40 protein-coding genes, 1 tRNA gene and 1 pseudogene are annotated in these 44255 nt (G+C 41.0%); 25 read left to right on the top strand and 17 right to left on the bottom strand.

The window, feature by feature from the left end:
* Positions 1 to 511 precede the first annotated feature (511 nt).
* Entirely contained in the window at positions 512 to 3589 is a 3078-nt protein-coding gene (locus tag ACWICE_RS15900; protein WP_116776474.1) for a caspase family protein, read from the bottom strand.
* A gap of 79 nt (positions 3590 to 3668) precedes the next feature.
* Complete coding sequence (locus tag ACWICE_RS15895; RefSeq protein WP_116776473.1) at positions 3669 to 5702, bottom strand: ATP-binding protein; 2034 nt, start codon at positions 5700 to 5702, stop codon at positions 3669 to 3671.
* Positions 5703 to 5945: 243 nt separating this feature from the next.
* Between ACWICE_RS15895 and ACWICE_RS15890 the strand changes: the two genes are divergently transcribed.
* From ACWICE_RS15890 to ACWICE_RS15875, 4 genes are all read left to right on the top strand, one after another.
* Positions 5946 to 6794, top strand: a complete 849-nt coding sequence (locus ACWICE_RS15890) for an RteC domain-containing protein (RefSeq protein ID WP_454298760.1) — start codon at positions 5946 to 5948, stop codon at positions 6792 to 6794.
* Between the two features lie 265 nt (positions 6795 to 7059).
* A complete protein-coding gene (locus ACWICE_RS15885; protein ID WP_013632691.1) occupies positions 7060 to 7368 on the top strand; it encodes a helix-turn-helix domain-containing protein in 309 nt (102 codons plus the stop codon).
* An 87-nt stretch (positions 7369 to 7455) separates the two neighbouring features.
* Positions 7456 to 8898, top strand: coding sequence for a DUF4099 domain-containing protein (locus tag ACWICE_RS15880; protein ID WP_454298759.1), 1443 nt, complete (start codon positions 7456 to 7458; stop codon positions 8896 to 8898).
* 104 nt (positions 8899 to 9002) lie between these two features.
* Complete coding sequence (locus ACWICE_RS15875; RefSeq protein WP_454298758.1) at positions 9003 to 11087, top strand: DNA topoisomerase; 2085 nt, start codon at positions 9003 to 9005, stop codon at positions 11085 to 11087.
* Positions 11088 to 11351: 264 nt separating this feature from the next.
* Here ACWICE_RS15875 and arsB read toward each other — a convergent pair whose 3' ends face one another.
* From arsB to mobC, 9 genes are all read right to left on the bottom strand, one after another.
* Positions 11352 to 12398: an ACR3 family arsenite efflux transporter gene (arsB, locus tag ACWICE_RS15870; RefSeq protein ID WP_454298757.1), complete on the bottom strand. Its 1047-nt coding sequence runs from the start codon at positions 12396 to 12398 to the stop codon at positions 11352 to 11354.
* Positions 12399 to 12401: 3 nt separating this feature from the next.
* Entirely contained in the window at positions 12402 to 13019 is a 618-nt protein-coding gene (locus ACWICE_RS15865; protein WP_454298756.1) for an arsenate-mycothiol transferase ArsC, read from the bottom strand.
* A 14-nt stretch (positions 13020 to 13033) separates the two neighbouring features.
* On the bottom strand, positions 13034 to 13507 hold the full coding sequence (locus tag ACWICE_RS15860; protein WP_454298755.1) for a DUF6428 family protein: 474 nt from the start codon (positions 13505 to 13507) through the stop codon (positions 13034 to 13036).
* 67 nt (positions 13508 to 13574) lie between these two features.
* A complete protein-coding gene (locus ACWICE_RS15855) occupies positions 13575 to 13907 on the bottom strand; it encodes an ArsR/SmtB family transcription factor (protein WP_454298754.1) in 333 nt (110 codons plus the stop codon).
* Positions 13908 to 14005: 98 nt separating this feature from the next.
* Positions 14006 to 15016 (bottom strand): IS110 family transposase, encoded by a 1011-nt coding sequence (locus ACWICE_RS15850; protein ID WP_454298753.1) that lies wholly within the window; start codon positions 15014 to 15016, stop codon positions 14006 to 14008.
* A 352-nt stretch (positions 15017 to 15368) separates the two neighbouring features.
* Positions 15369 to 16196: an RteC domain-containing protein gene (locus ACWICE_RS15845; protein ID WP_160370905.1), complete on the bottom strand. Its 828-nt coding sequence runs from the start codon at positions 16194 to 16196 to the stop codon at positions 15369 to 15371.
* 121 nt (positions 16197 to 16317) lie between these two features.
* On the bottom strand, positions 16318 to 17202 hold the full coding sequence (mph, locus tag ACWICE_RS15840) for an Mph(E)/Mph(G) family macrolide 2'-phosphotransferase (protein WP_045754347.1): 885 nt from the start codon (positions 17200 to 17202) through the stop codon (positions 16318 to 16320).
* Positions 17203 to 17253: 51 nt separating this feature from the next.
* Positions 17254 to 18531 carry an MFS transporter gene (locus ACWICE_RS15835; protein WP_149914632.1) on the bottom strand — a complete coding sequence of 426 codons (1278 nt, stop codon included), beginning with the start codon at positions 18529 to 18531 and terminating at the stop codon, positions 17254 to 17256.
* A gap of 205 nt (positions 18532 to 18736) precedes the next feature.
* Entirely contained in the window at positions 18737 to 20740 is a 2004-nt protein-coding gene (mobC, locus tag ACWICE_RS15830; RefSeq protein WP_149914633.1) for a conjugal transfer protein MobC, read from the bottom strand.
* Positions 20741 to 21025: 285 nt separating this feature from the next.
* On the opposite strand from mobC, the gene ACWICE_RS15825 reads away from it, so the two are divergent.
* Positions 21026 to 21796 carry an aminoglycoside 6-adenylyltransferase gene (locus ACWICE_RS15825; RefSeq protein WP_149914634.1) on the top strand — a complete coding sequence of 257 codons (771 nt, stop codon included), beginning with the start codon at positions 21026 to 21028 and terminating at the stop codon, positions 21794 to 21796.
* A 158-nt stretch (positions 21797 to 21954) separates the two neighbouring features.
* On the opposite strand, the gene mobB is transcribed toward ACWICE_RS15825, so the two are convergent.
* Positions 21955 to 23253, bottom strand: a complete 1299-nt coding sequence (gene mobB, locus ACWICE_RS15820) for a conjugal transfer protein MobB (protein WP_454298752.1) — start codon at positions 23251 to 23253, stop codon at positions 21955 to 21957.
* An 85-nt stretch (positions 23254 to 23338) separates the two neighbouring features.
* On the opposite strand from mobB, the gene ACWICE_RS15815 reads away from it, so the two are divergent.
* On the top strand, positions 23339 to 23803 hold the full coding sequence (locus tag ACWICE_RS15815; protein ID WP_454298751.1) for an N-acetyltransferase family protein: 465 nt from the start codon (positions 23339 to 23341) through the stop codon (positions 23801 to 23803).
* Between the two features lie 31 nt (positions 23804 to 23834).
* On the opposite strand, the gene mobA is transcribed toward ACWICE_RS15815, so the two are convergent.
* Positions 23835 to 24272, bottom strand: coding sequence for a conjugal transfer protein MobA (gene mobA, locus ACWICE_RS15810; RefSeq protein WP_454298750.1), 438 nt, complete (start codon positions 24270 to 24272; stop codon positions 23835 to 23837).
* Positions 24273 to 25019: 747 nt separating this feature from the next.
* Between mobA and ACWICE_RS15805 the strand changes: the two genes are divergently transcribed.
* Genes ACWICE_RS15805 through ACWICE_RS15790 form a run of 4 tightly spaced genes read left to right on the top strand, consistent with a single transcriptional unit; the run spans position 25020 to position 27143 of the window.
* Entirely contained in the window at positions 25020 to 25787 is a 768-nt protein-coding gene (locus ACWICE_RS15805) for a ParA family protein (protein ID WP_313190631.1), read from the top strand.
* 5 nt (positions 25788 to 25792) lie between these two features.
* Positions 25793 to 26215 carry a DUF3408 domain-containing protein gene (locus tag ACWICE_RS15800; RefSeq protein ID WP_099372164.1) on the top strand — a complete coding sequence of 141 codons (423 nt, stop codon included), beginning with the start codon at positions 25793 to 25795 and terminating at the stop codon, positions 26213 to 26215.
* An 11-nt stretch (positions 26216 to 26226) separates the two neighbouring features.
* Positions 26227 to 26502 carry a DUF3408 domain-containing protein gene (locus tag ACWICE_RS15795; protein ID WP_293885560.1) on the top strand — a complete coding sequence of 92 codons (276 nt, stop codon included), beginning with the start codon at positions 26227 to 26229 and terminating at the stop codon, positions 26500 to 26502.
* Between the two features lie 2 nt (positions 26503 to 26504).
* On the top strand, positions 26505 to 27143 hold the full coding sequence (locus tag ACWICE_RS15790) for a conjugal transfer protein TraD (protein ID WP_099372166.1): 639 nt from the start codon (positions 26505 to 26507) through the stop codon (positions 27141 to 27143).
* A gap of 60 nt (positions 27144 to 27203) precedes the next feature.
* Here ACWICE_RS15790 and ACWICE_RS15785 read toward each other — a convergent pair whose 3' ends face one another.
* Together ACWICE_RS15785 and ACWICE_RS15780 are read right to left on the bottom strand one after the other, a co-directional pair.
* A complete protein-coding gene (locus ACWICE_RS15785) occupies positions 27204 to 27998 on the bottom strand; it encodes a cation transporter (RefSeq protein ID WP_099372167.1) in 795 nt (264 codons plus the stop codon).
* 4 nt (positions 27999 to 28002) lie between these two features.
* Positions 28003 to 30174 (bottom strand): TonB-dependent receptor, encoded by a 2172-nt coding sequence (locus tag ACWICE_RS15780; RefSeq protein WP_454298749.1) that lies wholly within the window; start codon positions 30172 to 30174, stop codon positions 28003 to 28005.
* Between the two features lie 587 nt (positions 30175 to 30761).
* On the opposite strand from ACWICE_RS15780, the gene ACWICE_RS15775 reads away from it, so the two are divergent.
* The 13 genes from ACWICE_RS15775 (at position 30762) to ACWICE_RS15715 (ending at position 40993) form a co-directional block, all read left to right on the top strand.
* The gene (locus ACWICE_RS15775; protein WP_099372170.1) at positions 30762 to 31067 is read left to right on the top strand and encodes a DUF4134 domain-containing protein; all 306 of its coding nucleotides are present in this window, start codon (positions 30762 to 30764) and stop codon (positions 31065 to 31067) included.
* Positions 31068 to 31078: 11 nt separating this feature from the next.
* Positions 31079 to 31411, top strand: a complete 333-nt coding sequence (locus ACWICE_RS15770) for a DUF4133 domain-containing protein (RefSeq protein ID WP_099372171.1) — start codon at positions 31079 to 31081, stop codon at positions 31409 to 31411.
* On the top strand, positions 31408 to 33915 hold the full coding sequence (locus tag ACWICE_RS15765) for a TraG family conjugative transposon ATPase (protein WP_454298748.1): 2508 nt from the start codon (positions 31408 to 31410) through the stop codon (positions 33913 to 33915). Before ACWICE_RS15770 ends, ACWICE_RS15765 begins: the two co-directional genes overlap by 4 nt.
* A 21-nt stretch (positions 33916 to 33936) precedes the next feature.
* Positions 33937 to 34569 carry a DUF4141 domain-containing protein gene (locus ACWICE_RS15760; RefSeq protein WP_293885569.1) on the top strand — a complete coding sequence of 211 codons (633 nt, stop codon included), beginning with the start codon at positions 33937 to 33939 and terminating at the stop codon, positions 34567 to 34569.
* A gap of 3 nt (positions 34570 to 34572) precedes the next feature.
* Positions 34573 to 35568, top strand: a complete 996-nt coding sequence (traJ, locus tag ACWICE_RS15755; RefSeq protein ID WP_293885571.1) for a conjugative transposon protein TraJ — start codon at positions 34573 to 34575, stop codon at positions 35566 to 35568.
* Between the two features lie 15 nt (positions 35569 to 35583).
* A complete protein-coding gene (gene traK / locus ACWICE_RS15750) occupies positions 35584 to 36207 on the top strand; it encodes a conjugative transposon protein TraK (protein ID WP_099372175.1) in 624 nt (207 codons plus the stop codon).
* 10 nt (positions 36208 to 36217) lie between these two features.
* Positions 36218 to 36646: a hypothetical protein gene (locus ACWICE_RS15745; RefSeq protein WP_099372176.1), complete on the top strand. Its 429-nt coding sequence runs from the start codon at positions 36218 to 36220 to the stop codon at positions 36644 to 36646.
* A 13-nt stretch (positions 36647 to 36659) separates the two neighbouring features.
* Entirely contained in the window at positions 36660 to 36950 is a 291-nt protein-coding gene (locus ACWICE_RS15740; protein ID WP_099372177.1) for a nitrogen regulatory IIA protein, read from the top strand.
* Positions 36934 to 38259, top strand: coding sequence for a conjugative transposon protein TraM (gene traM / locus ACWICE_RS15735; RefSeq protein ID WP_099372178.1), 1326 nt, complete (start codon positions 36934 to 36936; stop codon positions 38257 to 38259). Before ACWICE_RS15740 ends, traM begins: the two co-directional genes overlap by 17 nt.
* A 24-nt stretch (positions 38260 to 38283) precedes the next feature.
* Complete coding sequence (gene traN / locus ACWICE_RS15730; protein WP_099372179.1) at positions 38284 to 39186, top strand: conjugative transposon protein TraN; 903 nt, start codon at positions 38284 to 38286, stop codon at positions 39184 to 39186.
* A 17-nt stretch (positions 39187 to 39203) separates the two neighbouring features.
* Positions 39204 to 39761: a conjugal transfer protein TraO gene (locus ACWICE_RS15725; protein ID WP_293885579.1), complete on the top strand. Its 558-nt coding sequence runs from the start codon at positions 39204 to 39206 to the stop codon at positions 39759 to 39761.
* Between the two features lie 53 nt (positions 39762 to 39814).
* The gene (locus tag ACWICE_RS15720) at positions 39815 to 40219 is read left to right on the top strand and encodes a DUF3872 domain-containing protein (RefSeq protein WP_373604707.1); all 405 of its coding nucleotides are present in this window, start codon (positions 39815 to 39817) and stop codon (positions 40217 to 40219) included.
* A 336-nt stretch (positions 40220 to 40555) separates the two neighbouring features.
* Positions 40556 to 40993: a response regulator gene (locus tag ACWICE_RS15715; protein WP_118196667.1), complete on the top strand. Its 438-nt coding sequence runs from the start codon at positions 40556 to 40558 to the stop codon at positions 40991 to 40993.
* A 231-nt stretch (positions 40994 to 41224) separates the two neighbouring features.
* Here ACWICE_RS15715 and ACWICE_RS15710 read toward each other — a convergent pair whose 3' ends face one another.
* Positions 41225 to 41758: an antirestriction protein ArdA gene (locus tag ACWICE_RS15710; RefSeq protein WP_099372183.1), complete on the bottom strand. Its 534-nt coding sequence runs from the start codon at positions 41756 to 41758 to the stop codon at positions 41225 to 41227.
* A 655-nt stretch (positions 41759 to 42413) separates the two neighbouring features.
* Between ACWICE_RS15710 and ACWICE_RS15705 the strand changes: the two genes are divergently transcribed.
* Positions 42414 to 42575, top strand: coding sequence for a hypothetical protein (locus ACWICE_RS15705; RefSeq protein WP_165438746.1), 162 nt, complete (start codon positions 42414 to 42416; stop codon positions 42573 to 42575).
* A gap of 26 nt (positions 42576 to 42601) precedes the next feature.
* A pseudogene (locus ACWICE_RS15700) lies at positions 42602 to 43399 on the top strand (recombinase family protein); the annotation flags it as partial.
* 733 nt (positions 43400 to 44132) lie between these two features.
* Here ACWICE_RS15700 and ACWICE_RS15695 read toward each other — a convergent pair.
* Positions 44133 to 44205, bottom strand: a tRNA-Lys gene (locus ACWICE_RS15695).
* Positions 44206 to 44255: the final 50 nt, after the last annotated feature.

Raw genomic sequence — 44255 nt, 5'->3', positions numbered from 1 at the left:
CTCCGGATCGAACCGTAAAGGGTGCCTGCGGTGCATGTCCGCCATGCCCTCAACCCAATCAGGAACATGCAATTATTCGAATCCCAAGCGGGCACAATGCCTTGGAGATTCTCTTGGTCTGATCCCGCTGGGAGTGGTTCAGCCCCACAACCACAAACACTTGCCCTGAACCTTCTCCGGATCGAACCGTAAAGGGTGCCTGCGGTGCATGTCCGCCATGCCCTCAACCCAATCAGGAACATGCAATTATTCGAATCCCAAGCGGGCACAAAAAAAGCCTCACATTTCTGTGAGGCTTTTTTTGTGATCCCGCTGGTACAAAACTCGAACTCTTTTTTGGAAGATTTAAGGCGACTGAAACAATTGAAAGAAAGTCTTTACCAGTATGATATGGCGTGCAATCCCCCTAAAAAATCTAAGATTCATACTAAAGTAAGACAACTGAAAAGGTGATAGATAATTCACCAATTCTATGAACCTGTTGATACGAAAGTATTAATAGACCATCATCCTATTTCTTGGTATTTATCTCATTAATTAGTTTCAGCAAAATTGAGTCAACTGTCCCATCTTTAACGAACTTCATTACCGACTCCTTTGAACCTTCGCATAATTCAAACTTATTTTTGTTTAGTTCTTTTGTAACCATTAATATTTCTTGCTTTTTCAATATCGAGATAAATTTGTTGTATTCAATGTTTATCTTGTTTATTCCATTAAATCTGGGAGAAATAACTTTATGTTCCCATTGTCTGCCTAACCTACCGCCACTATAAAACAGCTTAAAAAATGATTGTAAAAATGTGCGTAAAGTTTTTGCTGAGTCTTCTTTCGTACTTTCCCGTAAAGCGAAGGATGAATCAAATAAAGAATCGAACGAACAGTTTATAAAACTATCTTTGGATAAAGATAGGGTAGCTGAATGAAATTCTGTGTTAAGTATAGTACAATCGACAAAGAGAGTCTTTTCGTTAAAAGTACATTTCGAAAAATTACCAAAGTTGTCTATGTATGAATTTTCTATTGTTAGATTAGAAAAGTCGAATCTTGGTGGTTTTTCTGGATTTACATTGATGATACTCAAGTTGCGGATATGTCTTTTTACACCACCGAATAACGAAATTAATAGTTCAGTATTCTTCTCAATACTATTATTAAAATATCTATGATTGATATTCAAACAAAGGTTAAAAATGTTAGCGATAGCTTTTCTTTTTGCTAATATTTCCAATGCCATTGAATCTATCTGTGATAAGATTTCATTAACTAATAATAATTCGTCGTCAGTCCATTTCTCTAAACGGTTTGCTAAATCATGATTAAAAGCGGAACCATACCAGCAACTATCTGTTATAATCTCAATAAATTTCTTTGTTATCTTGATTTCAATATTATTGTAAGTAATAAATTTGGATACATATATAGCCTTGAATTGGTCTACCAGAAAATCATACCTAAACAATAAAGTTTTTCCTACAGCCTTCAAAAATGGATGAGACTTAAATGCCTCAACCTGTGTATTATTTATTCTCTGTCCTAGACTTTTTTCTAATTCATTGTGTAAATCATCTATTTTTAATATTCCTCGATTATTAACCGAAAAATCTATAAAGAATTTTATTTGTTTATCAACCTCAATTTGATCTACCCTAATTTGCTCTCTAGTACAAACTCTGAAAATTATGTAATCTGATTTGACTTTGCTGTTTAGATATATAGAATCCAAAGCAGTATCGATTAAGTCTAGATGCTCGGCATCACTCTGTATCAATGTTCTAACAATATCCAATACATAAGGATGATAAATATATGTCTCTTGATCAGAATCCGTAGGATATCTGAAATCATCGGCAATTTTGATAGCTTTTTCACTTTTTTTTGAATCACCATCGAACGACATATTAAAGAATTCAAGAGCTAAAGTCTTGTCAAATGGTTCTAACTCTATGGTTTTAAAATTCGTGTCTACCAATTCACTTTTGTTCCAAAAAAATGATCTACACGTAATTATCACCTTGCCATTACATAATTCGGAACTGAATTCTTTAATTGAGTTTAGAAACTCTGTTATATTAAAATTAGGAATTTTAGAAATTACCTCATCTAAACCATCTATTATCAATAAAATATTACCTGCGTCAAGATTAATTCTAAAAAGCTCCTCTGACAACATATTTTGAGTGTTGCCATCTGTATCAAATTGGGCTTCGTAAAAATTGAAAATATTTAAAGTGTCAGCTTTTTTACTCTTGAGTAAGCTATCTTTAATCTGAACAGAATCAATAAACAATACTTGTAAGCCGGGATTGCTTTTTGTTAAGTCATCAGCTAAATATTGGGCAAGCGTTGTCTTTCCTATACCACCACTACCTTTGATTACAAAAATTGGTTCTTCGACGGAAATAAACCAATATTTAAATATTTCATTTATTCCAGACGCATTAAATTCGTATTTGAACGGAGGTAATACAAAATTGGAAATGCTTAAGTATTTGGAATCTTCTTCATTTCCAAATTTAGGATTACAATAATCTTTGATAAAATCATCAAGGTAAAATGTATTTACAGGTTTAAACTTATCCTGAATGTTTTTCTTTCGAATATCCCTATTGCGTTGTGTTCGATCTGGTGTAATAAAGATAATTAGGTTTTTATCTGCAAATATTTTTGAGTGTTTCGAACGAAGTAATTCGAACGTTTTGGTTTGATTTGTACCATCATATAGATACAAATAGTATGTAGTCTTTCTTGTTAAGTCTATTTCATTATACAGAACGTAACCTACTCGGTTGGATCTATCTTCTATAGAATCCATATGCGTAAACGAAGCATTTTGCTTGTAGAACCGTAATACTTTTAAAAAGTCATTATAACCTTTGAAAGTTCGTTTGTCAATTCCTTCAATTGGATAAAAAACGAATTCTCCACCTCTATGTCCAGCGACTGCTATAGGCCCGCCTTGAGGCGTTTGAAACTGATTGGTGTAATATTTACTTTTGACATACTCAATTAATTCAGAAACACGGAATTCCCTTTCGGTACTATTAAGATACTCTAGAATATATTCACAAAATAATGTGTTAGTCTCATTATCAGCATCTTTCGCCTCGTTAAAGGCAGATGTTAGTGCCCATCTTGAGCTTTTTTCAAAGTATACTGCTGATTTTTTGAACTTTCCTTGGGTTAATAAACTATTCGAAAAACAACTGTCGGAAATTAAAAAAATGTGTTTGCACTTTATTCGTTCTATGCATCCAACTATGTCCCTATTCGATATAAAGTGAGTAAAATTAGTTGCTTCATATGGAACCCAATATCCCATGTCTTCTTCATCATCTAATTCCCCATGTCCTGAATAATAGATTATTAGATTATCCTCCTCATCTAATTTGCTTGCATATTTTTTTAAAGCCGTTAGAATATTTAAACTTGTTGCTCGCTCATCGTAAACACTATATGTTTTGCTTTCTTCGAAGTTATATTTCTCTATTAGTACATCCTTAAGGTCTTCGCAATCCTTAACACAACTCAAGAGATGATCGTTTTTTAAATACTTATTAATCCCGATCAAAAATAAATGGTTTGCCATACATAATTTTTAATTAAAAAATACTCAACTTTTATATAAAAGTCGTAACTGATCACAATTGACGCTTGTTATTTAATTTTTAAATCGCAACTCTTTTCAATGACGAACTAACCTTGTTAAACTCAATATCTGCAAAATCTCTCTGTGCCTTCTCCTGTACATCAATGTCCTTCGTTTGAAGTAGGTTTGCCATATATTGAAGTTTTCTCTTGACATTTTCGATTAAGTCGGACCATTTCATGATCCATATCTCAATATTCTTATTCTCGTTTCTGAAATAAAAATATGGATTATCCTCACCTTTTTGCCTGCCCTGAATATCGAACGTAGCATCAGAATTAATTTCAGAGCTTAGGAGAAGTATTTTGAAAGAAACATCACGGCTAATTGAATTTAGCTTCTCAATTTCTCGTGCATACTTCATAACCTGAGCAATTTCTTTTGGACTAATTTTAACCTTAGGTGCTTTCAATTCAACTATTAGCACTTCTCGCCTTTTATGATCTAAAATTCTTTGATTATACATGAACAAGTCTGTGATAGATTTGACAGACCGCTCAGTGACTTCATTGATATTGTCATCTTTTTTCGACGCTTTGTATCCCAGACAGTCATCCCGCAACTGAATTAGATTTTTCTCAAGGTTTTTATCTGAAAGCAATTTTGTGGTTTCATTATATTCTTCTCCAAATATCCACAACATACGTTCAAGAAATTTGTGTAATTCTTTTCTCTCCTTTACATTTTTGGCTATATCGCTATATACCAGCTTTTCCAAGAAATCAACTTCTTCAATCTTCGTTGCTACTTTGTCCGAAAATTCTATGATATTTTCTAAATCAGTTTTTTCCAATAAGTCAGAGAACTTCGATATGAGCTTATTGTTTAGTTTCAGTATACTGTATAGAATTTTGTTAAGCTCGCCATTTGAAATAGTTCTGTCTATTAGTGGGTAGATGATTTCTCTAAGCTGGTTGTTGTCTTTTAACAAATGGTATCGATCCTCTACTAGATAAGCCAATTTATCGAACAGTATCACTTTGGATTGTGAACTCGACTTTTCTTTGTAAGGATAATATGTGTCTTTCTTTAAATTATCCGAAAAGTTGTCAAACTCTTTGTTTCTCTCCTTAAAAAAGACATTTAGCTTGTCTTTGATGAACTCTCTAACTTTTCTCCAATCAGGATCCAGATCATCAAGATCGATATTACGATAAATATCGGAAGATAGCGTTGAAGATGATACATAAATAAACCATCCTCCGACTTTAGGACTTAACCAAGTAGCATCGTATTCTAAACTCCCTGCAATTGTATTCAATCCTGCATTTTGAACTGTTAGAAAGACTTTTATTTTTTCAATTTTTTTTATTGGCATAAAGTCAAAGAGCACCTTATGATCTTTCCCCTTACTGTCTGTAAATGTTGAAGCAATTTTGATAGGCTCACTAGTTACAAAATCAGTTGGGTTAATTGGGTGTCCGTTTATGTGAAAGACGATGTCTTTATTAAAGATTTTAAGAGGATATCTTTCGAAAATTGCATCCGATATATTTTGACGCAAAAATTTGTCAATTATCTTTTTCTTTGGTTCTTTTTCTGTAACATACGAAGGATAAAGATTCGTAATAGTTACCTTATAATAGGTGTTATGGTTCTTTCCTTTTAGTAATTCCTCCTCAGTGGGGATATTAATTTCAGATACATTGATATTATTTCCAAAACTATCAAATGAAAGAGGTATTACGGCTTTCGAAAATGTTTTACTTTCGCTACAGTAACCAACCGTTTCAATTTCAATTTCTTTGCCAATCTGAAAGCTTGCAAACCGACCTATCCCTTTTCCACCGTCTTTGTTGGTAGTTCCTATATCTAAGAGTTTAGTTTCTAACTCATTGATATGAACACCCTTTCCATCGTCTTTTATTGAAATTCGTTTGATGTGGGTCGTGCTTAATTCTTCATCAGACGCATAATCTATCTCAATCCAAATATTTTTGCTTTTTGCCTGAATAGAATTATTCATCAATTCGCTAAATGCTACAAATGTGCTGATATAATTCGCAAACAACTCATTGACTAGTCTGGAATTTGTAGTTAATTTTCTCGACATTTCTAATGAAATAAGTAAACTCTATATTATAGAGGATTTTCTTAGCGAATTTATGGAAAAAAGTGTTACGAAACACTTAGATTATCAATCTAATAATAACTTATATCCACACAGTGCTAAATATAGCGATGCGCTGTTTTTTATAAAAATCTTCCTATACTTCGTCCTGTCTCATGAAAAAAGGTCGGTACTAATCGTAAAATTTGGAGAGGCATATTGGCTTCATTTTAAACCTTTAGTATTATGAGACACCTATTACACAAAATCGTCTCCGACATACAGAAACAGGAACGTAAATTGTCGGCAGAGGCTTCGAGTTTTATGGACGAGGCATACAGGATGACGGTCTATCTGAAAGAGCTTCTCGCAGACATCAAAGAAGATATTATAAACGAGGGCTTCACAACATTAGAGGACGAAATACTTTTCTTTAAGGAGATAAAGCCTACTGTTCTTGGCAAACTCATCTATTACAACAAAGTGTTCAGAATAGAAACTGCCTGCCCTGCAAGTAATGGAAATATCTATGAAAATTATTTTGCCATGCACCTGCGTGAATTGAAACAGGAATACACCGAACATGTCTGTAATTCCGATTTTTACCGCTATTACCGTTCCGGCAGAACCGACCGAGATGAACAATACTTTACACTTGGCAAAATCAATTGCTATGACGGGCTGAATAGCTTCGTGTTTGAAATTGATACGAAATTTTCGACCTACTTTGATTACAAAGTGGCAAAAATTATAGCCAATGAATTAGTTTACAACTATCTGACGACAAAACTAAGCCCCGAACAAAACCCCGATGTATTGCTACAGCACGAGGAGACCAAAGATGTTTTTTGGACACAATCGAAAAATGCCCTTATCGAATTGATTTATGCACTCTACGCCTGCGATGCCATTTCGCACGGGAAAATAGGTATCCGCAAAATCAGCATGGTGTTCCAAATCCTGTTCCGTGTATCACTGAACGACATACATAACAGCTTCCACCGGATGAAGACCCGTGCAGGCTCACGGACATTGTTTTTAGACCAACTCAAATACAGCTTAGAGGAATATATGGATAGGGAAGACAACCTATAAATTTTTGTCATCTATTTCCATCAAAAAGGACAGCATTACTCGGTGCTGTCTTTTTTTTGTCCGTTTGCCTATATGTGTCTATCGGCAAATCCATTGATTTGGATGCCGACCGATTGACCAAAAGTGCGAAAAGCCCCAAAAAACAGCACTTTATATCAATTGTAAAAAAATGAAAAAAGTGCCTTTTTGATAGACACGTATCGGAAGACAGCCTGCGCCAATCACTCCAATTTTGTGGTGTTAGAAATCATTAAAAGTATTTGTTATGAACATCGACAGAATGGAATTTATCGCATGGATGGAACGTATCATGGAGCGTTTCGATATTTTGAAAGAGTACGTCCTAAACATCAAGAAAGAACGGCACAGCATAGACGGCGAGGAATTACTGGACAACCAAGACCTGCTCCTCATGCTGAAAATCAGCCACCGCTCCCTGCAACGATACCGCTCCACGGGCAAGCTACCGTATTACACCATCAGCGGAAAGCTGTACTACAAACTATCGGATGTACACCAGTTCATCAGGGAAAGTTTCAAAGCCCCTATACGGCGTACAAAAGAAAACCGATGACAAACCCTACCACGAAAAGACGGGTACGGCTATGCCCTACCTGCTTCGCCTACTTTCGGACAATGTAAACTTTAAAAAATCAATATCATGAGCGAACAGACAAATGAAAATCCACAGCAATATCCCGAACAGCTTTCGGATGTGCTGTTGGTGATGGACAAGGAAAAAAAGAAAATCCAAGCTGTTACGGGGGTTGACGAAAACGGCAATCTGAAAACCGTTGATGCCACCAAGAAAAACCAAAACCAATTTATGCGGGTGGACAGAGCCGGAGATTTGTTTACAAATTTCTTCTCCAACTTTTGGCGACAGCTTAAAGACCCGACCCATTTCTCGTTCTTCAAAGTACCTGCAAAGGAAGCGGTCGAAACCGCCAAAGAAATGCAGAAACAGGTCGATGCCCCCACCAAAGAGGGCGAGGCTGTCATGGCAAAGCATGAGGTCAAAGAGCCAAAGGAGCAACAACAGGAAACCAAAAAGGATGTGGAAGCACCACAGGCGACACCGGAAGCACAGCAATCACAGGAAAAAAACGAATACCGCTATAAGGCGGAAGATGTGGACTGGAATTATTTAGCGCAATTTGGGATAAACAAAGAGAGGCTTGAAAAAGACGGGCAATTGGATTTGCTGTTAAAGGGCTATAAGACCAATAAGGTATATCCCACAAGTGTCAATTTCGGTGCGGTCATCATGCGCTCGGAAGCAAGGCTCGGTTTCCAAGACGGTGAAGACGGCAAACCTGTACTTATGATGTATGGTGTACGCCACGAACCCAACCTCAAAGCCCCTTTCTTTGGTCACGAGTTTACCAAAGAGGACAGGGAAAACCTACTCAAAACCGGAAACATGGGGCGTGTGGTGGAATTGACCAACCCCAAAACAGGCGAAAAGATACCCTCCGTTATCAGTATCGACCACCTAACGAATGAGGTTATCGCATTCCGGCAGGAAAGAATAAAAGTACCCGATGAGATTAAGGGCGTAAAGTTGACCGAAGACCAAAAACGGGATTTGAAAGATGGGAAAGCCATTTATTTGGAGGGATTGGATTTTAAGAACAGTACGAACAAAAATGCCTATGTGCAGTTCAACGCCGACAAAAAATATACGGAGTTTCTTTTTGGCGATAAAGCCCCCAAACAGACACAGGAAAACGACCCGAAAATGTTCCGCAACAAAGTGTTTTCGGATGAACAGTACAAGCAACTCACCGAGGGCAAGACGATTTACGTTTCGGATTTCAAGGACGGAAAAGGAAACCCGTATAAAGGATATGTCACGCTGAACAAAGAAACTGGAAATTATGATTTCAGCTTTAAAAACCCCAATGCGCTGAAAAATAAGGCACAGCCTGCCGAAGCGCACAAAACACAGGTTGCCGTGAACTCCAACGGGAAAACCAACGAAGCGACCAAGCACATCAACGAGCCTCTGAAACCGGAGCAACAAACGCCGAAAAACATAAGGCAACAGCAACGGCAGAATGACCCTAACCGTCCGGCTAAATCCAGAGGGGTAAAAAGATAATACCATCAAAAAACATTTTCCTTTGGAAATCCCCTTTCACAGAATACGAAGGGGTTTCTCAAAGAGAAATGTTCACCACAAAATCCATTAAAAGAGATAGTATCATGAAAGCAATCATTGCAGAAAAGCCAAGTGTGGCGAGAGAAATAGCTACCCTGTTGGGAGCGACCGAAAAACGGGATGGCTACCTAACAGGGAACGGATACGAAGTTACGTGGGCATTGGGGCATTTGGTCGGACTGGCGATGCCCGAAGATTACGGGGTATCGGGCTTCCAAAGGGAAGTCCTGCCCATATTGCCCGACCCTTTTATCCTTACGGTACGCAAGGTAAAAAAGGACAAAAGTTATGTTCCCGATAGCGGAGCCTTAAAACAGTTAAAGATTATCGAACAGGTCATCGGCAGATGCGATAGTATTATCGTGGCCACCGATGCCGGACGTGAGGGGGAACTCATATTTAGGTACATCTATGAATACCTAAAGTGCCGGAAACCCTTTGAACGCCTATGGATAAGCTCGCTCACGGAAAAGGCGATTAAACAGGGTTTTGACAACCTAAAAGCCGGAAGCGAATTTGACGGGCTGTACCGTGCCGGACAAGGGCGGAGCAAAGCCGATTGGCTTGTGGGTATCAATGCTTCGCAGGCGTTGAGCATTTCGGCAGGGCGTGGCGTTTACTCGCTTGGAAGGGTACAAACGCCTACGCTTGCCCTTATCTGCAAGCGGTATTTGGAAAACAAAGACTTTGCCGTCAAGAAATACTTTCAAATCCAGTTGGAACATCGTAAAGAATTTGTGGATTTTAAGAGCCTTTCCAAGACCAAATGGGATGACAGAAAACTCGCTGACGATACGCTGAAATCTATTCAGCGTATCGGAATAGCAACCGTTACGGCGGTGGAAACCAAAACGGTCACAGAGCAACCGCCTTTGCTGTTCGACCTTACGGGATTGCAGAAAGAAGCCAACAAAAGGGCGTTCTATACTGCCGAGGAAACGTTGAACATTGCCCAAAGCCTGTATGAAAAGAAGTTTATCACCTATCCCCGTACAGGGAGCAAGTACATCCCCGAAGATATATGGTCGGAAATCCCTGCACTGGTAAGGAATTTGGAAGCACGGGCTTCATGCAAAGAAGCGGTCGGAAAAGTGAAATGGGGGCGTTTCAACAAACGTATCGTGAATGACGTAAAGGTCACAGACCACCACGGTCTGCTGATTACCGAAAAAATCCCGTCCGAATTAACGGCACACGAAAACGTTATCTATGATATGATTGCGCACCGCCTACTGGAAGTCCTTTCGCCTGCCTGTACCAAAGAAATAACCGACATCGGATTGCAGGCTCTGCACTATGACTTCACATTGAAAGGGTGTAAAATCCTCGAAGCCGGTTGGCGTGGCATTAAAGAAAAATTCATAGATGAGGACAGCGAGCCTGTGCAGGAACTGCCGGAACTAAAGGTCGGCGATGAGCTGAAAATCAAAGAGGCATCCGTACTGGAAAAGAAAACCAAACCGACTGTTCTTTACACCGAGGCAGGTCTGTTGTCCGCAATGGAAAATGCCGGAAAGGAAATTGACAACGAGGACGAACGGAAAGCCCTAAAAGACATCGGTATAGGTACACCTGCTACAAGAGCATCCATCATCGAAACGCTTTTTAAAAGGGATTATATTCGGCGTGAAAAGAAATCCCTTATCCCTACCCATAAGGGATTGCAGGTTTATGGGGCAGTAAAGGACAAAAAGATTGCCGATGTAGCCATGACCGCCGAATGGGAAATGGCATTGCAGAAAATCGAAAACAACGAGACGGATGCAGGTGCTTTTCACCGTGAAATGGAAGCCTATGCCACTTCCATTACACGGGAACTTTTGGACACGGGCATTGCCAATGAAAAACAACCGGAACTGACCTGCCCCAAATGCAAGAGCCGTCAGCTATTGGTTTGGAACAAGGTTGTAAAATGCCCCGATGAGGCTTGTGGTTGGCTTCAATTCCGTACTGTGTGCGGAGTGCCGTTGAGCCTTACCGATATAGAAAACCTCGTGACCAAAGGAAAGACCAACCTTATCAAAGGCATGAAAAGCAATTCGGGCAATAAATTCAATGCCTATATCGTCATGAACGATAAAGCCGAAACCTCCTTTGAGTTTGAAAACAGGAAACCAAAAAGGAAATAAAATAAATGCTTTGTTTTTTGGACGGCATACAGCGTGAGGGATAGAAACGACATCCTTTTGCGGTCCTCGCAGATCCGCAAAAGATATATCGGATAGGTACTGTCTTAAAATGCAAGAAAAATCTACAGATTTTTTTGCGTGAGTGATTGAAGTGGAAAGCCCACAGGAACGAGGACTTGTAGCGGAAAGCACGGTGCCGCTCGGCACACGCCATAAAAAAAGCCATGCATAAAGCATGGCTCAAATAATTCAAGTATAATATTTTTATATAGCAGATTTTGGACTGAAATATCTTTTCCTGAACCAAAACGCGAGATTGACTAATGCAATCAAAGCAGGGACTTCAACCAACGGTCCAATAACGCCAACAAAAGCCTGACCGCTGTTAATTCCAAAGACACCGATTGCCACAGCAATTGCCAGTTCAAAATTATTTCCAGCAGCAGTAAAAGCTATAGCTGTACTCTGTGAATAATCTGCACCTGCCTTTTTACCAGCGATGAAACTGACAGCAAACATCAGGGCAAAGTAGATGACCAAGGGAACAGCGATCCGAAGTACATCGAAAGGAAGCTGCAGTATCATTTCGCCCTTAAGGCTGAACATAATGATAATGGTAAACAGGAGTGCAATCAGGGTGATCGGAGAAATAAAGGGAATGAAACGGTTCTGAAACCATCCTTCACTTTTTAAAGCAATCAATCCATATCTGCTAATGACACCAGCGAGAAAAGGAATACCCAGGTAAATACCTACGCTTTTAGCAATTTCAGCGATAGAGATATCTACTGAAAGTCCTTCGATACCAAAAATCGGAGGAAGAACTGTGATAAAAAGATAAGCATAAAGACTATACAAGAGAACCTGGAAGATACTGTTGAGTGCGATAAGTCCTGCTGCGTATTCCCTGTTTCCCTCAGCCAGCTCATTCCATACAACAACCATTGCAATGCACCTGGCAAGACCGATGAGTATCAAACCCGTCATATATTCCGGGTAGCCATTTAAGAAAAGGATAGCCAGTACAAACATTAATATCGGACCGATCACCCAATTCAGTAGCAGAGAAGTTCCCAGAACCGTTACGTTACGAAAAACCTTGCCGATCTGTTCGTAGCGGACCTTAGCCAAAGGTGGATACATCATCAGAATCAGCCCAATCGCCAAAGGGACATTTGTTGTTCCACTGTTGAAGCTGTTGATCCAATGGGTAGACGAAGGAAAGAATTTTCCCAAAGCAATACCCAGTGCCATCGCAAGAAAGATCCAAAATGTAAGATAACGATCAAGGAATTTTAATTTTGACTTCATCTACTAAAGTTTTATAGTGGAAAAAACATAAAACATCTCTGTTGCGATTTGTAAACTTCGGCTTGCATATACCTCGTTTTGTTGCGGGCTTCCATCGGAGCTTTTAGGGTCTTCAAAAGTCACCGGTATACGTTTTTCAGCACCAGCAATAAAAGGGCAACCATCATCAGCCTGGGAGCAGGTCATGATTGCCGCAAAGTTCGATGCCGGGTTAAATGTACTGTCGTACTTCTTGGAAAAACCTATAATAGGTTCCGCATTGTCACCTGCCTTTATCGCATAAACCGGATTGCCGCCTTCTGAAATTTTAAAAATTTTATAGCCTTGTGCCGTTAATGTCTCTGCAACTTTCGGAAATAGGGCTGTTTCATCTGTACCACCGGAATAACAGGCTACATCAGGTGTTTTAAAGAACAATGCGGCAGTCTGTGCCCATACCTGCGATAAATGGCTACGGCGTGAATTGTGCGTACAGATAAAATTCAAATTAACCTGTTGTGCTGTATCGACTTTTTTCTGTATAAAATCAATCAATGGAAACAATAAGGTTTTGCGTTCTTCACTAACCAGCCGTTCCCAATCAAGAAGGCCGATGGTATCTGATAATGTAGGATAGATCATAATAAATTTATTGGTTAACAGCATCCCGAACCAGGAGTGCAGCATGATGATTGATTAACCGGTAGATCCGCTAGATTCTTCTTTTGTTTTTCAGCAGGAATACCACACGCGTCCTGGGCAAGACATGCTGTGGTTAACGACTTTAAAACAAAGGTCTTTCCATTAAAATCCAGACCATATTTGCCAATGGTATCGCTCTGATATTCCACTTCGATCTCTGCATCTTCTATGCCCAGTTTGTCCTCTGAAAGAGTAATAATATGCAGCAGTTTCCCGGGTTTCAAACGATGCTCATAATCATCTGCATTCCAAAGTTGAAAGTTCACTACTTTTTCTTTACGGATCACGCCGCCGCAGTCTATAAAATTTTTCGTGATCTGGCCCACTTCCGTCACGTGGAAGTGTTCGGGAACAAATGTTCCATTCTCCAATTGAAATTCCACATTTTCCAATGTTGGCAGGATTGCTTTGATTTCTGATAGTTTCATTTTACTGAATTTAAATTGTTAGAATTATATATTGCAATATTACGATGATAATGATTAAAAAAAAGCGCTAGGAACAGCAGCTGTTTACTTTTACATCCTGATTAAAGAATCCGTTGAAATCCGCCTGAATCTTTTTCCATACTTTCTCATCAATACAGTAGCAAACTGATTTTCCTTCAATAGTCCCCTGTATAATACCAGTACTTTTGAGTTCTTTTAAATGTTGTGAAATCGTTGCCTGCGCTAGTCCGAGTTCTTCAACCAAATCATTGCAGATACAAGCTTTCTTATCAATAATGTACTGAAGTATGGCAATACGTGCCGGATGGCCTAAGACCTTAAAAGCCGTTGCCAGTTTATTGTGCTTGTCCGCAAAAATTTCTGTTTTTGTAAGTCCCATGTTTTAATTATATATCGCAATATTACGATATTACAACTTATTATCCAAATAAAAACTGAAAAATTAGTTTGTGATTGATCTCAAATGAGTTGAACAGACTATTTCAGATCAAATTGTGCATCATAAGGAATATCTTTTTTCCATAAGAAATACATCATTGAAAGTAGCTTTTTTTGAACTGCTACATAAGCTTTCATTTTGACCTTTGTTCGTTCATAAACTCGTAAGAATAAATTGTAAAACTGTGGCTGGTCATGCCGGACTGCACAAAGAGCTGGCATGTGAAGCACACGGCGTATCCTTGAATTACCCTTCTTAGATATCTTAGTCCTACCGACGTGAGCACCCGACTGATTTTCAATTACATCATAGCCAGCATAGTTTATCAGCGCTCCAACTTTTTTAAAGAGAGTAAATCCGTTTGTTTCAGCTATGATTACCGCAAATGATAAAGTGCTTAGTCCTTTGATGCGTGTAATATTTGCATGTTGCTTCTTTAAGAGCTGATCCCCTGTAATAATCTCAGCAATAACCTTTTCCAGTTCCTTAATTTGTTTGTCAATCATTTTCAATGTTGCCTTTAATTGTTTTGTGACAATGGAATTCTGAAACTGGCTATGTTCTATTGCATGTAATTGATTATTGGTAACCGTTCGAACTTCATTCAGCGCCTGATGCCGCCTGGTACAGTCTCTGAGTAACAAAAGATTTTTGCTGGGTGGTGTCCATACTTCAAGCTTTCTTTCTGCGCCTATCATGGCTAGCCCTTTTGCATCAATACTGTCATTTTTGGATTTGGAACCAATTGCTTTTAGCCAACTTTTGGCCTTATTAGGTAAAAGAATAGATACTGTTTTTCCTTCAGAATAGAGGAACCAGGCTATCTGCTCATGATACACACCTGTAGCCTCCATAACATAGTTAATCGGAAGTTGTTCAGGAGTATGCTGCTGCACCCAGGAGAGCAGTTTAACAAATCCAGTTTTTGTGTTCAGGAATTTGTGTGTGGCTTTAACCTTTACATCCTGCAGCTCATTGATTACGGACAAACAGCAGACAATCTCTTTCATGGAAACATCCACACCTACAGTGTACTTTAAATTTCTCATAATTAATTCTGTTTATATCAGAAGCTCATCTCCCTGTCTTTGCTCATTAAATTGCTAATCAGGTACAAAACCTGTTAATCGGTACTGTTCAGACTTTAAGAAAAGCAAGAAAAGGAGGATCTGCCTATCTCGTCAACATCGTAAAAACGTGTTCTGCCCGGCCACGAATTACCTCCTTTCTCTGATTGTTTACAGGAGGTTACATACCTGACATCATTTTGTTTTCTACGTGTTTCACCCGACCTGAATTTACCTCCTTTTGTTCTTGAACAAAGATATGAGCCCGACCCGTCTGCATTTTTTCGATAGCCTGGGCATGGGGATAAAATGCAGACGGTGGCACGCCCAAACCCTACTTTTCGTCCTGCTCGTCCATTCTCTTGATAAGTTCCTCTCGAAGCGCATCAAGGAATTTAGTACGGTTCATCTTCCGGTTTCTCAACTCCAAATAGGTCTGATAAAAATTACCCAAATCAATATCAAATGTGCTTTCAAAATATTGAGCGACTTCTCTTATGTCGTTGTTCCCTTTGTCAAATACATCTTGATAGTGCAAAGCATAAATCAATTCTATCAACGCCACTTTGCTACCCGTCCATTTCAATTTTTTAAAGGCTTTCGGTTTGTCTTTTTGGAATTTGTTATACAACTGGTCTTCGATGTAAACCTGTATCAAATCGTTGGCTATTATCTTGGCGACCTTGTAATCATGCGAAGTGGAAAAGGACTGGTCAGACTGGAAATAATAAGTATCCAACCACAGCTTTATATCATGTTTGCCACGTACAAAAAAACTTTCGTCAAGAAAGGAATTGTTGCTACGGTAATACTTATAAAAATCGAGGTTGTTGTCAAAGAACCTTTTTAGTTTTTTCAACTCTCTATTGAGGTACTTTCTTATGGGCTTTGCACCATAAGGCTTCTTTGTCTCGATTTTGTAAATAGCATTGTAATAAATGAGTTTGGCAACAATGGTGGGTTTTTGATATTTAAAAAAGCGGATTTCTTCGTCAACATTCTTAAACCCTTTTTTTAAGATACGCTCCTTTACTTCGGACAGGCATTCCAAAATCAGATGTATAACGGCTTCTATGCGTTGTATGGAGCAATCGGCTTCAATTTCCAATTCATTGATTGCCGTTTCCAGATTATGGAATATTTCTTTGAAATAATTATTCATATTTTGTTAATTATTGTTTGTTCTATTTAATAGATAAAAATTCTAACTAATGAATTACAAGCAATTCATACACAGAAAAAATCAAGACGGAATTAATCCGTCTTGATTTGTGAAAAAATAATTAGATTACACCTAATTGAACTTTTGCTCCCATAATATGATTTTCGTCATTAGTTTCTAATGCGAAATACCCATATGCCAAGGCTGATGCAGAAGCTCGTTCTATAGCTTGTTCATAAAGTTGCCCCCAAGTTCTACCACCTTGATTTTCATAAGCTGTAATTAGCTTTCGAAGACTTGCCTCTCCGAAAATAGTTACATGTCCAGAAAAATCATTCGCTGGATCTCCTAAGTGGGCTGTTGACCAGTCAATAATTCCTGCGACAATACCATCCTGTGAGGTAAGTATGTGTCCTGCATATAAATCACCATGAATAAACTGTGTAAAATCTGGCCATAGTTTATCGTTATCTAACCATTTTTTATAGCGTAATTCAAGCTCTGAACTTATCCCTATTTCTGATTTTACCGTTTTTAATTGATTATCAATCTCTGGTCTTAAATCAGACGGCTTCATAATCTTCAGATGATTTTTAATCACTTCTTCTTCTGTAATATCATGTAACTCTACTAAAGATTTCGCTAATGATTGTATATAGTTTGGACTGTCTTTATCCATATTCCAAACCATACCATAAGTTTCCGCATCAACCGTAAGTGCAGGTTTTTCTTTAATTAGTGGATAGGCTATTAATTTTGGAGATGTAATCTTCCAATCGGGAACTTTAACAGATAGGTGTTTTTTTACAAGATGTAAAATTCTCTTTTCCTTATCTATTTGTTCACTCATATCATTCCGCCGAGGAATACGAAGTAACCACCTCTGTCCTTTATTATCTATAGCGAAACCTACCCTAAAGTCGATACCCATTTCATTAAATCTTATATTTTCTGTTAATAACAGTCCATGCTCTTCTGCAAGTATTTGAATATCCTTGATTGTCATTTTTTTCTATTTTTGCATCTATCCCATTTAAACGGTATAGATTATTATAAATTAATTCTTATTAACTAATTGCGATATTTCACCGCTTATAATGTTACTTTTTCCGACATCCCTTTTAGATTTACCAATTTTCATTAACATAGGCGATAAAAAGGAAACTATTCCAATTAGTATTGTTATCGAACCTGAGAGTAAAAACGAATTTGATATTCCGATTTTTTCAGCTAATGCACCAGTAAATAACAAACCTACAACCGATGGTAAAACAGCTAAGCTGTAGTACATAGAAAACACTCTTCCTAACATGTTAGAAGCGATTTCCAATTGTATAATCGTTGTAAATGAGGCTGAAAATATTGATAGTGAAATACCAGCCAATATGGTAATTACAGCATATCCTATAAACCATGTGGATGGTAACAAGCCACATAATAGAAAAGAAGCTCCTAATAATATATGCATGGAATTAACCATAATGATTTTTTTAGTTTTTATCTTAGCTAAACCTAAAACTGCACCTCCTAATAGCATTCCTACAGACCAAGCAATTTCGATCACACTCATTTCCCATTTACCCCCATTGTAATATTCAGTTGTTAATAGAGGAAACATAATTGCAGTTGGCATAATGAAAAATGTAACCATCATTGCGTATAAGAAAAGTAGAGCTAAACCTCTCTTCGCTAAAACATTCTTGAAACCATCTTTCCAATCTTTCAAAATGTAACTTATTGAAAGCTTTGTATTTGTTTTGATGTGAGGAATATGCACAAATACTAAAGATACAATGGCGATAATTGCTCCAAGTATATCTAAGTATAAGACGGTGGAAATAGACAAGTAAGTGATAGCTAAAGTTCCAATTGCTGGACCAGCTATTCCACTCACCGAATGTATTACTTGATTAATTCCTGCTATCCTAATCAATTCTTTTTTTGGCACAAGAAGTGGAGCTATAGTCTGTATTGCCGGAGAGTGGAACGCATTTCCAACAGAACGTAAACCCAACATAAGATAAATCCAATTGATATTTGCTGTTTCATTTCGTAGAAGAATGCTCATCGTTAATGCGCACAGTGCTAAAAAAATATCAGACATTATTAAGACCTTTTTACGGTTCCATCTATCGATAAAGACACCAACAAAAGTCCCTATTATAGCTTGTGGGAGCATTCCTGATATCCCTGCAAAAGCCAATACCTCAGCCGACCTATGCTCTAAACTCAACCAAATAATAATTGAAAATTGAACGGCATTGCTGGTCAACATAGATATAAATTGTCCAGACCATATAAATACATAGGTCTGTACCCATTTTCTATTTTCCATGAAAATTAATGAAATAGTTATACAACAAAAAAAGGAAGAGCAATACGATGATTGTCTTCTAAGAAGGGAAGTGTACTAAAGTAACACTTGGATTAGTTATTCCAAGGCTTAGCCATCATTGCTGTATTTGAATAGTTCATGGTACAAAGTTATAAAAAATACTGTTCGTTAAAACGTTATGAATAAAAAAGTTCATTCAAAGTTTTTATTTGCTATTCTGGATCAAATGCTGTAAATCGGGGTCGTTCTTAATACGCTCCATTTCGCTTTCTACAATATGCACAATGTCTGCTTTGACCTGCCTGTAATTGGCTTCAATGACCTGCTTCATATTGTCGTTGCCGTTTTCATCGGCAAAAGATAATATCTGCGGTATCTTCTTATATGCTTTGGTCTCGGCAGAAACCTTTTCGTTATCCACGACAATTTCAGCATGAAATATTTTCTGCTCGATACGCTCATCAAAGTTATCTGAAACAGACCCTACGAACATTCCCTGTGTCAAGGTAGATATTTTGGAAGCCGGAATAAGGCTGTCCAATTGGGTGGATATAGAAGTAGATTTGTCATTACGGTTGATAGTCATGCTTTGCCTTTTCTGCAACACTTTTCCAAAGCGTTCACTTAGATTCTTAGCTGTTTCGCCCACTACCTGACCGGAAAAAATATTACCCACGGTATTTTGGATGACCTTGCTTTCTTTATCGCCGTAATCCCTTATCAATTGTGAATAGTCTTGAAAGCCCAAACATACCGCAACCTTATTGCTACGTGCCGTTGCGATAAGATTATCCAAACCCCGAAAATATATCGTAGGCAACTCGTCTATTATAACGGAACTCTTTAACTTATCTTTCTTATTGATGAGTTTTACAATCCTCGAATTGTACAACCCTAAAGCGGACGAATAGATATTTTGGCGGTCGGGATTATTGCCCACGCACAAGATTTTCGGCTCTTGGGGATTGTTGATGTCCAGTGAAAAATCATCACCCGTCATCACCCAATAAAGCTGTGGCGAAATCATCCGTGACAATGGAATTTTTGCCGATGCTATCTGCCCCTGCAATTGGTCTTGCGCTCCGCCCTGCCACGCATCCATGAAAGCCGACAGGTAATTTTCGAGTTCGGGATATGAGGTCAGTATCGTAAAAACGTCTGCATATTTTTTATTCAGCAATTCAATAGCATGGGGGAATGTACAATACTTTCCATCTTCATAGATTTTCAGATACCAAATGATTGAGGCAAGCAATATAATTGGGCTTTCCACGAAAAAATCCCCTTGCTTCAAAATCCACGACCTGTTAAGGTTAAGCATGATGGTATAAGAGGCTTCGTAGGCATCGGATATATCCGTCATAAAGGCAGGGCTTAGCGGATTGCATCGGTGGCTACGGCGTGGGTCGTCAAAATTGATAACATAAAATTTCGGCTTTACCTTATACTTATCGGAATGTTTCAGCAAATGGTTGTAGGCAATCGTGGAAAGGTCGTCAAACTTAAAATCGTAGATATACATCGCAAATCCCTTTTCGATATGTTGCTTGATGTAGTTGTTTACGATGGCGTAGGATTTTCCGGAGCCGGGAGTACCAAGCACAATCGAAGCCCGAAAAGGATTGACGATGTTAACCCATCCATTGTTCCATTTGCCTTTGTAAAAAAACTTCGTTGGGAGATTGACCGAGTATTCATTTTCTATCAGACGGGTTTCCTGTTGGAAACTCTCGTTTTCATTATTGAAAACATCGTCCATCAGATTGTTGCGGAGCAGTCGGCTCATCCATACCCCTGCCATGAGCAAGGCTATATAACCCAAACTCGTTGTAAGGATATAAAGCGATGTGGCAACCCCTGCCGACAACTTTAACAATGGCGTGTTCAGAAAGAACAGCACAAAACCGATAACTAAGGCGGTGTAAATCTTAGCCCATGTTATCTTTTCATTCTTTACGCCTTTAGTGCCGAGACAGCTTAACGCCAATAACAGCAAGGCAAAAATCTTGGTGTAAAGGGTGTGGGCAAATAGCCCTGCGGTACGGTTGAAATTGGTCAGTATCTTGCCGATAATTTCCAGTGTCCATCCACGTTCGGCAAAGAACCCGTAACAGAACCAATAAAAGTGCATCAGTACCAAAAGAATACTTACAGCACGCATAAAAGCCATGATTTTGGCTAATCCTCTCAAATCGTCTTCTCCTTGCATAACAAAAAATTTTAGTGATGCAGGAAATTTAGAGGCTATTTAAAAGGGCTTATCCAAAGCGGTGTCGGATGGCTTTTGGGGGCTTAGTTTGGCTGAGTATCGTAGAAGCAGAAAAGGTAAAACTCGCTATTGAGTATCAAGAGCAATTTTTTGTACCTTTGTTCCTAACAAAAACTAAAATATTTAATCCAATGAAGCTATAAGTAACTGTCCAAAAAAGAAATGATAGCTCATCACTTTTGCATAAGTGATGAAGAAATCTATTACAAACTTAAATTTATTACAATGACACAGTTACAAATGATTGATACAACCAAATCAATAGCTCAACAAGACGAAAATGTTTCCGCAGTTTTAATGTATGGTTCGTTTACCAAAAATGAGGGCGACCAATATTCTGACATCGAGTTTTATATTTTTCTGAAAAGCAAAGAAAATTTTTCTGCCGAAAAGTGGGTAAATCAGATTTATCCGACAGCGTTATATTTTACGAATGAATACGGAAGTGAAGTTGCCATTTTTGAGAACCTGATTAGAGGCGAATTTCATTTTTTAACAGTAAATGAGATTGACGTTATAAAATCGTGGGAGGGTTTTGTATCGTTCAGTGATTTTGACCAAATGAACTTAATTGACAAAAACGGTCTTTTGACTGAAACGCTTAATCAAATAAAAACAAAATTCCCCGACCGAACTACAAATGAAAACATTTTACTTTTAAGTAAATCATTACTAAATGTATTATTGACAACAAACAATTTGATTAAACGAGAGGAATACGCTCACGCTTACCAAAGTCTGTCGAACGTACAAAAGTATTTACTTTGGTTAATCCGAATAGCAACAAATCAAACCAATCATTGGGAAAGTCCGACAAAAAGTCTTGAAAAAGACATTGATAAAGATTGGTATTCAGCATTTAGATTGACAACATCTGATTTGGACGCCGACAATTTAAAAACAGCTTTCCAAAATTCATTGAACTTATCAAAAAAGCTGTTTGATGAATTAGGTGTTAAGACAGACCTAAAACGACTACTACATAGGATTGAATAAGCCGAAATTTTCTATTTCTTTATGTGGTTGGGAAATGTTTATTGCTTGTAATCTATTCTGACAAATGCGGTTAACCCATCCACTCTGTTAAACGTGGCATTCAAAGCTAAAACCATCAATGACCAGATGTTAATCCTGGTCTTTGATGGTCAAAAAAGCTATTGTTGTCTTCCATGCCTTTTGCGTTTCTTCTTTTTCTTCATACGGTTGGCAAATTCCTGTTCCTCGTAGTCTTCGCCCTGTGCCTCCGGCAGTAGCCCACCCAATCCGTCTATCCATAAATCATCGGTCGGCTGTTCTTTATTTAGGAAGTTAAAAAGTGCATGGGCTTCCTCTTTCTCTACGGTGTTGCACGTGATAGATGACTGATTTTGTGCGTTTGTTTTTTCAGCTTCTTGGGGTTGCCCAACCGCTTGCTCGTTCCACCAATCATTAAAGACATTCGCCGAAAGGTTTTTACCTAAAGCTGAACCGTTCCAAACGGTACGGCTTTCGTGGTCGATAAAAGTCATACCATATATACGCGCCTCATCGTTGCGCCGTACCACGGTATTGATACCCTGTTCCAATAACTGCTTTTTAAAATCGGCTTCATTAGTGACGGTGTGCATCGCTACTTCAATGGTGCTTTTGAGTACGGTTCTTGTGGGGTCGGCTTTCATTTTCTCCTTAGCCTTTGCGAATTGGTTTTGCAGTTCGTCCAGTCCTGCCTGTTTGCCAAAAAGGGATGCCTTAAAAGGATTGCTCGCTTTTTCTCCCTGTTCGTTCAGCGCAAGATAAACAAGACCGTTTTTAGGCTGTCCGTGCAGTTCCCCTTTGACTTCCTCCGCCGTAATATTGAAAAGCGATAGCAAAGCGTTGTACGCTCCGAGGCTTGCGTAACTGTAATACTTCGGCAAGTGTCGCACCACCGATGCGATTTGGCTCTTAACATCTCCGGCTCTGTAATCCACCGGACGGAATACCTGCTCGTTTCCGGTACGCTGTTTTTCCGTTGCAGGTATAAGGTTGTACATTTGTTCCAAATCCCGACAGATTGCCATCGAACGTGGATGGTCATAACTGTCCCGTAGCTTCTTGCCGTCCAAACCCACACAGACCGTTACGATATGAATATGGGTGCGTTCAATATCGGTATGCTTAAAAACGATATAAGGTTGGTTGCCATATCCCATGCGCTCCATGTACTCCTGCGCCATTTTTACGAACTGCCCATCGCTGACCCTATCCGCAGGATCGGGGTTCAGCGATATGTGGCGCACTGGCTTTTCCGTTCTGATATTTGCCAACAGATACGGCTCAAAACACTGGTGCAGGTAACTGGTCGAATAGGTATTATCCAATGTTTCGGGTATTCTGTTCAATAATAAAACCTGCCCGTTTTCACTGTCAATCTTCTTTTGGTTATAGGAGATAGCCCCGTATAAATTCTCGACCTTGCCAATCTTTGCTATCATTTGTATTTATATTAAAGTTCGATTCTCTTATTAGAAGATAGATTTTTGTAACTTGGTCTTCCTAACAATGAATGTCAAGAAAACAATGATTAGATTAATTACCATAGAAGATATGCAACGTGTTAATGAATTGTATTTTGCATTATTCAAATTAACTTCAGAAACAGAACCGTATTATCATAAGCCTACATATCAAAACGAAGATTTTTTGAAAAGCGTAGTTGACCAACATAATGGGTTTGTAGGCTACGTTTATGAAAAGGATGATTTAATTGTCGGATTTGTAATCGCACAATTACAAACCTCTCCACCTTATGAATGTTTTAAACAACTGAATGCCGTTTACTTAATGGATATTGTTGTCAATGAACATTACAGAGGACACGGTATCGGTGCTAAACTGATAAACAAAGTAAAAGACTGGGGTCTCCAAAATGAAGTAGACTATCTCGAATTATCGGTATTAGCTAAAAATGAAAAAGCATATCAACTGTATCTAAGAGAGGGATTTGTTCCTTATAATATCTCTATGCGAAGTAAACTTAAATAAATTCATCCTCTATCAGTTTCTGCAAATCATCCTATCTATGTTTTTGTAGGTGTTCTCTTTCAAATTCCTGTGTTAGCTCAATCACTTTCCGGCATAAATCCGCCATTTCTGCCGTCAGCTTTTCCAGTTTAAAGAGGTAAGCCGATGCCTTTTTCTCCGAGAAATTGCGGTAAAGTATCTTCACGATTTGGTTGTAATTCACGCCAACGGCTCTGAACTGGCTGTAAAAATTGGTAAGCCTCGTATGAAAATCGACTGCATCCATATCAATTTTTACGGTCTTTATTGGCTTCTGAAAGATACAAGCTGTGATGAAATGCGCCATTATTTTCATGCCCGATTGCTCGAACAATGTAAGGAACTGTGCGTTTTCCATGTCGTTGAGACTAATCGAATAACGGTGGATGGCAGGGTCTTTCTTAGGCTTGCGACCAACTTTGTTTGTTCGGTTTCTTCTGTTGTCTTCCATATCTAAATCCATTAATAACCGAGCTTCAGCGAGCTCAACTTTAGTTAATTACTATAAACTGCGACTTCGGAGCGGTTTTCAGCCCCCTGCAAGGGCAAGTGGTTTTGAGGTGCGGAATTTATTTCGAGCATCTCAAAACATAACTTGCTCTGTTCGGGTGAACAGAAAATCCGCCCTACGGGTCGGATTGGGTAAAGCGGAAAAAAACGGCTTTGTGCCGTTCCGCCAATAGTTTCCATTCTCCAATGACTTTTCCATTCACCTCTTGAATTTAAGCCTTTACAAAGTAAGGGTAGCTTTTCCAAAGCATTGCCCTATTACTCCCGACCAAACATTGCCAACAAATGCCCCAAACTACCGCATTAAAAGAGTGCATCGGAATAACCTGCTTCTTTGTGCTATCAGTCACGCAAGCCTGTTTGCAGGCATTCGCTCCCGATGGCAATGCTGAATGACGGAGCGCAGGATTGCAGGAAAGCCGGAACGCATGACGGCATTCCAAACGGCAGGCAGACCGGACGGCATGAACGCTATCCGGTAGCCATTCCATCGGGCAGGACGACAGGCAAGCCATCGGTCTTGCCTGTATGGAAGCCGGAATGACGGCACGGCTGACTGAATGGATGACGGCAAGCCGGACAGACGGCATTGTATCAAGACCGCCGGAGAGCGTGCAGGGATGACAGCCCCGTTCCATGCAGGACGGCAGGCAGTCCACGGAAATAGAAACTTAAAAATAGAATAGAAATGGAAGCAACAAACAGGACAAAATTCATTGCTTTTTCAAGCCAAAAAGGAGGCGTTGGAAAAAGCACGTTTACAACCGTTACGGCAAGCATACTCCATTACCAAATGGGTTATAACGTAGCCGTCTTTGACTGCGATTACCCACAGCACAGCATCTGTCAGATGCGAGAACGGGATTTGAAAGCGGTCATGCAGAACGAGATATTGAAAAAACTGGCACACCGCCAATTCTCGACCATCAACAAGAAAGCCTATCCGGTATTGCAAAGTAGGGCCGACAATGCCCTAACGGATGCGGAAGCATTTATACAGTCCTCGGCTGTTCCCGTGGATATGGTCTTCTTCGACTTGACGGGCACGGTGAACACTTTGGGCTTACTGAATACACTGGCAGGAATGCACCATATCTTTTCGCCCATCACGGCAGACCGTGTGGTTATGGAAAGTACATTGAGCTTTACCGATGTGCTGACCAACGTCCTTATGAAACACGGGCAGACCTCCATCGAAACCATAAGGCTGTTTTGGAACATGGTCGATGGCAGGGAAAAATCGCACCTGTACGAAATCTACGGCAATGTCATTAAGGAGGTCGGACTGCAAGCGATGGAAACACGTATTTCCGACAGCAAGCGTTTCCGCAAGGAAAGTGAAGCAACGGCAAAGACCGTCTTCCGCTCCACGCTGTTACCTCCCGATAAAAGATTGATGAAAGCCTCCGGCTTGGATTTGTTCATCAATGAATTTCTAAGAACCGTCAAATTTTAACTGCTATGGACAACGAAAACAAGAAAAAGCCGAATGCCCCGATTGACGAGGCATATCTCATGTCCATTATGGCAGGTGAAACAAAGAAGCCCCAACAGGCGGTAGCCCCCCAAGAGCCGAGCGCAGAGCCGACAAAGGAAACCATTACGGAAAAGCCCGTAACCAAAGAGCGTACCCGACAAAAAAGGGCTTCCGGCACAGGCTATGGTGAGCGTTTTCTCAACAGCCATACCATGACACGCCGTGGCGATAAGAGCATCTACATCCGGCAGGAATACCACGAACGGCTTTCCCGTATCGTGCAGGTTATCGGCGAGGATAAGATACCCCTATATGCCTATTTGGACAATATTCTCGAACATCATTTTGAACAGTTCGAGAAAGCCATCACCGATGATTTCAACAATAAGTTTAAACCCATTTTTTAAAATATTCGATTATGAAAAAGGAACAGCAAAACCAACCTAAAAAGGTACTGCAAATTGCCCGATATAAGTCAGCTTTTTTAAGACCGACCGGTGTTGTAGCACGGTGCGGAAAGTCGGTATATATCTGCCCGGACTTCCACAAGAAACTATCCCGTATCGTCTGTATTCTCGGAGAGGGAGATATTACGCTTACCGATTACCTGCACAGTGTATTGAAACACCACTTTGAGGATTTCGGCGAGGAAATAAATACAATCCATGCCCGAAACCAAAAGCCAATCTTATAGTTATGGAAACATTGATTGTAATATGCCTTATCATCGTCATTATCCTTTTGCTGAAAGATAAGGTGGTCATCCATAAGAACGTCCGCAAGGAGTTAAAGCCGGAAAAGGAAAGCCCCGACCTGCCGGATATTATGGGTCTTCCCAAGCCCGTGGAACGCCACACCTTGCCACTGAATGCCACAAAGAGCCAATCGGGCGAACGTGACGGGATAGCTGATAATTTTGGAACAGAAACCTACGGGATAGGTTTTGGATTGGAAAATCCGCAGATTGAGGGTGAGCCGGATGAAGTTTTCGGGAGTATGTCCGATTTTGAAAATGAGGAAGACGAATGGGATGAATACGGGTTTGAGGACAGCGACAATGAGTTTGCCACAGGGGTTACCTTTGATGAACTGACGACCGTGGGGGCATGGTTGGAGCAAGAGGCACCAGAGCCTGCCCTGCAACAGAAAGCGGTGGATATAGTTCAGCGATTACATGGAACGGAATTGTTCGGTCTGCTCGAAAACTCAATGGAGGGGGCTTCACGGAAGATTGCAGAATTGTTGGATAAGAGCCTCTCCGCCGGAACGGATTTCAGTTCTCCCGATTTGCGGAAAAGTGATTTGGAGGGTTTTGATATTGGGGAGTTTGTCTGACACAGAATTATTTTAATAGAGCCTGAAATTTAGCTTTTCAGGCTCTATTTATTTTTACATTCACTTTGCCAACTTCAATATCCTATACGCTCCCCTTGCTACAACGACAAATACAATCACTCCGATAATCAAATCAGGATAACTGGAATTAAGCCAATTGACCAAAAGGCCTGCGACAATAACGCCCGAATTAATAATAACATCGTTTGACGTAAAAATCATTGAAGCCTGCATGTGTGCTTCTTTACTTTTGTTCTTTTGCAATAGGTAAAGACAAAGCACGTTAGCTATCAGCGCCAAAATAGAAACAATAATCATTGTTTTGAAATCGGGCATCGTTTCTATTCCGATAAAACGTCTGATAACTTCAACGAAACCGATAACCGCTAATAGAATTTGAAAGTAACCTGCAAATTTGGCAATGTTGTTTTTCCTTAAAATCGTCCCCCCAACAGCAAACAAAGCCAATGCGTAAACAATACTGTCGGCAAGCATATCCAAGCTGTCTGCTACCAACCCCATTGAATTGGAAAAAATACCGAACAGCATTTCTAATCCAAAGAAAAGGAAGTTAATAATCAGTACAGCCCAAAGTAGTTTTCGTTGGTTATTGTGTGTATCTGTTTCAATAACTGCGTTATTTTCTTCGGTGGAAAGTAATGTTGTATTCAGGTTCAGTGCTTCCAAAGCCGAAAAAATCGGCTCTGGGTTTCCACTATGATAAACATTCAATTTTCTATTAGGAATATCAAAATCTAATGACTTTACCGTATCGAAATTTTGCAATTTCATACGAATTAATTGCTCTTCACTTGGGCAATCCATTTTAGTTATATTAAATATCGTTTTATTCATGTTTTTAAAGTCTAAATTTTATCCCTCCGTTAATTACAAATCCGTCCAATGGTGCATAGATGTCTTTAAAAACAGGGTTGGTTATCGTTCCTGTATAAATGTTGTCAAAACGTGTCTGTCTTGTATCAAGGAAATTTTCAAAGTTGATGTACAAAGAAAATCTTTCCCAAATCTTTTCAGCCATAAAGCCACACATCCAATACTCTTTTCCTGCTGTCCCGTCGTTCAGCTTTTGCGGACTGAAATAATAGGCTTCCAAACCAATCTTCCATTCGTCTTCTATTTCATACATCAATACAGAATTAACCCGATGTTTTGGGGTTAGCGGATTGTCGGTAGTTATTCCGTTTTCAATCAAGCGGGTATCGGTAAAGGTGTAGCCCAAAAACAGTTTCAAATCGTCATAGCCGATTTTGATATTAGTTTCTGTTCCTTTGGTATGGATGTAGCCGGAGGAGTTGATAAATTGATAAGTGTTTGCCGCTATATTTTGAAGTAACAAAGGATTATCCAAATAGGTGTAAAAGAATAAATGATTGATGCTAAAAGTCCAGTCATCACTAATATTAGTACGATAGTTGATGTCTGCATTTGCTCCGTAACTTCTTTCTAATTTATTGGTATTATCGTCAATAGGCATTACGTTTTGATATTGTATGCGTTCGCTTTCTTCGGTAAAAATGGTTGGTGTTTTGTAGCCAAATCCACCCCCGATACGTGAAGTCAATCCGTTTGCAATCTGAAACAATGCCGAAACTCTTGGTAAAAAAACTGCTCCGTAATCGACCACATAATCCGTTCTTAAACCCGCTTCCATTTGAAGCCAATCCGTAGCCTCAAAAGAATTTTGCACAAAAGCGCCAAAAGTCGTCTGGGTGTAATCCCTCATCGGAAATGTGGTCATCTGTTTTTCCTTAAAATTGTCCGTCCAAAGATTAACACCTGTCACCCATTCCGATTTTTCTTTGCTGTGGGTATAACTTGCTTCTGTAAAAGTCGCCGTTTGTGTTCCCTCAAACTCGTAATTGGGAATAGCTGTATTGCGGTTAAAATAACTTACGCTATTTTTTACTTGTATAAAACTGTTTTCATTTACCGTATGGTCAAAAACAAATTGAGTAGAATAACGCTGTGATTTGTTTTCTTCAAAATATTGATGTGTATTATCTCCTTTGCCTTTGATGTACAGCATATCGCCACCCAAACGGTTTTCAATGGTGGTGTTAATGCCAAAGTTCATTTTTGTTCTATCATTGAAGTAAACAAATAATTTAGGGTTCAGCACATACCTTTCAAATTGGGGGATGGCAGAAAGTCCGATTTTTGCAGGGTCGTAAGCTACGTTACGATTGTGTGAAGCAAATATGGTTGTTCCAATTTTATTGAATTTTTGTCCGTAAAAACCATTGATGTCTAAACCTCTACCTGATGTCCCATTTAAATGAAAACGCAAATCCCTCTCTTCTGTCGGTGTCTTGGAAATTAGATTGACCAAACCTGCTATTGCTCCACCACCGTACAGCGTGGAAGTTGAACCCTTAATAAGTTCAACTTGCTTTAAGTCAAGTGGTGGAATTTGCAACAAACCTAACCCACTCGAAGCACCCGAATAAATCGGAAAACCGTCTTTTAAGATTTGCGTATATCGTCCGTCAAGTCCTTGGATACGAATACTTGCATTGGCACTTGTGGGCGATGTCGTTTGCACATGAATACCTGTACTTTCACTCAAAAGCATACGGATGTCACCGGCTTTCATGTTGCCTTTTTCATCCAATTCCTCACCACCAATAAATTCAATACGTGTAGGGATATTTTGGATGGTTCTCGTGCTTCTTGTGGATGAAATGACAACTTCCTCCAATTGTTCGGAACTATCATCGAGTAGGATTTCAACAACACTGGTGTCCGTTAACGGAAATTGAAAATTATCGATGCGTTCATTAAAACCGATATAGCTAAAATGTATTGATTGCAGTCCGTTGGGAATATCTAATAAAGTGATTTGTCCGTTTTCATTAGATGTTGTTGCAATTGCAGTTCCTGTAATCTGTACGGTTACTCCCATTAAAGGCTCTTTTTTTTCGCTGTCTTTAATTACAGCTTTGAATGTGTTTTGTGCAAATGCACAAAAACCGAGTGCCATAAAAAATGACACAATTAATATTCTTTTCATTGAAAAAATAATGATTAAATGAATGATTGCGGTGCTAGGCACCGCAAGTAATAAACTGTGCTGAAAGCACTACATATTACACAAGCTGTGGGGGATGCCAAACAGAAAAGGGGAAGTCTGAAACAGGTGATGCTATTATTCTGCTTATTTTCATTTCAGGTTGCTTGACAACGTGTGGAATTGAAAAATGAAGTAAAGTTACTACAAACCCTGTACACGTTTTGCAAGTGAAAAAAGGCGAGCAACATTCTTTATCACAATCATCTTCATTCTGTTCTTGGTTGTCTGCTATCTGAAATGTTCGGTCATGGCATTTATCTTCCATAAAGCACGGTGCTGTTGATAAAATCAACACCATTAAAGCTAATATGAATGATAAATATTTCATTATGCGAAGATAGTAAAAACCTTTCCCTTTGTAAACATTATCCTGTAGATATAAACCTTTTTTCTTTATCTAAATCGCCATACCCTGCCAATTAATTCCGCTGATTTCCAGTTTCCCATAACGCTTCGATTTTCATAAGACTTTTGTTGCGAAAGCCCGCAAGGTGTGGGAATTAGTAACAAATTAATTCAGTTAAATCATGGAAAAACGAAGCAAAAAAGTGTCGCTGACAGGCGTTGCGTTACTGTCAGCATTCGGTGTGTTCGCACAGGGCGACGGCTCGGCAGGCATCCAAGAAGCCACGCAGATGGTAACGAGTTACTTCGACCCTGCAACTCAACTCATCTATGCGATTGGGGCGGTGGTTGGGCTAATCGGAGGTGTAAAGGTGTACAACAAATTTAGTAGCGGTGACCCCGATACAAGCAAGACGGCTGCGTCGTGGTTCGGGGCTTGTATCTTCTTAATCGTAGCGGCGACCATTCTCCGCTCATTCTTCCTTTAAACTGGCGTATTATGAGCAATTACAATATCAATAAAGGCATTGGGAGAACGGTCGAGTTCAAAGGACTGAAAGCACAGTACCTGTTCATTTTCGCCGGAGGCTTGCTCGGTGTGCTTGTCCTCGTCATGATTATGTACATGGCAGGTGTAAACTCTTACATCTGTCTGTTCATCGGAGCAGGCGGTGCATCGCTCATCGTGTGGCAGACATTCGCATTGAACGGCAAATACGGCGAACATGGCTTGATGAAAGTCGGGGCAAAGAAAAGACATCCGAAATACATCATCTGTCGCAGAGCTGTACACCGCTATTTGAAGTTCAACACTAAATCCAATACCCTATGAGAAATACTGCAAAAGTCACAACGTTGGAAAGCAAGTTTCCATTACTGGCGGTGGAACACAACTGCATCATTTCAAAGGATGCAGACATCACGGCTTGCTTTCGGGTACACCTGCCGGAACTGTTCACTGTGGCATCGGCGGAGTACGATGCCATACACTCGGCATGGCACAAGGCTATCAAGACCCTGCCGGACTATACCATTGTCCACAAACAGGATTGGTACATCAAGGAAAGTTATGCGCCGGATATTGCACAGAACGACCAGAGTTTTCTTGCAAAGTCCTATCAACAGCATTTCAACGAACGTCCTTTTTTAAACCATTACTGCTACCTGTTCCTCACCAAGACAACCAAAGAGCGGATGCGGATGCAGAGCAACTTTAGTTCGCTTTGCAGAGGTGTCCTCATCCCGAAAGAAATTCGGGATAAAGAAACCGTCCGCCGTTTCATGGAGACGGTTGCACAGTTTGAGCGGATTATCAATGATAGCGGTTTTGTGAAACTGGAACGCTTGACCGAGGATGACATCATCGGCACAAGCGACACACAGGGTCTGCTCGAACAGTACCTTACCCTGTCGAGGGAAGCCGGAACGCCCATGCAGGATATAGCTTTGGGCAGTGAAGATGTGCGTATCGGCAACAAAAGGCTGTGCCTGCACACCCTGTCCGATACGGACGATTTGCCGGGCACGGTATCGGCAAATACAAGGTATGAAAAGCTGTCCACGGACAGGAGCGATTGCCTGTTGTCCTTTGCCTCTCCCGTGGGCTTGCTCCTTAGCTGTAACCATATCTATAACCAGTACCTGTTTTTGGATAACAGCGATGAGAACCTGCGCAAGTTTGAAAAGTCAGCCCGTAATATGCACTCACTGGCAAGGTATAGCCGTGCCAATCAGATTAACAAAGAGTGGATTGAAAGGTATCTGAACGAAGCGCACAGCTTCGGGCTATCCTCCATCCGTGCGCACTTCAATGTGATGGCGTGGTCGGATAATCCAAGCGAACTCAAACAGCTAAAGAACGACACGGGCAGTGCGCTCGCTTTGATGGAATGCAGACCGGGGCATAACACGGTGGATGTTGCCACGCTGTATTGGGCAGGCATGCCTGGCAATGCAGGCGATTTTCCGGCAGAGGAAAGTTTCTATACGTTCATCGAACCTGCATTATGTTTCTTCACCGAGGAAACCAACTACCAAAGTTCGCCATCGCCTTTCGGTATAAAAATGGCGGACAGGCTCACGGGCAAACCCATCCACTTGGACATTTCCGACCTGCCCATGAAAAAAGGCATTATCACGAACCGCAACAAATTTATTTTGGGGCCATCGGGTTCGGGCAAGTCTTTTTTCACCAATCACATGGTGCGCCAATACTACGAACAGGGCGCACACGTCCTGCTCGTGGACACAGGTAATTCCTATCAAGGACTTTGCGAGTTGATTAAGGGAAAGACCAAAGGTGAAGATGGTGTGTATTTTACCTACACAGAGGACAACCCGATTGCATTCAACCCGTTTTATACGGATGACGGCGTATTCGACATTGAGAAAAGGGAAAGTGTCAAAACGCTCATCCTTACACTTTGGAAGCGTGACGATGAACCGCCGACCCGTTCAGAGGAAGTGGCGTTATCCAATGCCGTGAGCGGTTACATCGACCGTATCAAGCAAAGCGGTGAATATCCCTCTTTCAATGGATTTTATGAGTATGTAAAAGGTGATTACAAAAAAGTACTGAAAGAAAAACAGGTAAGGGAAAAAGACTTTGACGTTGCAGGTTTCCTCAACGTATTAGAGCCTTACTATCGTGGTGGCGAGTACGATTACCTGCTCAATTCAGACAAGCAACTTGACCTGCTTTCCAAACGCTTTATCGTGTTTGAAATTGATGCGATTAAAGACCACAAAATCCTCTTTCCCATAGTGACCATTATCATTATGGAGGTCTTCATCAACAAGATGCGCAGGCTCAAAGGTGTGCGTAAACTGATACTCATTGAGGAAGCATGGAAAGCCATTGCCAAAGAGGGAATGGCAGAGTACATCAAGTACCTTTTTAAGACCGTTCGCAAATTTTTTGGTGAGGCTATCGTGGTCACGCAGGAAGTGGATGACATCATCCAGTCACCCGTGGTCAAGGAAAGTATCATCAACAATTCCGACTGTAAAATCCTCTTAGACCAACGCAAGTACATGAATAAGTTTGACGACATCCAAGCGATGCTCGGACTGACGGAAAAGGAAAAATCCCAAATCCTTTCCATCAACATGAACAACGACCCGTCAAGGCTTTACAAAGAGGTGTGGATTGGGCTTGGCGGTACGCATTCCGCCGTGTATGCCACAGAGGTATCGCTCGAAGAATACTTAGCGTACACCACGGAGGAAACGGAAAAAATGGAGGTCATGCAACTGGCATCCGAACTGGACGGCAATGTAGAACAAGCCATTAAGCGTATCGCCCTCCAAAGACGTGAAAAATCAAATAGTTATTAATCATTTAAAAAAATCAGAACAATGAAGAAAGTAATGTTACTGGTGTCTACGGCATTTATGCTTGCCGTTGCACCGTCCGCTAAGGCACAATGGGTAGTTACCGACCCTGCAAACCTTGCATCGGGTATCATCAACAGTGCGAATGAAATCATACAGACCTCATCCACCGTGTCCAACGTGGTTAAGAATTTCAATGAGGTAAAAAAGGTGTATGAGCAAGGCAAGGAATATTACGACAAACTGAAAGCCGTGAGCAACTTGGTGAAAGATGCCCGAAAAGTACAACAAACGGTGTTGCTTGTGGGGGATGTGTCCGAAATGTATGTAAACAATTTCGGCAAGATGATGAACGACCCGAATTTCAGCCCACAGGAACTGACGGCAATCGCCAACGGTTATTCCACGCTCTTGAACGAGAGTACCGAACTGCTCAAAGAACTGAAACAGATTGTTACCTCAACCTCGCTATCCCTCAATGACAAGGAACGTATGGACATTATTGATAAGGTGTATAAAGAGGTCAAGGATTACCATAGCCTTGTCCGCTATTACACCAACAAGAATATCTCCGTGAGCATTTTGAGGGCTAAGAAACAGAACAACACCCAAAGGGTGCTTGAACTGTACGGTACTGCTGAACAAAAATACTGGTAAACTATGGAATGGAACAATCTTCACGAACTCCTGCGCTCGCTGTACGATGAGATGCTCCCACTGTCCGCCGATATGGCGACAGTGGCAAAGGGCATCGCCGGATTGGGCGCACTGTTCTACGTAGCACTGAAAGTGTGGCAGGCTTTGAGCCGTGCTGAACCGATAGACGTGTTTCCGCTCCTGCGACCTTTCGCCATCGGGTTTTGCATTATGTTCTTCCCGACCATCGTATTGGGAACTATCAATGCAGTAATGTCACCTGTGGTAAAAGGCACACATGCCATGCTCGAAAATCAGGTGCTTGACCTCAACCAATTGCAACAGCAAAAAGATCAGTTGGAACGGCAAGCCATGCTCCGCAATCCCGAAACCGCTTACCTCGTAAGCGATGAGGAATTTGATAAGAAACTGGACGAATTGGGATGGTCGCCGTCCGATTTGGCTACCATGTCGGGAATGTACCTTGACCGACAAGCCTATAAGATAGAAAAAGCCATAAAGGAATGGTTTCGCAACCTTTTGGAGATACTTTTCCAAGCATCGGCACTGGTCATAGATACCATACGGACGTTCTTTCTTATCGTGCTGTCCATACTCGGGCCGATAGCCTTTGCGATAAGTGTGTGGGATGGTTTCCAGTCCACACTTACGCAATGGCTGACCCGATATATCAGCGTGTACCTATGGTTGCCCATATCCGATATGTTCAGCTCCATACTTGCGAAAATACAATCGCTTATACTGGAACGGGATATTGAAATGCTTGCCGACCCTACATATATCCCCGACACATCCAACACGGTGTATATCATCTTCATGCTGATTGGGATTGTGGGCTACTTCACCATCCCAACGGTGGCAGGTTGGGTTATCCAAGCCGGAGGCGCAGGGAACTTCATGCGCAACGTCAATCAGACGGCATCGAAAACCGGAAACATCGCCGGAGCGGGAACGGGGGCAGTTGCAGGTAACATCGGTGGCAGGTTAATGAACAAATAATAAAAATCAGAAACAATGGAATTTAAGACACTAAGAAACATAGAAAACAGCTTTAGGCAAATACGTCTGTATGCCATTGTATTTGCCGTACTCTGCATCGCAGTGGTAGGATATGCGGTATGGCAGTCCTACCAGTTTGCGGAGGCGCAACGCCAAAAAGTATATGTACTGGACAACGGTAAATCCTTGATGCTGGCACTGTCACAGGATGCAAGCATCAACAGACCTGTTGAGGCAAGGGAACACGTAAGGCGTTTCCATGAACTGTTCTTTACGCTCGCACCGGATAAGAACGCCATCGAAAGCAACATGAAAAGAGCTTTTAATCTTGCTGACAAATCGGCGTTCGATTATTACAAAGACCTTTCGGAAAAAGGGTACTACAACCGTATCATTTCGGGGAATGTGCAACAGCGTATCGAAGTGGACAGCGTGGTCTGCAACTTCGATACCTATCCGTATGCGGTAAGAACGTATGCCAAACAATTTATCATCCGGTCAAGCAACGTCACAAGGCGAAGCCTTGTGACCTCTTGCTATCTCGTGAACTCCGTCCGCTCGGACAACAACCCACAGGGTTTCAATATCGAAAAGTTTGCCGTGTTGGAAAACAGAGACGTAGAAGTTATAGACCGCTAAAATCAAGATTATGGAAGCAATATCAGATTTGAACACGTTTGCCAAAATCCTTACCGCAAAAGGATATGACGGCTATTTCCATACGCAGGGAGCGTATGCCGGAAAGTTGAAAGACAGTATAAGTGAATACCTCGAAAACTGCCGAAATGGTACGGAGGGCGCACCAAAGTCACAGTTATTATTGACGGGCTTTCTACAATGGGCAGGCGAAGACAAGCCGTATGTAGAATGCTGTATGTGGGTGAAGTACCTAAACGGCAAATTCTTCCTCAATAAAATGGAAGTTGCAAGAAAAGACCAATTCGGGCAATTACTGAAACAATCGGAATTGACCGACCTGTCCGTGGTTACCGTTCCCAAAGCAAGGGAGGCAATCGCTATGGTGAGCGATGCACCGGAGCAAAAGACGGTTGACAGGCGGAAGCGGTTCAGCCTTTAAAACGGATTAAGGCATGAAAAATCTAAGAACAACAATCAGTAATTGGCTTGACAAGCTCGATGGACAGTGGCGGACGATGCCTGTTAAAAAACAGCATCGCTATACGCTACTGCTCTTTTTGGGCTATGCGCTATTGTCCTTTGTCGTGCTGTTAAAAGTGTGCTACGATGTAGCACAGTCCGATAATACCATGACCATTGAGCATATCGAAAACCCAATTAACAGGCAAAACAAATCCTCGGTTTCTCCGCAGGACAGTATTAACAAAATCTTAAAACGTAAAAACAATGAAAGAGAACAATAATGACAAAATCCGTTTTCTGTTCGGAAAAAAGGAAACGGAAAACGAAATGGATGCGACCCAAGAAGGGGCGCAGAACAAAGCCGACAAGCTAAAAAAGCCTATCATTTTTGCTCTTATGGGCGTGGTGTTCTTCGGCTGTATGTATTTAATCTTCAAACCATATTCCGATAAGCAAAAGGTTGAGGATATTGGTCTGAACGATGTCGTACCGCAGGCGAGCGATGCCGGGCTTCAATCCGATAAGCAAAAGGCTTATGAACAGGAAATGCTCGAACAGAAAATGGAGGAAAAGCGTAATGCGCTCCTGTCACTGTCCGACTATTGGAGCGAGGACAGTACCGCCGATCCGGAAGCGGAGCTACCGGATGAGGATTACGAAGACGGCTACGCTTACGGCGGTGGTACACGTAGGAACAGCAACCCTGCCCTGAACAGTTACCGCAATGCACAAAGTACGCTGACCTCGTTCTACGACAACAGCGATTACGAAATGCAGGAACTCCGCAGGCAGGTTGAGGAACTGAAAGAACAACTGGCAGAAAAGGACGTACCGCCCGTAACGACCGTGGATGACCAGTTGGCTTTGATGGAAAAGTCATACGAAATGGCATCCCGTTACCTGCCCTCAACTCCAACACAGACAGGTAATGCGGACACAACAGCTTCGGCAAAGAGTGCCTCGCAAAAGGAACATTTTGTGGCATTCACCCCTGTAAGGAAAAATACGGTTTCCGCATTGTATCGTGAACCGACCGACAGTGCTTTTTTGGCAAACTGGAACGAAACCCGAAACCGTGGCTTTTATACGGCAGATGTTTCGGAACAGGTCATACAGCCGAAAAACAGTATCAAGGCGGTAGTACAGAAAACGCAGGTCGTGATGGGCGAAAGCGGTGTACGGTTGCGCCTGTTGGAAACAGCGCAAACTCCCGTCCGTTCCATTCCGGCAGGAACGGTACTGACGGCAAATGCCAAGTTTCAAGGTGGCAGGTTGCAGTTAAAGGTAACGTCCATCGAATATGAGGGCAACATTATTCCGGTCGATATAACCGTGTATGATGTGGACGGACAGCAAGGGCTATATGTACCATATTCTCCCGAAATGAACGCCCTTAGCGAGATAGCTTCCAACATGAGCCAAACCTCCGGTACTTCTATCATGATGACACGCTCGGCAGGGCAACAGATGGCAGGCGACCTTTCCCGTGGTGTGGTGCAGGGCGTATCGGGTTACTTCTCCAAGAAAGTAAGGACACCGAAAGTAACGGTCAAAGCCGGTCATCAGATTTTCCTCGTTTCAAAAAATTAATGTTTAACTAAAATCAAAAAGAAAATGAAAGCAATATTTAAAAGCCTCATGGCAATGGTCTGTTTGATAGCCTTTATTACAGGTGCAAATGCACAGCAAGTGGCATCCAGTACAACAAAATTGAGCATGGGTAAGGTCGAGCCTTACGAAATGCAGGTGACGTACAGCAAGACCTCGCACCTCATATTCCCGTCCGCTATCCGCTACGTGGATTTGGGCAGTGAATACCTTATCGCAGGCAAAGCCGAAGATGCGGAAAACGTACTGCGTATTAAGGCAAGCGTAAGGGATTTTGACGAGGAAACCAATTTTTCGGTCATCACGGACGATGGTCGGTTTTACAATTTCAATGTCTTTTACAGTGCTTATCCCTCAACGCTGAATTATGATTTGCTGACGATGCAAAAGGCATCGGACAGGGAAAACGGCAACGATGTGCTGTTTGAGGAATTGGGAGGCAATTCGCCGTCACTGGCAGGGTTGCTCATGGAAACGATTTACAAAAAGAATAAACGGATTGTAAAGCATATCGGGTCGAAAAGCTACGGCATACAATTCCTGCTGAAAGGTATTTATGTTCACAACGGAAAATTCTATTTCCATACGGAACTGCGTAACAAAAGCAATGTACCGTTCAACATTGACTTTGTGAATTTCAAGGTAGTGGACAAAAAAGTCGCCAAGCGTACCGTGGTGCAGGAAAAGGCAATGAACCCGTTGCGGATGTATAAAACGCTCGGTGAAATTACGGGTAACAGCACCGACCAAAACGTGTTCCTGCTTGACCAGTTTACCATCACGGATGACAAGGTACTCGTGATTGAAATCTTTGAAAAGAACGGTGGCAGGCAACAGGTGTTGCAGGTGGAAAACTCCGACCTCGTACACGCCAAACTGATAAGCGATATGCACCTAAAGATTAATTAACCCAAAAGGAAAGAACAATGATAAGATACATTTTTGCCGTGGTGCTTGCCATGCTAAGTATGACGGCAGTACAGGCACAGCGTATGCTCCCCAAACAAAAGGGATTGGAGATAAACGCAGGTATGTTGTCCAAAGATATAAGCGACAATTACTATCTGAATTTGACATTGACCGTGAACGGAAAGAACGGCAGTTACTGGATATGGGGTGCGGAATATGCCTATCAGCTTTCCGGTTACAGGGATGTACAGATACCGCTCGAAACCTATACGGGCGAGGTGGGTTACAGTCTTCAGCTATTGGGCGATGCAAGAAAGACCATCACGCTGAATGCAGGGCTAACAGCCGTTGCAGGTTATGAAACGATTAACCGGAGCGAAGCCATGCTACCGGACGGCTCGACCATCCTCGACAGAGACAATTTTGTTTACGGCACAGGCGGACGGCTCACGCTCGAAACGTACCTGTCCGACCGCTTTGTGTTGCTCCTGCAAGGACGTACCAAAGTGCTTTGGGGTACGGATTTAAAACAGTTCCGTCCATCGGCAGGGATTGGACTAAGGTTTAACTTTTAAATTGATTTACGATGAAAATATCAATCAGAAAATACCGCCTACATTTACAGGCGATGTTCATGCTCTTGGCAATGTTGGTCTGCGCCGTGGTGCTGACCTCCTGCGAAAAAGACGAAATCGACATACAACAAAATTACCCTTTTGAGGTACAGGTAATGCCTGTACCCAAAGAGGTGACGAACGGGCAGACCGTTGAAATACGGATTACCATTGAACGGTCGGCCAATTTCAGCGATGCGAAATACTTTATCCGCTATTTCCAGTTTGACGGACAGGGAGCATTGCGGTATTACAGCGAACCGCCGTATATGCCCAATGACCTGTACCTCTTGCCACAGACACAATTTAGGTTGTATTACACCTCGCAATCCACCGTATCACAGGCGTTTGATATTTGGATTTCGGACAATTTCGGAAACGAAAAGCAAGTCAGTTTCCAGTTTAACAGCCGTGATTAAAGACAGAAAAATCCTGCCCGATGTGGCGGGATTTTTTAGTAGACTTAAAATGTAGTGTACTTTGCTCTTAAAGGACACGATTATAATATTGTGTATAATAAATCGCTTCGTTATCTTTGCTAATAGAAAATATTAAAATACTTAAAGTGTTTTTGCTTTAAGTCTCGATACTGAAAACTGGTAATTTTTAAGACAACGAGACAATAAGTAGGAATACTCACGCCATAGGCGTGGGTGCTCGCTTATTCGTTGTCAGGCATACCAGTGCCCCAGTATCGGTAAGTGTAGTTGCCTGCGCTTTTTTTATTGCAGGTCGCTACTTTTAAAACAGATATTATGAATACTGGAAAAGACAACAAAAACAATGTCTATGTAGCGGTCATAGATGACAATCCAAAGCTTCGGGATATGTCTGTAAAGCAACTTGAAAATTCGGGATATACGGTATTGTTCCAATCGGGTTACGGGCAGGATGCCCTACAAAAAATAAAAGAGGGTGGCAAGTTGCCGGATGTCTGTCTCATAGAGGAAGACTTTGCTACTGCTAAACTTTTGCTCGAAAAGTACCCCGATTTAAAAGTTCTAATTTCCAGTACGGACGATAACGAGGAAAGTGTAACGAGTATGCTAAAGGCAGGTGTTTCGGGCTATATACTGAAATTCGCTGACCCCGATGGAATGCTAACCGCCGTTAAAGCATTGAGTGAAAATAAAAAATATTTCAGCATGGGGATTAGGGGGGTAGCAATGGAATACTTTAAAAGTCAATCATAAACGTAGGTTTCTTTGCTACTTTCTTTTTCGTCTCAACTCACGAAAGAAAGTAGTCTGTTTCAAGCACAGCTCTTTTGAAAAATGCAATGGAGGAAACTGCGGGATGCGAGCATTTGACCAAGGGGGTGTTCCACTTTTCGCAAAAAAGACTGTTCCGACCTGGGGAGGATCTGTCTTTTTTGCCCGAACAGATTTTAATAAAAATGGGAACGGCGCACCGTTCCCTAAAATTCACGAATTACAAAATACATGACCACCATCGCTCCAATAATCACCACAAAACAGGTCACGGGCAAAAGCTTCATAATCGAAGTACCTTTTTGCAAATTCGGGTAAGTCCATTTGCTCAACCTGTTCATAGGCAAAATCTTCCTCGTCCTTGTATTCGCCTATATAGTCATCGTCAAAGTCGCTTATTAGGTCGCTTATATCCCCCTCGGATAGCTTACGGTGTCCGTTGTCGCACCATATTAGGAATGCTTCTTTTCGGGTTTCGTCCATATCTTCCAAAGCCTCCAAAACTTCAAATATGTTATCACTTATCCAACACTCACCGATTAAGCCCTTAGGTATGTTTTCGTAGTCTTGAAACATAAATTCGGGGTCTTCCTCGTTATCGTGTAGCTTCTTGCAAGCGGTGTAAAATTCCTCGCTGTTCGCATAATCGGAAAGGTCAAGCCATTTCCCGAAGATTGAACCGTCATTGTATTTTCTGTATGTGCCGACATATACCCTTGCTTCCGATGTGTTTATTTGTTGTATCATTTCTTTACCGTTTTAAATTGTTTTTGATTTATTCGGCAATGAGAGGTGGTGCTGTTGTTTTGTTTCAATACCATTTCCAATGCTTTTAATTCTCATGTCTGACATTTTTTTTATTCGTGTAAAGAGCCGGAGTATGCTGTGTTTCGTTTCGGGAGCAGTTTAGGTTAGTGTTTAGGAGGCACAAGGTTTTGGAAAACAAATACTACCCAACGGGTGGAGATTTTTTTTCAAACTTGCATGACCTTTTGCCTCCGTTAAGAACACGTCCAACCTTTGCTCCATGAAACGTGAACAACAGGCATACTCGCTTTTTACATTAAAACCAATTGTGGAAGTAAGGAGGATAGTGTGTGGAAAATGGTTCAGAAAGAATTTAATATCTGTTAGTACGGCTACAGGTGATTGAAGTTTGGAGTGGAACAGCCCAACCTGTGGAACGACATCTTCAATTTCCTATTCCCAATCATAGCCCTAAGCTCTTTTGCGGTCAGTAGTGAAGCGAATGCCGTAAATGTGCTTTGGCTATTGTAATGCCACGCGCCAATCTAAGCCAAGTAATCCAGTAAGAAGACATATTCTAATGCTCGTTCCATCAACTCGATAAGTTTGTTTATGCGGATTAATCTGCACGGTTAGCAGGCAAAAATGAGTTGAGATGGAGAAAGAAAAAACGAACGATTTAACTCCCGAAAGAGTTGTGCAAATCTTGAAAAAGAAAGGAACAGAGGTCGATTTAGAGGAAGCAAAAACCATCTTGGAGTTTGTCAAGAAGATAGCTGACATTGCAGTTAACCAATATCTAAGAGGAAAACTTTAATCTAATGAACAAAGAAAACTGTTGTGATGAGAAAGGCAGATTTATACATACGTGTATCGACAGACGAGCAAGCGGACAAGGGATATTCGCAACGTGACCAAGAAGACCGATTAAGAAAATATTGTGAGATAAAAGGCATTCCGGTAAGGGATGTTTACATAGAAGACCATTCGGCAAAATCTTTCAAACGTCCGGAATGGCAGAAATACTTATCCAACCTACGCAAAACAAAGAACAATAAAGCGGGGTCGATAATACTATTTACCAAATGGGATAGGTTTAGTAGAAACGCAGGGGATGCCTACCAAATGATTAACCAGTTACGTACACATGGCGTTGAACCTGTGGCAATCGAACAGCCCTTAGACCTTACCATTCCCGAAAATAAAATCATGCTTGCGTTCTATCTTGCTTCACCCGAAGTGGAAAACGACAGGCGTGCGTTAAATGTTTTTCACGGAATGCGCAGGGCGAAAAAAGAAGGGCGGTATATGGGAACAGCGCCTTTGGGGTATGTCAATAAGATAACAGAGGGCAAAAAGAAATTCATTGCACCCCATGAATTTGAAGCTCCGCTTTTAAAGTGGGCGTTTGAACAAATCGTTTCCAATAACTTCAATACGGAACAGATATGGAAAATGGTTCGGGAGAAAGCCGATGGAAAAGGTCGGTTCAGCAAAAATAACTTTTGGGTAGCCGTCCGAAACCCCTTGTACTGTGGCAAAATATTCATTCCTCCCTACAAAGAGGAAAAGGGATATTTTGTCAAAGGGCAACACGAGCCATTAATCAGCGAAAAGACGTTTGCCGATGTCCAGGATATTCTCGATGGGAGAAAAAGGGAAGTAAAGCCTAAAGTTGTAGCTATGGAGAACCTACCGCTTCGAGGCTTTCTCAAATGCCCTAAATGCACACGTATGCTGACTGGAAGTGCTTCAAAAGGAAAGATGGGCAACTACTATAACTATTATCATTGTACTTCCTCATGCGGTGTACGGTTTAGGGCAGAACCTGCAAATGAAGCTTTTCTTAAACAGTTACAGTATATGTCGCCAAAAGAAGGTATGGTCGATGTCTTTATTGAAGCTTTTATAAAAGACTTCAATAACAAAACCAAAGCCCAAAACACGGAAAGGACAAATATCATAAGCGAGATTGATGCGTTGAACAAACGCTATCAAAACGCACTTTTAAAGAATGCCGATGGAGAAATGGCAGATGACGATTTCCAAGAAGTAAAGAGATTGACCAAAGGCAAGATTGAAGTTTTCGAAAGAAGATTAAACGACTTGGCGGTTGTGGGAACAGAGATTAAAGACTTAGTGGCTTCCACCTTAAAAAAGGTCGCAAACATTGATAGACGCTATGAAAACGGCGATATTGAAGAAAAAAGGCTTATAGTGAGTTCGATGTTCCCCGAATTTTTGGAATTTGACGGAACACGACATCGAACTCCAAGGCTAAATTCTGCAATTGCTCTTATTTATCAGAATAACAGCAAGTTACAAGGCAAAAAAAATGGGACAAGTCTATCTTTTCTAGACTTGTCCCAAGAAGTGATCCCGCTGGGATTCGAACCCAGGACCCATACATTAAAAGTGTATTGCTCTACCAGCTGAGCTACGGAATCGTTGTTCTTTTATCGAGAACCCTTCGTTGTTTGAAGTGATGCAAAGGTAG

The sequence above is a fragment of the Sphingobacterium sp. NPDC055346 genome (assembly GCF_053645235.1).
Note: the sequence above shows the minus strand (reverse complement) of the source record. Positions and strands in the feature narration are given on the sequence as shown.

Bases quoted from the DNA above. Each gene is read 5' to 3' on its own strand.
- ACWICE_RS15900 (WP_116776474.1), bottom strand. From the start codon at position 3,589: ATGGCAAACCATTTATTTTTGATCGGGATTAATAAGTATTTAAAAAAC.
- ACWICE_RS15895 (WP_116776473.1), bottom strand. From the start codon at position 5,702: ATGTCGAGAAAATTAACTACAAATTCCAGACTAGTCAATGAGTTGTTT.
- ACWICE_RS15890 (WP_454298760.1), top strand. From the start codon at position 5,946: ATGAGACACCTATTACACAAAATCGTCTCCGACATACAGAAACAGGAA.
- ACWICE_RS15885 (WP_013632691.1), top strand. From the start codon at position 7,060: ATGAACATCGACAGAATGGAATTTATCGCATGGATGGAACGTATCATG.
- ACWICE_RS15880 (WP_454298759.1), top strand. From the start codon at position 7,456: ATGAGCGAACAGACAAATGAAAATCCACAGCAATATCCCGAACAGCTT.
- ACWICE_RS15875 (WP_454298758.1), top strand. From the start codon at position 9,003: ATGAAAGCAATCATTGCAGAAAAGCCAAGTGTGGCGAGAGAAATAGCT.
- arsB (WP_454298757.1), bottom strand. From the start codon at position 12,398: ATGAAGTCAAAATTAAAATTCCTTGATCGTTATCTTACATTTTGGATC.
- ACWICE_RS15865 (WP_454298756.1), bottom strand. From the start codon at position 13,019: ATGATCTATCCTACATTATCAGATACCATCGGCCTTCTTGATTGGGAA.
- ACWICE_RS15860 (WP_454298755.1), bottom strand. From the start codon at position 13,507: ATGAAACTATCAGAAATCAAAGCAATCCTGCCAACATTGGAAAATGTG.
- ACWICE_RS15855 (WP_454298754.1), bottom strand. From the start codon at position 13,907: ATGGGACTTACAAAAACAGAAATTTTTGCGGACAAGCACAATAAACTG.
- ACWICE_RS15850 (WP_454298753.1), bottom strand. From the start codon at position 15,016: ATGAGAAATTTAAAGTACACTGTAGGTGTGGATGTTTCCATGAAAGAG.
- ACWICE_RS15845 (WP_160370905.1), bottom strand. From the start codon at position 16,196: ATGAATAATTATTTCAAAGAAATATTCCATAATCTGGAAACGGCAATC.
- mph (WP_045754347.1), bottom strand. From the start codon at position 17,202: ATGACAATCAAGGATATTCAAATACTTGCAGAAGAGCATGGACTGTTA.
- ACWICE_RS15835 (WP_149914632.1), bottom strand. From the start codon at position 18,531: ATGGAAAATAGAAAATGGGTACAGACCTATGTATTTATATGGTCTGGA.
- mobC (WP_149914633.1), bottom strand. From the start codon at position 20,740: ATGCAAGGAGAAGACGATTTGAGAGGATTAGCCAAAATCATGGCTTTT.
- ACWICE_RS15825 (WP_149914634.1), top strand. From the start codon at position 21,026: ATGACACAGTTACAAATGATTGATACAACCAAATCAATAGCTCAACAA.
- mobB (WP_454298752.1), bottom strand. From the start codon at position 23,253: ATGATAGCAAAGATTGGCAAGGTCGAGAATTTATACGGGGCTATCTCC.
- ACWICE_RS15815 (WP_454298751.1), top strand. From the start codon at position 23,339: ATGATTAGATTAATTACCATAGAAGATATGCAACGTGTTAATGAATTG.
- mobA (WP_454298750.1), bottom strand. From the start codon at position 24,272: ATGGAAGACAACAGAAGAAACCGAACAAACAAAGTTGGTCGCAAGCCT.
- ACWICE_RS15805 (WP_313190631.1), top strand. From the start codon at position 25,020: ATGGAAGCAACAAACAGGACAAAATTCATTGCTTTTTCAAGCCAAAAA.
- ACWICE_RS15800 (WP_099372164.1), top strand. From the start codon at position 25,793: ATGGACAACGAAAACAAGAAAAAGCCGAATGCCCCGATTGACGAGGCA.
- ACWICE_RS15795 (WP_293885560.1), top strand. From the start codon at position 26,227: ATGAAAAAGGAACAGCAAAACCAACCTAAAAAGGTACTGCAAATTGCC.
- ACWICE_RS15790 (WP_099372166.1), top strand. From the start codon at position 26,505: ATGGAAACATTGATTGTAATATGCCTTATCATCGTCATTATCCTTTTG.
- ACWICE_RS15785 (WP_099372167.1), bottom strand. From the start codon at position 27,998: ATGAATAAAACGATATTTAATATAACTAAAATGGATTGCCCAAGTGAA.
- ACWICE_RS15780 (WP_454298749.1), bottom strand. From the start codon at position 30,174: ATGAAAAGAATATTAATTGTGTCATTTTTTATGGCACTCGGTTTTTGT.
- ACWICE_RS15775 (WP_099372170.1), top strand. From the start codon at position 30,762: ATGGAAAAACGAAGCAAAAAAGTGTCGCTGACAGGCGTTGCGTTACTG.
- ACWICE_RS15770 (WP_099372171.1), top strand. From the start codon at position 31,079: ATGAGCAATTACAATATCAATAAAGGCATTGGGAGAACGGTCGAGTTC.
- ACWICE_RS15765 (WP_454298748.1), top strand. From the start codon at position 31,408: ATGAGAAATACTGCAAAAGTCACAACGTTGGAAAGCAAGTTTCCATTA.
- ACWICE_RS15760 (WP_293885569.1), top strand. From the start codon at position 33,937: ATGAAGAAAGTAATGTTACTGGTGTCTACGGCATTTATGCTTGCCGTT.
- traJ (WP_293885571.1), top strand. From the start codon at position 34,573: ATGGAATGGAACAATCTTCACGAACTCCTGCGCTCGCTGTACGATGAG.
- traK (WP_099372175.1), top strand. From the start codon at position 35,584: ATGGAATTTAAGACACTAAGAAACATAGAAAACAGCTTTAGGCAAATA.
- ACWICE_RS15745 (WP_099372176.1), top strand. From the start codon at position 36,218: ATGGAAGCAATATCAGATTTGAACACGTTTGCCAAAATCCTTACCGCA.
- ACWICE_RS15740 (WP_099372177.1), top strand. From the start codon at position 36,660: ATGAAAAATCTAAGAACAACAATCAGTAATTGGCTTGACAAGCTCGAT.
- traM (WP_099372178.1), top strand. From the start codon at position 36,934: ATGAAAGAGAACAATAATGACAAAATCCGTTTTCTGTTCGGAAAAAAG.
- traN (WP_099372179.1), top strand. From the start codon at position 38,284: ATGAAAGCAATATTTAAAAGCCTCATGGCAATGGTCTGTTTGATAGCC.
- ACWICE_RS15725 (WP_293885579.1), top strand. From the start codon at position 39,204: ATGATAAGATACATTTTTGCCGTGGTGCTTGCCATGCTAAGTATGACG.
- ACWICE_RS15720 (WP_373604707.1), top strand. From the start codon at position 39,815: ATGTTCATGCTCTTGGCAATGTTGGTCTGCGCCGTGGTGCTGACCTCC.
- ACWICE_RS15715 (WP_118196667.1), top strand. From the start codon at position 40,556: ATGAATACTGGAAAAGACAACAAAAACAATGTCTATGTAGCGGTCATA.
- ACWICE_RS15710 (WP_099372183.1), bottom strand. From the start codon at position 41,758: ATGATACAACAAATAAACACATCGGAAGCAAGGGTATATGTCGGCACA.
- ACWICE_RS15705 (WP_165438746.1), top strand. From the start codon at position 42,414: ATGGAGAAAGAAAAAACGAACGATTTAACTCCCGAAAGAGTTGTGCAA.